The following is a 56,112-nucleotide window of genomic DNA, read 5'->3' on the forward strand; positions in this document are numbered from 1 at the left end:
CCCGCAGCAGGCTCGCCGCGGCATCCGGTCCGCTGCGCAGGTCGGCCGGCGCGATCGTCACGGGGCCGTCAGGGAAGCCCCTCCATGACCTGTGTCGCCCCCGGGGAGAGCCCAGGAGGCCGTCGGGGAAGGAGGTGTCGTGCCGTGTTCCGTCACGTGCGCGGAACACGGCCCCGACGACACGCGGATCACCGCAGCGGAGGCGCGAAGCGGCTCGCCGTGACCGAACGCGTGAGAGCATGCGCATGCGCGAGCAGCACGCGCCCCAGTTCCGTGCGCCGCTCCGGCCGGAAGCGCGACTCGACGCCCGTGATCGACAGCGCCCAGGCCGGGCGGCCCGCCGGGTCGAGCACGGCCGCACCCATCCCCCAGCTGCCCTCCACGATGAGCCCGGGATTCACCGCCCAGCCCTGCTCGCGGGTGTGGCGCAGGCGCTCGCGCACGGCACGCGGCGTGTGCTGCGCGCCCCACGACGACACCAGGTCAGCACGCGCCAGATAGGCGTCACGCTCCTCGTCCGGCAGCATGGCGAGGATCGCGATACCCGCCGAGGCAACACCGAGCGGGAAGCGGATGCCCTCATAGAGCACGAAGGACCGCAGCGGGAAGCTGCCTTCCTCACGCGCCAGGCACACCGTCTCATCCCCGCGCCGCACCGAGAGGAAAGCGCTCTCCCCCGTCTCCTGCGCGATCGCGCGCAGGTGCTCGGCCGCGACCCCGGCGATGTCGTAGCGCTCAGCGGCGACAGCGCCCATCACGTAGAGCTCCGGTCCGAGGAGCCATCCGCCGCGCACCGGGTCGCGATCGACGAAGCCCTCCGCCATGAGAGCGCCCAGCAGCCGGTGCGCCGTCGGACGCGTGATGCCCACGGTCTCCGCGAGCCGGGACGTGGCGACGGGGGCGGAGCCGGCGGCGCTGACCGCCCGCAGCAGCGCCGCAGCGCGGGAGACGGCCTGCGCACCAGGAACCGCGGAATCCATCATGTCCACATTATGGACGTTTTTCTCATAGCAGACCACATTGCACGCGAAAGTTGACGGTTTTTCCGCGTGATCGTAGCGTCCGAGGCAACCACTATGCGGACGAAGGAGTTTCCCTTGGACAAACTGCGAGCATCGGCCGCGGAGGCGCTCGCCGACGTCGTCGCCGACGGGCAGACGATCGCCGTCGGCGGCTTCGGCCTCAGCGGCAATCCCACCGGCCTCATCGAGGCCCTCCGCGACACGGGCGTGAAAGACCTCACGATCGTCAGCAACAACATGGGTGTGGACGGGAAGGGCCTCGGCCTGCTGATCGAAGCGCGTCAGGTGCGCAAGGTCGTCTCGAGCTACGTGGGCGAGAACCGGCTGTTCGCCACGCAGTACCTCTCCGGAGAGCTCGACGTGGAGTTCACCCCGCAGGGCACCCTCGCGGAGCGGATGCGGGCCGGTGGCGCGGGCATCCCCGGCTTCTACACGCGCACCGGCGTCGGCACGCCGGTGGCGGAGGGCAAGCCGACGATGGACTTCGACGGCGTCGAGTACGTGCTCGAGACCGGAATCGTCGCCGATGTCGCTCTGGTCAAGGCCCACCGGGCCGACCGCGAGGGCAACCTGGTGTATCGGATGACATCGCGCAACTTCAACCCCCTGGTGGCGACCTGCGGTGGGGTGACGATCGCCGAGGCGGAGATCGTCACGGAGGCCGGAGCGTTCATCGACCCCGATCTCGTGATCACCCCCGGCATCTTCGTGCAGCGGCTGGTCACGGCGGAGACCCGCGCAACGGACATCGAGCAGCGGACCGTGCGCGTCCGCGGAGAGGCGGCCTGAGATGGCATGGACACGTGAGGAGATGGCGGCGATCGCCGCCCGTGAGCTCCGCGACGGACAGTACGTCAACCTGGGCATCGGCATTCCGACGCTGGTCGCCAACCACCTGCCCGCGGGCGTGCAGGTGACACTGCAGTCGGAGAACGGCATGCTCGGAATGGGCCCGTTCCCGTTCGAGGGCGAGGAAGACGCCGACCTCATCAACGCGGGCAAGCAGACCGTGACCGTGCTGCCGGGCGGCAGCTTCTTCGACTCGGCGATGAGCTTCGGCATGATCCGCGGCGGCCACATCGACGCCGCGATCCTCGGTGCCATGCAGGTCTCGGGCCGCGGCGACCTGGCGAACTGGACGATTCCCGGCAAGCTCGTCAAGGGCATGGGCGGGGCGATGGACCTCGTCGCGGGAGCGCGCCGGGTGATCGTCGTCACCGAGCATGTGGCCAAGGACGGCACGCCCAAGATCGTCGAGGAGTGCACCCTGCCCCTCACCGGGAGGCGCGTGGTCCATCGCATCATCAGCGACCTCGCCGTCTTCGACGTCGCGGACGACGGCCTGGTGCTGCGCGGCATGGCCCCGGGCGTGACCGAGGAGGACCTGCGCGGCTGCACCGGCACGACCTTCGCCGTCGCGCTCGAGGGGGCGACGGCATGAGCCGCGCGGTCATCGCGGGATACGCCCGCACACCGTTCGCGCGCTTCGCCGGAGTTCTCGCACGCGTGCCAGCCACGTCTCTCGGCGCGCACGCGGCCCGTGAGGCGCTCTCCCGCGCGGGGATCGCGGCGGATGCCGTCGATGTCGTCGTCGCCGGTCAGGTGCTCCAGGGCGGCTGCGGCCAGAACCCGGCCAGGCAGACCGCGGTCGGCGCCGGCGTCCCCCTCACCGTGCCGGCGATCACGCTCAACGCGGTGTGCCTCTCGGGGGCTGAGGCCGTGGCGCACGGAGCGCGTCTCATCGCGGCAGGGGAGGCACGCGTGGTGCTCGCCGTCGGCCAGGAGTCGATGTCGCTCGCCCCGCACGTCCTCGTGGGTGGGCGGCTGGGCACCCGGTACGGCGCGGTCGAACTCCTCGACACGGCCGAGCACGATGGTCTCACCGATGCGTTCGAGCACCGCTCCATGGGCCTCTCGACCGAGGCACATGGCGAGGGCCTCGGTCTGACGCGCGCAGACCAGGATCGCTTCGCGGCGACATCCCACCAGCGCGCGGCGGCGTCTGCGGCCTTCCACGCGGCCGAGATCGCGCCGATCGCCGGCACGAAGGGGGCAGATCCGCTCGCGACCGATGACGGCGTCCGACCCGGCACCACCGCCGACAGCCTCGCCCGGCTGCGCCCGGCCTTCGCCGCGAACGGCACGATCACCGCGGGCAACGCCTCGCAGATCACGGACGGCGCAGCGGCGATCGTGCTGGTCGCCGACGACGCGGTGGATGCGCTGGGCGTGATCCCGCTCGCGCGTATCGTCGCGTCGTCACTCGTCGCCGGCCCTGACGTCTCCCTGCACGAGCAGCCGGCGGCGGCGATCGAGACAGCTCTCGCGAAAGCCGCTCGCACGGTCGGCGACCTCGTCTCCGTCGAGATCAACGAAGCCTTCGCCGCCGTCGGCCTGCGCTCGACGCAGCGGCTCGGCGTGGACCCCGCGATCGTCAACCCGCACGGCGGCGCGATCGCGCTCGGGCATCCGATCGGCGCCTCCGGCGCGCGGGTCGTCGGAACCCTCGCGCGTCAGCTCCAGGCCAGCGGTCCCGGTTCGCTCGGTGCCGCTGCCCTGTGCGGCGGCGGCGGACAGGGCAGCGCCATCGTGCTCGAGGCGATCTGAACCCCGGTTCTGGGCTCCCGAGCTCGTCCCGGGAGCACACCGCACCCGGTGGCCTCCCGACGGAGTGCGGGGGCCCAGAACCACTCGCCCCGGTTCGCGGGTCGAGGTGACCGGCGCCGCCGCCCGACCGCGCATCGGCGCGCTCAGTCGCGCGACGCCCACCACTCCCGCAGGCGATCCTCTGCCGCCTCGGCGCCGATCACACCCCCGTCGAGCCGCAAATCGAGCAGGAAGCGATAGGCCTCGCCCACCTCGCGGCCCGGCTTGACGCCGAGGATGCGCTGGATGTCGTTGCCGTCCAGCTCCGGGCGAATCGCGTCGAGCTCCTCCTGCTCGCGCAGGGTTGCGATACGCGACTCGATGTCGTCGTAGGCGCGCGCGAGGCGCTGCGCCTTGCGCCGGTTGCGCGTGGTCACATCCGCGCGCGTCAGGATGTGCAGGCGTTCGAGCAGAGGCCCGGCGTCGCGCACGTAGCGACGCACGGCAGCATCGGTCCACGCCCCCTCGGCATAGCCGAAGAAACGCAGGTGCATCTCGATGAGCCCGGCCACTGCCTCGGTCACCTCAGAGCTGAACCGCAGGGCCTGCAGGCGCTTGCGTGCCATCCGCGCTCCCACCACGTCATGGTGATGGAAGCTGACCGCCCCGCCCGGTTCGAGCTTGCGGGTACGCGGCTTCCCGATGTCATGCAGCAGCGCGGCGATGCGCAGCGGCACGTCCGGCGCCGCTGCGGGGTTGCGCTGCTTCTCCAGGTCGATCGCCTGGCGCAGCACGGTGAGGGAGTGCTCGTAGACGTCCTTGTGATGATGGTGCTCGTCGACCTCCAGACGCAGGGCGGACACCTCGGGGAGGAACTCGTCGATGAGCCCCGTGTCGACCAGGACGCGAAGACCGCGAACCGGGTCGTCGGTCTCCATCAGGCGTACGAGCTCGCCCTGGATGCGCTCTGGGCTGACTTTGGCGAGCGTGCCGCCGAGGCGTTCGATCGCGGCGAGCGCCGCGGCATCGACGTCGAAGCCCAGCTGCGCGCTGAAGCGGGCCGCGCGCAGCATCCGCAACGGGTCGTCGCCGAAGCTCTCCGCGGGGTCGGCTGGTGTGCGCAGGCGCCCCGTCACCAGGTCTTCGACGCCGCCGGTCGGATCGACCAGGCGCACCTCTGGCACCTGCAGGGCCATCGCGTTGACGGTGAAGTCGCGGCGGTGCAGATCGCCCGCGATCGTGTCTCCGAAGATCACGTCCGGCTTGCGGCTGGTGTGATCGTACGTGTCGGCACGGTAGGTGGTGATCTCCACCTGCTCGCCCTGCACCCGGGCGCCGATCGTGCCGAACGCTCGGCCGATGTCCCACTGCGCGGTGGAGATCGGGGTGACCACGCGCAGAATGTCGTCGGGCAGGGCGTTGGTGGTGAAATCGATGTCATGGGTCTCTCGGCCCAGCAACGCGTCGCGCACCGGACCGCCGACCACGGCCAGCTCGAAACCAGCGTCGGAGAAGGCGCGGGCGAGCGCGTCGACCACCGGATGCTCGGCCAGAGCGCCCAGGCGCGCGAGACCCTCGGCCATGTTCAGCATGGGATCAAGCGTACCCGGGCGGGCATTCCCGGCCGGGCGGCCGGGGTGTACCTCCGCACGTCTCGGAGCCGATGACGGTTCGCCACGGAGGCCGCCCCCGCACGCCGGAGGCTTGTCCTCAGGTGCCGGGGATATGGCCTCGCACCTCGTCGATCGCCCGCTGCCGCGCCCGCATCAGCGATGTCAGGAGCACCAGCATCGCTCCGCCGCCGAGAATCGCGATGGCGGCGATGACCCAGATGCCGACAGCGGGATCGATCACCTCGAAGACATAGACGGCGAGGGCGGCTGCCGTCAGCAGCAGACCTTCGATCACCGCGAAAGCGATGAAGAAGCGCGTCATCCGGCGCTGGTAATCCTGCGCCACGATCTGCACCCGTGGGTCGTCGATGCTCATGCGGCCAGCCTAACCCCGGCCCTCCCGTCGACACCGACGGCTCATGCAGCCACGGGCACGGGGACGCGATGCCCGCCGCCGTCGCCGTCGAACTGGCACGTCGGCCGTCGGGGGTCAGGCCTGCACGGGGGTGCCCTGGTGGAAGAAGCACCGCATCGTTTCTCCCTCCAGCCGCCACAGTGCGCAGCGGCGGCTCAGACGCCCGCCCCAGGCGAGGAGATAGGAGAGGAGCACGGTGTCGGAACTGAGGAGGACGCCTTCCCGTTCACGGACGTCGGCGGCGGGAACGGGCTCGTCATCCGTCGTGAGCGCCGCGATGATGTCTGCTTTCCGCCAAAGACGTCCAGACTGCCCGATCTCCCGGAAGTCGTCGGCGAGCCAGCTGTCGAGTCTTGCCGGGTCATCGCGCACCGCGGGCGTGAGCAGAGCGATCTCGCCCGCCCACGCCCCGGCGATCATGTCCGTCATGGAATCTCCCCTCCGGCGTCATCGGCTCCCGTCCCGCGCGATGGCCTGGCGTGGGGAACCTCCTCCCCCTGCCAGAGCACCCGGACCCCTGTCATCGCCCGGCGGGTCGGTGGATCATGACGACATCGACATCGTCCTCGGTGTCGACCACGAAGCCGTGGCGTTCGTACAGCCGGCGGGCACTGCTGCCGCGCAGCACAATGAGTCGCAACGGGGTTTCGGCGGGCTCGCGGAGGATCAGCTCCAGGACCTGACTCCCGATCCCGCGCCGCTGCATCGACGGGATGAGATAGAAGTGCTCGAGCCACCGGGCATCCGGCTCCTGGCGCACACTGACTGAGCCGACGTCCGCGCCGTCACACACGATGACCCGGGTGTTCGCCGGGTCGAATCCGTCTCGCAGGCGCTGGCGAACACGGACCGGGTCGAAGCGGCCGAGTCGTTCCAGATCCTCACGGAGGACGAGCGCTCTCACCTCGACGATCCAGTCGAGGTCGGAATCGGCGCTGGGACGGAGCTCAATCGGCACGCCGGAACACTACAGCACCACCGCGCACGACGGCCGGTCACCCGTCCTGGACTTCCGCGCCGCAGGCGGCACCCGCCGCCTTGCGCCCCCGCCGCGATACCGATCAGAAAGACTCCTACCGATAGTGAGATCTGCCCGATAGCGAGATCTGCCTGCCCCTACCGGATCATTCGAGCGTCGGTGATGTCTGGCGCGTACGGATCGATCTGTTCAGTACCGTCGAAATGAAATCCGTTACGCACGTAGAACGCGGTCGCTCGGGGATTCTCTTTGGCGACCCAGAGCATCGCCGGACGGTCGCCAAGCACCTCATCAAGAAGCGCTTGACCCGCGCCGGAACCGTATTGTGCTGCGGCCACGTAGATGGCATACAACTGCCGCTCCCGCGGCGGCTCTTCTCCGTCGATCCCCCTCGCAGGCCCCACCCACGCGAAACCGATGATCTGTCCATCGATCTCTGCGACCTTGATGACGACATCATCGGTCACGTGGCTGAGCACGTGGCCCCACATCCTGTGCCGACCGGCGATGTACTCCTCGGAGAAGAAGGTGTCAGGCAGGAGATGCGAGTATGCCTCCCGCCACGTCGACACGTGCAGCGCGGCGATATCGGGGGCGTCCGCGATGCTCGGGGCGCGAACACTGAACGTCATCGCATCATGATGCCAGCGGATCATGCCGCCAACGCACCGCGGCCACCGACGTGTCAGATCGGATAACCCTGCACCGGACCCTCCGTGTTCGGCTTCCATCCCAGTGCGGGCGCGACATGTTTCGCGAACGACTCCAGCACGTGGAGGTTGTACTCGACCCCGATCTGGGTCGGCAGGGTCAGCAGCACGGTATCGGCCGCCATCACGGCCTCGTCGGCGCGCAGCTGCTCGATCAGACGGTCGGGCTCGGCGGCGTAGGTCTTCCCGAATGTCGACCGGAAACCATCGATCACGCCGATCTGGTCGTGCCGTTCCTCCGAGGGCGTCCCGAAGTACATTCGGTCACGCTCGTCGACGAGGGGGAAGATGCTGCGGCTCACCGACACCCGCGGCGGCCGGGTGTGACCCGCGTCGCGGTAGGCGGCGCGGAATGCGTCGATCTGTTCCCGCTGGAGCTCGTGGAACGGCCTGCCCGATGCCTCGGTGAGCAGCGTCGAACTCTGCAGGTTCAGACCCCGGCGGCCGGTGTCCTCAGCCGTCGCGCGCGTACCCGAACCCCACCAGATGCGATCCGACAGGCCGGGCGAACGCGGCTCGATCGCCAGGCGCCCCCGCGTCCCGGCCATGGCCGGGTCGGCGTCGACCACCGTCTCCCCCTGGATCGCGCGCAGGAACCGGTCGAACTTCTCCCGCGCGATATCTGCGCCCCGGGGATCGGTCGAGCCGGTGTACCCGAAGGCCTCATAGCCGCGCATCGCGGTCTCGGGTGAGCCGCGGCTGATCCCGAGAGCGATCCGTCCGTCCGCGATCAGATCCAGCGCAGCGGCCTCCTCGGCCAGCTGCAGAGGGTTCTCGTAGCGCATGTCGATCACGCCCGTACCCACCTCGATGCGCTTGGTGCGCGCAGCCATCGCCGACAGCAGCGGCATAGGGGACGCGATCTGCCGCGCGAAGTGATGCACGCGCACCGCGGCGCTGTTCACGCCGATCTCGTCCGCCCCCTCCGCGAGCTCGATGGTCTGGTGCAGCATCTCGCCCGCCGTGCGGGCGGTGGAGCCGGACACATTGGCGTAGTGGCCGAAAGTGAGGAATCCGAAGGCTTTCATCACGGAGGTCTAACGCTGATCTGCTCGACATATTCCGCGGGGCCCGCGGCGCCGAACCGTCACGTCAGGGAATCAGGCCGGGAGCAGGAACCCGTCGACCACCAGGCGACGGATGCGCGGCGCGAGATCGGCCCACAGATCGGCGAGCGGAACATCGAACAGATCGGCGAGCGCGGCGACGATCTGGGCGACGGAGAGCTCCCCATCGCATGCTCCGACGAAGCCCGCCAGAGCGGGATCGATCGAGAGCACGCGGCCGAAGCCGCCGCCCTGCCGCAGCTCGATCACGCTCGGCGCCTCCGAGCCAGGGAGGAAGTGGCGCGCCTCGGTGACATCCCCCGCGACGACGAGACGCTCCGGCATCCCCGCATGGTCCAGCAGGTCCCCGGCACGAAGACCGGCGAGGAACGCCGCGCCCGCCCCCTCGACCGGCTGCGACAACCGCTCCAGCCGGGCCGTGCCGGCCCCGCCGTCCTCCCGGCGCCGCAGCAGCACGTATCCGAAGCCGACGGCGGTGACTCCCCGGGATGCGAAGTCGTCTATCCAGGCATCGAGCAGGGCGTCGAAGCCCGGATCGCGCGGGATCGTGCCGCCGTCACGGATCCACAGCTCGGCGTACGACAGCGGAGTCAGACTCTCCCGCTCGACCGCCCAGACGTCGACGTCCGCGGGCACCCAGGAGCGCAGCCGATCGAGACCGTCATGATCCTCACGCGTCTCCCAGTTCCCGAGCAGCTGCGCCGTGCCCCCCGGAACGAGGACATCAGCGACCCCGCCGATGAACTCCGCCACCAACGCATCGCCGACCTGCCCGCCGTCGCGGTACTCATACGCTGGCACACCGGCCGCGCGCGGGGTGATGACGAACGGCGGATTGGAGACCACCAGCTCGAAGCGCTCTCCGGAGACCGGGTCGAACATGCTGCCGTGGCGGAACTCGATGTTCTCCGCCCCCGCGAGCAGCGCATTCATCCTGGCGTACGCGAGCGCGCGCTCCGAGATGTCGGTGGCCACGACACGAGCCGCGTGCCGGGCGATGAGGAGAGCCTGGATACCGCATCCGGTGCCGAGGTCGAGGGCATTGTCCACGGCCGCTGGAACGACGATCTCGGCGAGGGTGCGCGACGCCCCGCCCACGCCGAGGACATGATCGACGGGCAGCGCACCGCCGAGGGCGAGCTCATCGAGATCGCTCGCGATCCACCATTCCCCCTCGCCACGGTCGTCGGCGAAGGACTGCGGTCGCAGGGAGGCTCCCGGCATCACCATCTCCACGCCGTCTGCGGAGTGTTCCAGGGTCGCGAGACCCAGAACGGCGAGGCCCGCCACCCCGGTGCGCGGGAGCGCGCGTGCGACATCCACAGCAGGAACGGGCCGTCCGACGATGAACAACGTGGCCAGGATCGCGAGAAGATCGGTGCTCCCCGCGATCTTCCGCAGCAGGGGGCGCCGGACACCGCGGGCGAACGCGTCGTCGACCTCCGCGCCCCACATCTCCCGCAGGGCCGCAGATCGGTACCCTGCCGCATCGAGGTCGGCGGCGAGCGCCGCACAGAGAACGGGATCGGGATGCGGAGCGAGGCGGGTCACGGCCGCAAGCCTATGCGGGGCCGATCCCGCGGCGCGTTCCGGACACGGAGAACACCGCGCGCCGACGTGCCTGTCGCCAAGCCGGGGCGCCCGACGGAGCTCGTCGGACTCCACTCGGCGCGGCCGTGCCGGGCATCGCCGGGCCGGGCCTCCAGGAATCAGCGCGTGGCGAGCCCTAGAATCGCAGGGCCGGAACCGACCGGCGCCCCGCCTTCCCGGGTCGGGTGTCGCCAGGCCCGCGGCCACGGGTGCGCCCGCGACCCGGAGCCGCCAGGAGAACAGCGTCATGAACCCTCCCCGCCGAGGCCCGCGTGGGCGGATGCGCAGAGCGTCGCGCGCCGCCGCGCTCCTCATCGCCCTCAGCGGGGTGATCCTCACGACCGCGGCTCCGGCCTCGGCGGGGGCGTTCCCCCTCGGCCAAAGCCCCCGCACCGCCGCCGCGGCTGTCGACGATACCGAGATCGCCGAGGATCCGCCCACCGCGATGCTCAGCACAGACCAGCGTGGGAAGTACGTACCGGGAACACCGCTCACCGCGACGGTCACCCTCGAGAACCCGGGCGATCGACGCCTGGGCGAGGGGCGGGTGAGCCTGCAGATCGGCGCCGCACTCGGTTCCCGATCCGGTCTGAGCGCCTGGCTCGATGGCGCGATCACCCCCGACCTCCGCGTTCTCGGTACCGCGACCACGCCGGCGGTCGCTCCGGCCAGTTCGGGCGCCGCCACCCTGACGATCACCGCCGAGGTGATGCTCACACTCACCCCCGGCGTCTACCCGATCGTCGCAACCGTCGACGGGATCTCGGTCGCCGGCGACGCCACGACCACGATGCCGGTCGACGCACTCACCGCTCGCAGCGTGATCGTCGTCTCAGAAGGCGCTGCCCCGCGCACCGCCGTTCTCATTCCGATCACGGCGACGCCGGCGGGATATCTGCTCTCCGCGGATGAGCTCACCACCCTCACTGCTCCCACCGGGGCGCTCACCACCCAGCTCGACGCCATCGCGGCGACCGACGCCGCTCTCGCTGTCGATCCCGCGATCGTCGCTGCGATCCGCGCTCTGGGCACCAGGGCTCCGGCTTCCGCACTGGCCTGGCTGACCCGGCTCGAGTCCATTCCGAATGAGGTATACGTTCTCGAGTTCGCCGACGCCGACCTCACAGCACAGGCGCAGGCCGACGTCGCGACGCGATTGTCCCCGATCGACCTCACCCCCTTCGTCGATGCGGCCGGCTTCGCTCCCGAGACGCCCGGCGACGACGCGGTCCTGCCCGACACCGCAGCCCTCACCGCCATCGCCGGCGCACGCCAGGACGTGGTGTGGCCGCGCGACAACGTCTCTGCGGCAGACCTCGTCAGCATCGGAGCGTTGACCGACGGTGCATCTGTCGTGCTCCCCTCGACTTCGATCGACGGCGGGTCTCCGAACCCCGCGCACGCGTCTGTTGACGACACGAGCGTGCTGGTCGCCGACGCCGAGGCATCGGGCGCGCTCTCCCGGGGTCTCTCCGCGGATGACGACGCCCGTCGCGCCGCCGCGCTGGGCGAGGCCCGGGGGTACCTCTGGTTCAACCGCACCGCCCCGATCACCCTTGTCGCCCTGGACCGCTCCGATACGCGCGACGCGGCTCTGCTGCGCGAGGCCATGACCGATCTGATGAGCCCGGCTCGCGTGAGCGACATCCTGGCGTCCGCAGCACCCGAGGTCGACGTCGTCGAACCGCTGGGGGCTCATCGCGGCGCCGCGACGCGGCTCCTGCTCGAGGACGAGCAGCGGATCGGTCACTTTGCTCAGGTGCTCGAAGATCCCGCGCAGCTCACGGCGCGCACACGCCTCGATCTGCTCCGTCTCCTGTCCGTCGGCACGCACGTCGACGACGGAGCCTTCAGCGGTGCGGTCGAAGCGGCGCATCAGGAGGCTGAGAGCACCGTGAACGCGGTTCAGATCCAGCCGCTCCCACCGATCCAGCTCATCAGCGCGGCATCGCACCTCCCGGTGTGGGTGAGCAACGAGCTGCCCTACCCGGTGTCGGTGCGGTTGACGGCAGAGCCGAGCGATCCGCGCCTGCGTGTGCAGACGCTGAACATCGCCGAGATCGCGCCGAACGGCAACACGCAGGTGCGCGTGCCCGTTGAGGCGCTCGTCGCGAGCGGCCAGGTCACCGTGCATCTGACGCTCACCGGCAACGGCGGCGTGCGACTCGGCACCGACCAGAACGTCTCGGTCACCCTGCGCGCCGACTGGGAGCGCGCCGGCCTGATCATCCTTGCGGCGCTCGTCGCGGTGCTGTTCGTGCTCGGCGTGATCCGCACGATCCGCCGCCGCCGCGCGACGCCGAGAGATGCCGGCAACAGCATGTCAAATGACGAGGATGCCGATCGCCGCATGAATGACGCCGAAGACGCGGCCGACAAGGAGCAGGATGTCTAGTATCGGCCGCGCGAGCAGCCTTCTCGCTGCGGGGACGATGATCTCGCGCATCACCGGCATGCTCCGCACGATCGTGCTCGTGAGCCTCATCGGCTCGAACGCGTCGGCCGCCGCGGATGCGTTCGGCCTGGCCAACCAGCTGCCCAACGATGTGTTCTCGCTGATCTCGGTGGGCATCCTCACGGCGGTCATCGTGCCGCAGATCGTCAAGGCCAGCACGGATTCCGACGGCGGCAGCGCGTTCATCTCGAAGCTGTTCACCCTCGGCACGGTCGTGCTGCTGGTCACGACCGGCATCGCGATGCTCGCCGCGCCCTTCCTCGTCGGCGTCATCGCCCAGGGGAGACCGCCCGGTCAGTTGGCACTGGCCACGGCCTTCGCGTATTGGTGCATGCCGCAGATCTTCTTCTACGGCCTTTATGCGCTCATCGGGGAGACCCTGAACGCACGCCGTATCTTCGGACCGTTCACCTGGGCCCCCATCGCGAACAACATCATCTCGATCGTCGGCTTCCTGCTGATCATGGCGGCCTTCGGGGGGGATCTCACCGGTCTCGACGACTGGACTCCCGATCGCGTGGCTCTGCTCGGCGGCATCGCCACCGCCGGCATCGCCGTGCAGGCCGGGGTGCTGCTGCTGTTCTGGCGGAAGACGGGGCTCAGCCTGCGGCCCGACTTCCGCTGGCGGGGGGTGGGTCTGGGCAACGTCGGCCGTCAGGCCGGCTGGACGCTCCTCATGGCGGTCGTGAGCCTGGTGGCGGGTCTCGTGCAGACCCGCATCGCGCTGGACGCCTCGGGGGACAACGCCTCGATCGCGGTGATGATGAACGCCTGGCTGATCTTCATGCTGCCCTATTCTGTGATCGTCCACTCGATCGGCACCCCCTATTTCACCCAGCTCAGCGAGCACGCCAGCGCCGGCCGCGACGACGATGTGCGCGCCGACATCCAGCGCAGCATTCGCACCCTGGGGTTCTTCCTGATGGGTGCGCTGGCGGCGATCGTGGCGGCGGCGGTCCCGGCGTCGCGCGTGTTCACCAACTCCGCTCCCGATGCGGTGCAGGCCTCCGTCGTGCTCATCGCCTACCTTGTGGGCCTCATGCCGCTGGCCGTGCTGTTCATCGTGCAGCGCACCTTCTACGCCTACGGCGATACGCGCACGCCCTTCTTCTTCACGCTGTTCCAGGCTTTCTTGATCGTCGGGACCGCGCTCGGGGCCGGTGCGCTCGCGAGTGCCGGCGTCGTTCCGCTGTCGCTGCTGGCGGCGACCATCGCGCTCGGACAGTCCCTCTCGAGCGTGATCCAGACGGTCATCGCCACGTGGCTGCTGCACCGGCGTCTGGGCGGGATCGGCGTATCCCGCTGGCTCGGCGCGATCGGTCGTTTCGCGATCGCCGCTGTTCCGGCCGCGTCCGCCGGCTGCGGCACCTTCCTCCTCCTCGGGGGCGCTGAGGGGTGGACCGCGGCCGAGAAGCTGCTCGGCGCGATCGGCACCGGCGTGATCGGCGCCGTGACCCTCGCGGTGTACATCGGCGTGCTCGCGCTCCTGCGGGCCCCGGAGCTGTCTGCTGCGGCCTCCCTCCTGCGCCGCTTTCTGCCGGGGCGCTGACGCGCCCCTCCCACCCGCGCCCCGGGTGCCGAGTCCTCAGGATATTCAGGCCCGCGGGCCTGAATATCCTGAGGACTCGGCACCCGGGCATGCTCCGCATCCCCGGGAATACCGCGCGACTACCATGGGTTGAAGCACGCGAACGCGAGGAGAAAAATGCGCAAGGTCATCATCGTCGGATCCGGGCCCGCGGGGTTCACCGCCGCCATCTACGCCGCACGCGCCGACCTCGCCCCGGTCGTGATCGCCAGCTCGGTCGAGGTCGGCGGAGAGCTCACCAAGACCACGGAGGTAGAGAACTTCCCCGGTTTCCCGGAGGGTATCCAGGGCCCCGAGCTCATGGAGAAGATGCAGGCGCAGGCGGAGCGCTTCGGCGCAGAGATCGTCTACGACGACGCCGTCGAGCTCGACGTGGACGGACCGGTCAAGAAGGTCACTCTCGGCGGAGGACGCGTCGAGGAGGCGTCCGCGCTCATCTTCGCCACCGGCTCCGCGTACCGGACGCTCGGCGTGCCCGGCGAGGAGAAGCTCTCCGGCCACGGCGTGTCCTGGTGCGCCACGTGTGACGGCTTTTTCTTCCGCGACCGGGTGATCGCGGTCGTCGGCGGCGGAGACTCGGCGATGGAGGAGGCCACCTTCCTGACGAAGTTCGCCTCCAAGGTCTACGTCATCCACCGCAAGGACACCCTGCGTGCCTCCAAGATCATGCAGGAGCGTGCTTTCGCGAACGACAAGATCGAGTTCGTGTGGAACAGCGAGGTCGTCGAGATCCTCGGCGAGGATGCCATCACCGGCGTCGTGCTCCGCAACACGGTCGATGGCGACACCCGCGAACTGCCGCTCCAGGGCCTGTTCATCGCGATCGGCAACGATCCGCGCACGCATCTGGTGCACGGAAAGCTCGACCTCACCCCGGAGGGCACCATCGCCGTCGACGGGCGCTCGTCGCGCACCAGCGTGCCCGGCGTCTTCGCCGCCGGCGACGTGATCGACCCCACCTACCGCCAGGCGGTCACCGCAGCGGCTTCCGGCACCGTCGCCGCGCTCGACGCCGAACACTACCTCGCCGCCCTCGCAGACGCCCCGGCCGATGCGGCGGTCGCGATCCCCTGACATTCCGGGAACACAAAGAGCATCCGGAACGTTTCCGGATGAAGACGGACATCTACGACAGGAGCATGCGATGAGCGCGAAGGCCACGACAGAGGCCACCTGGAACAGCGACGTGATCGAGGCGACCGGCCCGGTGCTGGTCGACTTCTGGGCGGCATGGTGCGGCCCGTGCCGCATGGTGGCGCCGGTTCTCGATGAGATTCAGGCCGAGAACGGCGACAAGATCACCATCCTCAAGCTGAACGTCGACGAGAACCCCAGCCTCGCCGCCCAGTACCAGATCACCTCGATCCCCGCGATGAAGGTGTTCCAGGGGGGCGAGGTCGTCAAGACCATCATCGGCGCGAAGCCGAAGCCCGCTCTCGTTCAGGATCTCGCCGAGTTCATCGGCTGACATCCTCCTCGGGGCACACGGCCGGGATGCGGACTCCGCATCCCGGCCGTTTTTCATGCCCGACGACCGCGAGGGTCAGGCGCTCGCTTCCGGAGCGTCGTTCACAACCGCGTCCCACCGTCGATGACCGGGCTCTCCCAGCAGTTTCCACACCGCGGGGGTGAGTTCCGGATACTCCAACGCGATCTGCCGCAGCACCCGGTACTGTCGCGCGGAGCTCGGACGGACGCCTCCGTTGGCCGAGATATTCTCCGCACGAAGGAGCAGCACAACCAGTTCGTCGACGCTCGGCAGCTCCTCCATGAAGTCCCAGGGATCCTCGCCGTTGAGGAGACGTTCCTGGATCAGCACGGAGAGCTCATCGAGCGCTTCGGCTCGGAGCACCTCCAGGCTCGCACGGCGGGGAATTGCGTCATTCACCGAACGATTCTACGCGCCCGTGGCACCGTGCGAGCCGGTTGTCCGCTCACTGCGGACAACCGGGAGCTCTCAGGCTCCGAAGCCGTCTTCGCCGAGCTCCGTAAGAATGCGGTTGAGGTCCTGGATGGAAGCAAAATCCACCACAACCTGGCCTTTTCGCGCACCAAGACTGATCCGGACGCGGGTGTTCAGGCGGTCGCCGAGCTTACTCGCGACATCATCCAGGTAGGCGCGGCGTGCGCCGGGCTGCGGCTTCGACGCACGCGTGCTCGGCACCGATCGACGCACCACCTCCTCGGTGGCGCGAACAGAGAGATCCTCGTTGACGACCTTGTCTGCGATGCGCAGCATCGCCTCATCATCATCGAGGGAGAGGAGCGCCCGCGCATGACCTGCGCTCAGAACACCGGCGGCAACGCGCTGCTGCACCGGAACGGGCAGCCGAAGAAGGCGAATGGTGTTGCTGATCTGCGGGCGCGAGCGTCCGATGCGGGTCGCCAGCTCCTCCTGGGTGATCCCGAAGTCTTCGAGGAGCTGCTGATAGGCCGATGCCTCTTCCAGCGGATTGAGCTCCGAGCGGTGCAGGTTCTCCAGGAGCGCGTCGCGCAGCAGATCCTCATCGGCGGTCTCGCGCACGATCGCCGGGATCGTTTCGAGGCCCGCCTCGCGCGCAGCACGGGTGCGTCGCTCCCCCATGATGAGCTCGAACACGCCGGCCGATGTCTCGCGCACGACCACAGGCTGCAGAACACCGAACTCACGGATGCTGTGGACGAGTTCTGCGAGGTCGTCTGCGTCGAAGATGGTCCGCGGCTGACGCGGGTTCGGCACGATCGACTGCGGGTCTACCTGGACCAGCCGCACCCCAGGGACAGCCACGAGGTCTTCAGCCGGGGCTTTCGCGGAGGTGTTGCTCTGGGTGGCGCGAGCCGGCTTCTTCTTCGCCGCCGGTGCCGGGTCTGCAGTCACCGCGGGCGATGCTTCCGGTGCCGCCGGCGCGCCGGGGAAGAACACGTCAACCGGCCGCTCGCCCTGTTCAGACGTGGGAATGAGAGCACCGATGCCTCGCCCGAGTCCCGTGCGCTTCGCCATCACTGCTCTCCTTCTTGCGTGGAAACATGGGCGCGCTGTGCGCGCTGTGCAACTTCAACCGCGGCTTCGCGGTACGCGACCGCGCCAGCGGATGATCCGTCGTAGCTGATGACCGTCTGCCCGAAGCTCGGAGCCTCGGAGACGCGCACCGAACGCGGGATCACCGTGTCGAGCACCTGCTCGGTGAAGTGGGATCGCACCTCTTCCGCAACCTGCTGCGCGAGACGCGTGCGCGCGTCGAACATCGTGAGCAGAATCGTGGAGATGTGAAGTTTGGGGTTGAGGTGCTTCTGAATCATTCGGATGCTTCCGATCAACTGACTCAGGCCCTCGAGCGCGTAGTACTCGCACTGGATGGGGATGAACACCTCGGAAGCCGCCGTGAACGCATTGATCGTCAGGAGGCCCAGCGAGGGCGGGCAGTCGATGAGAACAAAATCCAGCTCATGACCAGCCAAATAGCTGTCCAACGCTGTCTTGAGGCGGTGCTCGCGGGCGACCTGGGAGACGAGCTCGATCTCGGCGCCCGCCAGGTGAATCGTGCTCGGTGCGCACAGCAGGTTAGGTGACTCCGGGCTCTGCTGGACGATCTCTTCCAGGGGAAAGTCGTCGATCAGGACATCGTAGATGCTCGGAGTGTCTGCCGTATGCGTGACACCGAGCGCTGTCGAGGCATTTCCCTGAGGGTCCAGGTCGATGACGAGCACTCGCGCTCCCAGAGAGGCAAAGGCCGCGGCGATGTTGACCGTCGTTGTGGTCTTGCCCACGCCACCCTTCTGGTTTGACACCGTGAGAACACGGGTCGGGCCATCGAAGCTCACCGTCGTCCCCTCCAGAGCGCGGCGTCGGCTGGTCAGATCAGCGAGTTCACGCGCCAGAGGCGTATCGAGCAGGGAATCACGGGGAGATGCTGAGTTCGCGGGCTGTTTCACGTGAAACATCCCCTCCTTCCGTGTAATGCTCGACGTTCCACTCTAACTGCCCGGAGGGCTGTCCGAAGACTCCCTGTGGAGAGTTCTTGCAGAAACAACAGCCCTGCGCGCGACACGCGGTCAGGATCTGGCCCGGCCGGGGGCAGTCCGTCGCCCGTGAGCTCCGGGTGCCACATCAACGTGCTCTCTTCCGCGGGACCGCTCTGCCTTTCGAAGCAGCTGTCGTCCATCGCGTCCGTGCATCGGGGGATCCGGCGTGTTTCTCGGGCATTCAGCGCCCGTCGTTTCCCAGATTCGCGGCGCTGCGGCATCGTTGGCAACCACATCCCGGGCTGACCTCCCCCACAGCGCTGTTCCACCCGTTGGCTGCACGGGTGTTTCACGTGAAACACGAACCAGGCCTGTGTCCACCGCCCCGGCTCCCTGACGGCGGCGATCGGCTTCCACGAGCGATACGGCGACGGCGGTTTCGCGCAGCGGGTGACGGGACGGTGTGCTTCCTGGTGGCGATCGCCCTCCGACCGCGGGGGACCACGTTTCACGTGAAACATGGCAAGAACTCCATGTCGACCGTGTGTCGGCCCTCCCCATCACTCCCGCGCAGGTCGCGGCTCCTCTGACGGGCACCATCCCTCGGGCCGCCCGTTTCCCGCCACTGCTCCCCTCCGCCGCGTGCACTCCGCAGCGTGCACTCTGGCGCGTTGCCCGCATTGCGCGGGGCTGCCCCTCCCCCGGGACGGCCCCGCGGCCCGCCCTCCCCCCATGTCCCCACGAGTCTGGCCGGTTGACTCGGCGTAATGACGGCGTCGACCACCGGGGTGCCTTTCGCAGCACTCGAATCCACCGCGCCCACTCCTCATGTGGTCAACGTCAATGCGCCTCGTCATGTCGAACCGCGTGCGGGCCCCGTATCGGTGGGTAGGGCGCAATCTGCAGGGTCACGCGCTCATTTCGCCTCGATGTCGCTTGCAGATGCTGCGATCGCGGCGGGGTCGGTCCACAACCCGGAACATGGCGACGACTACTTCGCGTGCGGCTACCGGGTGCAGAAGGTCACTCTTCCGCTAGCCTCCCCACGGCATCTCCGAACTCGATGCTGCTCGCTGAACTCCTCTCGGCTACGGGGTGGGGCCATCTCCCCTCGACGTCGCATTGAGATGGGCCCTGGTTCGTGGTGTTTCGGCATCGATGTTTCACGTGAAACGCCAGGAGCGCGACAGTTCGCGCTGCGCGGAGCGAGTCAGCGGCCGATTCATCGCGGGGGAGGTGCCGTGCGTTGGCCTCTGCGCGAACAGCATGGTTACACGCTCCGAGACCGGGTCAATGTCGCCTCTCTTGCTGCGCGCGGGTGTTCCATTCCCAAGGTGCAACAGTGTTTCACGTGGAACATCGCGACGATGGGCCGCGGCGTGACTCGCGAATGGCGTACATTCGCGGGGACAGACAGTCTTTCGGACGGGGTTGCCCTCCTCGTTGACGGCTCCCAACGTTCCGTAGGCGTCGGCGGGGTGGCCAACAGTGTTCGCGCGCCTCGTGAGGCCGTCGAGGTCACGACGAAAGCGGCTCCGGTCGCTCTCCGGGCCGACAGCACACGGGTGCTGCATCGTGATTCCGATTCGACGCATGCCGCGTGGTCCCCGCCTGAGCGTGTGGGGATCTCGCGGACGCCACGGCATCACCAACCACTCAGGTTCCGGGCCGGCGATGAGAGTGTTTCACGTGAAACGGGTCGCGGTGGGGGTCAGTTTCATCCCGAAGAACAGGCTGTGGGGGTCGTTGGAATAGGAACCAAAGGGATCTCGAATGACAAATCCTGCCCGACGATAGAGCCGATGCGCGGGCGCAAAGAACGGGTCACTTCCGGTCTCGAGGTTCACCTCGGTCAGGGCGTGGCTTCGCGCCGTCTCCAGAAGGTGCACGAGGATACGGGCCGCGACGCCCCTTCCCCGGGAGTGCTCTGCGGTGCGCATCGCCTTGAGCTCCCCGCTGCCGTCCTCGCCCACGACAAGAGCGCCAACACCGAGAAGGGCGCCATCGTCATCGCGAGCGGTGCAGAAGATCACGCCATCACGGTCGAGCTGTTCCGCGCCCCGCGCATGCACACTCTCCGGTGGCGAAAGCTGTCGCATCTCCTCGACATGCTCAGCAACGAGAGCGAGAACGTCGGTGAGGCGGGGGCTTTCCGGGGAGATGCGCACGACACGAGGGTAGAGGGAGTCTGTTTCGGCGCCGTTTCGCCCTCCGGCGGCCAGAACAGGGCACCTTCGGGAGAGCGGATCCGGAGGACAGCCTCCCCGCGGCAAGGAACCCCTCCCCACTGCACGATCCGCAGCGCAAACGCCACGCATCCGGCTACAGGAGCCGGCTGAGCCACAGCGGGTGGTGTTTCACGTGAAACACCACCCTCTGTACACACATGACGAGGTCAACCCCGAACGGTCGCCCAAATCACTCTCGTCGTCTCGGAGATCAGGCCCTCGCCAAGCACCTCAACGCGGACATCGGACAGGCGGTACTTCGCGATCTGCTTGCGCGCGGCTTCGACCTCATTTGCCGCGTTGAGTCCCTTGAGCAGAATCAGCTCTCCCCCGTCACGCACGAGGGGTGCCGTCAGGGGAACCAGTGTGCGCAGCGCACTGACCGCCCGCGCGGTTACCGCATCGAAGTCTCCGCCGCGCACATCTTCCGCCCGGGCACGCACGACTGTCACATTCGACAGTCCGAGATCCTCGACCTGCTCCTGCAACCACACAACGCGCCGCTCCATCGGCTCGATCAATGTCCACTCGACGTCCGGTCGAGCGATCGCGAGAACGATGCCCGGCAAGCCGGCTCCAGAGCCGACGTCCGCCACTCTTCCTTGGAAAAGTGGGGCCGCGATGGCACTGTTCAGGATGTGTCTTGTCCACAGGCGCGGAAGCTCGAGCGGGCCGATCAGTCCGCGCTCCTCGCCCTGTTCTGCCAGGGAATCACTGAACTTCTGGGCCAGATCCAGTCGATCTCCGAAGATCTCGGCAGCCGCGGCGGGGCGCGATTCCACAGGGTTATCCACAGGGCTCATGACACTCCGTGTTTCACGTGAAACGTCGTTATCGACGACGTTGGGATGCTCTTAGCGGTGGATGACGGTGTGGCGATTCGCACCCTCACCGTAGGACTCCGAGACCAGACCCCGCTCGGCCACGATGTCGTGGACCAGTTTGCGCTCGTAGCTCGACATCGCCGGCAATGACGCCTGGGACGCCCCCTCGTCGAGCTTGCCAACCGCCGCGTCGACCAGCTGTTCGAGCTGGCGTCGACGCGCGTCTCGTGAGCCACCGACGTCCAAAATAAGTCGAGAGAAAGAACCTGTCTGGTTCTGCACGGCGAGTCTCGTGATCTCCTGCAGAGCCTGTACCGTCTCCGGAGCGGACAGAGCGCCGAGCGAAGGGTCGTCCGACTCCACGGAGACATACGCGCGCCCCTGACGAACATCGAGTGTCAGGTCGCCCTCGACATCCGCGATGTCCAGCAGCCCCTCGATGAAGTCTGCGGCGGCATCGCCCTCCTGCTCCAGCTGAGCCACGGTGGGCTCGACGGCATCCTGGGTGCTCATGCGGAGTCCCCCTTCTTCTTCGCGCGCTTCTTACTGACCGGCTGCTGGCGCTTCGGAGTCGTCGCCTTCGCGCGCTCCGCCTCCTCGAGCAGACGCTGCTGCTCGGCCTCGTACACCGCGACCGGAACAACCTTGCCCTGAGCGTTGATCGCCTTGCCCTTGCGGGCGAGCCGCTCTTCGCGCGCCTTCGCGGCATCAGAACCGGGAGTCGGCATCTCGCGGATGACCAGGAACTGCTGCCCCATGGTCCACAGGTTGGAGACGAACCAGTAGATGACGACGCCGAGCGGGAAGAAGACACCGGAGAAGATGAAGCCCAGCGGGAGGACGTAGAGCATGATCTTCTGCATCTGGTACGCCTGGCCGGTCTTGGCCTCGGGCGACAGGTTCTTCGAGATCAGCTGCAGCTGGGTGAGGAACTGCGACGCGATCATGAGGACCACCAGCACGACCAGGATCGTGACCGTGACGGCCCACCCATCGGGCTTCTGGTTGATCGCATCGATCAGGCTGGTGTGCAGCGGGGCGATACCGAACAGTCGCGCGTCATAGAACTGCTTGGTGAGCTCGGCGCTGAGCATTCCCACACCACCGATGCCGGCGTCGGCATGACGCTTCACATCGTTGAGCGTCCAGAACATGCCCAGCAGGAAGGGCATCTGCACAAGAAGCGGCAGACAGCTCGACATCGGTGTCGTGCCGTGCTTCTTGTAGAGCGCCATGGTCTCGCGACTCATGGCTTCCCGCGAAAGCTGGTCGCGTTTGCCCTTGTACTTCTCCTGGATCTTGCGCATCTCCGGCGCAATCTCCATCATCTTCCGCTGACTCTTAATCTGGCGCACGAAGAGCGGGAAGACCGCCATGCGGATGACGATCACGAGGCCGACGATGGACAGCACCCAGGTGGCTCCCTGAGCCGCCGGCATGCCGAGGGTCGTGAACAACCAGTGCCACCCGACGAGGATCGCCTCGACGAGCCACTTGAAGGGCCACATGATGATGTCGAAGAAGCCCACCGATCAATCCTTTCGGGACGGAACGACGAATCCGCGGGGCGTCAAGTCGTACCGGAAGTGGTTGTGCGGTCGGACGTCATCGACGCCGCCGTGGGTCCAGGGGTTGCAGCGCAGGATCCGCCACGCCCCCAGTGCCATGCCTTTCAGCGCGCCGTGCTGCTGCACCGCACCTACAGCGTAGGCGGAACACGAGGGGTAGTACGCACAGACATCTCCGTAGAGCGGGGATACAAGGCGCCGGTAGAGCGTGAGAACAGCGAGCACAGCGTTGCGTGGCAGCAGGAGCATGCCACGCAGCAGATCCGCGGGAACGAATTGCGCTGTTCCGCGAGCATAGGAGGGCAACGCGCTCATTCGCTGGCCCTGCTCGAACGCTCGTCCTGCCGATGGAACCGAGCCAGGCACCGCTCGAGATCGGCGTGGAGTTCGGCGAAGGAGGCTGTTGCCGCCGCCGGCAACGCCCGGATGACGATGTCCGTACCCCTCGGCACGGTTTTCAGCATCCGATGGCTGGCGTCCTTGAGTCGACGCCGCACCGTGTTGCGCACAACAGCGGAGCCGACCTGCTTGCTCACGATGAAGCCAAAACGGACCGCCCGGTCGTCACCGCTGCGCGTGGAGGAGACGACAATGCGCGGGCCGCCGCACCGCGCTCCGGTGCGGACGACCCGGCGATAGTCATCCCCGCGCGTCAGCCGATGGCTCCGGGCGAGCACGAAAGCCTCGTCGGCTCAGGCCGAAAGCTTCTCGCGGCCCTTCGAGCGGCGCGCGGCGAGGATGCCGCGGCCGGCACGGGTGCGCATGCGGGCGCGGAAGCCGTGCTTCTTGGCACGACGACGGTTGTTGGGCTGGAACGTACGCTTGCTCATGGGGTCACTCCGCACTGGTTGTCACCGGACAGCTGTCAATAGACTCTGGACGACCGGAGACGGGATGGGCACGCCGAAAACGGCATAAGTCAACCGATCTAGGGTATGCCCGGCGCGCCGCCAACGCAAATGACGCATCGTGTGTGCGGGGATATCCACAGACTTCCCCCCGCTGTATCCACAGGCAGACGCGCAGGATTACGCGGAAAACCGACCCCCTGTGGATGACGGCTTGCCCTTGCGCCGCGTGCTGACTACGGTGGCACGAGCAGTCGTCACCGGCGTGACTTTCGCTGTGTCCGCCACCATCTGTCCCGGAGAGCCATGTCGACACCTTCGCAGCCCGACGTTCCGGTCTGGGACGCTGTGCTCGAGGCACTGCACGTCGACGACCGTGTGACTCCGCAGCTTCATGGATTCCTCGCCCTCGCGGTGCCGGCGGGCGTCATGGGCGGATCGACGCTCTACCTCGACGTGCCCAACGATCTCACCGCCGCGCAGATCAACAAGCGTCTCCGAGCCCCGCTGCTCGAGGCCCTCGCTGCCGCCGACGAGAACATCACCGCTTTCCGCGTCGTCGTGAACCCCGACCTGACCGACTCCCCGACCGCGCCACTGACGATGCCCGACTTCGCCGGGCGCACCGAGCAGGTCCGCTCGGAGCCCGTCCGACCGGAGTCACCGTTCGAGCAGCAGACGCCCGTGCGCCACGAGTCGCGTCTGAACCCGAAGTACACCTTCGACAGCTTCGTGATCGGCCAGTCCAACCGATTCGCGCACGCCGCCGCCGTCGCGGTGGCCGAAGCCCCTGCGAAGGCGTACAACCCGCTCTTCATCTACGGTGACTCGGGTCTGGGCAAGACTCACCTCCTTCACGCCATCGGCGACTACGCACAGTCGCTCTACTCCGGCGTGCGCGTGCGATACGTGTCGAGCGAGGAGTTCACGAACGACTTCATCAACTCGATCGCGAACAACCGGGGCGCCGCGTTCCAGGCGCGCTACCGGGATGTGGACATCCTCCTCATCGACGACATCCAGTTCCTCCAGGGGCGTGCGGAGACACAGGAAGCGTTCTTCCACACGTTCAACCAGCTGCACGATCACAACAAGCAGGTCGTGATCACCAGCGATGTCGCACCCAAGCACCTCACCGGTTTCGAGGATCGCATGCGCAGCCGCTTCGAGTGGGGGCTCATCACCGACGTGCAGGCGCCGGACCTCGAGACCCGCATCGCGATCCTCCGCAAGAAGGCTCAGAACGAAGAGCTCCATATCCCCGACGAAGTGCTCGAGTACATCGCCACGGTCGTGTCATCGAACATCCGTGAGCTCGAGGGCGCTCTCATCCGGGTCTCGGCATACGCCAGCCTGAACCGTTCGACGCTCGACATGGCCCTCGCCCGCACCGTGCTGCGAGACATCATCGACCAGGCCGAGGACAACATCGTCTCCCCGACCGACATCATCACCGCGACGGCACAGTACTTCCGCCTCACCGTCGACGATCTCTATGGATCGAGTCGGTCGCAGCAGATCGCCACAGCTCGGCAGATCGCGATGTACCTGTGCCGGGAGCGCACCAACCTCTCCCTGCCCAAGATCGGTCAGCTCTTCGGCGGCCGCGATCACACGACAGTGATGTACGCGTACCGCAAGATCAGCGATCTCATGCGCGAGCGACGCTCGATCTACAACCAGGTCACCGAGATCACCACGCAGCTCGGTCGGCGCTGAGTTCCGCAACGCGCTCTCTCAGAGCCTCTGGGAGCGCGATCCGGCCCTTTCGCAGCGCCGGATCCCTCCGAAAGGGTCTGAAACGGCCGCTCAGAACGATCCTCCGCCGGCGCGCTGCGACGCCATCGGGGGTGAGCAGATGCTCTGCGGAGGCGACGCGCCGCGCGGTCGGCCCAGCCTCTCGAACGGTGCCGGGATGAACGCATCGTGAACGGCACCGAGAAAACCCGCCGTCACAGCGGAGATCCGCGACATCGCGACGCCCTGTGGATAACTTGTGGACAAAATCCGAAAATCTCCGGATCGAATCACGCGAACGGCCCTCACCTGTGGATAACTTCTCGGACGGACGGACGGAGCCGACGCCTCGATTCCCGCGGAATCCTCAGCATCTCCACAAGTGACACGGATGTAGTTCCCTTGTCCCGACTACTATCCCAAGGGTTTTCCACAGTATCCACAGCTGTTAACACCGTTAACTGATTTCTCTCTCATTTGGGCCACTCGATCACCTCCACAGGCGGACCGGGGATGACACATCTCGGCGATGCACGCGCCAGAGACGCCGACTAGCATGGGAGTCCGCGGCGCCGCCGCATCGCCCGACATGCGTCGTGAAAACCGGACGTCGGCTCGCGGGCAACAGGTCCGTGGTGACGTCCACGACGAGCAGAAGAACGAGGGAGTGCCCGTGAGGTTCCAGGTCAACCGCGACGTTTTCAGCGAAGCGGTGTCGTTCGTCGTCAAACTGCTCCCCCAGCGCAACCCGCAGCCGATCCTGGCGGGGGTTCTGATCGAGGCGGGCGACGCAGGACTCACCCTCTCGGCATTCGATTACGAGGCTTCTGCCCGCACGACCATCGAGGCGACTGTCGACACCCCCGGCACGATCCTCGTGCACGGCCGGCTGCTGTCGGACATCGCGAGCCGGTTGCCGAACGCGCCGATCGAGATCGCCGTCGAGGAGGACGGGGGCATCGCCGTCACCTGCGGCTCAGCCCGATTCACCCTCGCCTCTATGCCGGTTGAGGAATATCCCTCGATCCCCGAGGTCACCGGCAGCTCGGGTGTGGTCCCGGCGGAGGAGTTCGGCACGGCGATCGCCCAGGTCGCATTCGCGGCATCACGCGACGACGTGACGCCCGTCCTCACCGGCGTGCAGCTGGAGGTCTCCGGAACGCGCCTGAGCCTGGTGGCCACAGACCGCTACCGCGTCTCACTCCGCGATGTGCCGTGGGACGGGCAGGCCGAGGGGCAGGCCGCACTCGTGCCGGCCAGGACCCTGCAGGAGGTCGGCAAGACCTTCGGGCACACCGGGGAGATCCAGATCGCGTTCTCCGGAACCGGCGACCGCGAGATCATCGCGTTCACGGCGGGGAACAAGACCGTCACATCGCTGCTGATCAAGGGCAACTTCCCGCCGGTGCGTCGACTCTTCCCGGAGCAGACGGAGCACCACGCCGTGGTCAACACCGCCGAGCTCGTCGAAGCGGTGCGCCGCGTCTCGCTCGTCCTGGACCGCTCCGCTCCGCTGCGCTTCACCTTCTCGGGCGACGGGGTCACGATGGACGCCTCCGGCGGCGAGCAGGCCAGGGCGTCGGAGAGCGTCGATGCGACACTCACGGGCGAAGAGGTCGTGCTCGGTCTGAACCCGCAGTACCTCACCGAGGCTCTCGGGGCGGTGCGCAGCGAGTTCACCCGGGTCACCTTCACGTCGTCGGACAATGCGAACAAGCTGAGTCCGGTGCTCATCACCGCGCAGACCTCGGTGGACGACGCCGGTTCGACATTCAAGTACCTGCTGCAGCCGAACCTGCTGCTGCGCTGAGCGAGCGGGACGCCGCTCCTGCCGAGTCATCAGGATATTCAGGCCGATCGGCCTGAATATCCTGATGACTCGGCAGGACGTGCCGGGGGCGGTGCGGGGCCGGCACGAGACGGTGGAGTGCTCGAACCCCGGAGCAGGGGGTGCGGATCGATGTCGGAGGCGAGAGGGAGGGTGATCACGTGATCGTGGAGCACCTGAGCCTCATGGACTTCCGCAACTACACCGCCGCGGAACTCGAGCTCGGCCGCGGGCCGACGGTGCTCGTCGGCCGCAACGGCCAGGGGAAGACCAACCTGGCGGAGGCGGTCATCTTCCTCGCAACTCTCGGGTCCCACCGGGTCTCCTCCGACGCTCCCCTGGTGCGCGAGGGAAAGGACGCCGCCTTCGTCCGGGCCCGCCTGGCGCACGGCGAGCGGCGAGTGCTGGTCGAGGTGCAGATCAACAAGCAGGGCACGAACAAGGCGCGCGTCAACGGATCGCCTGCTCGTCCGGCCGATCTTCCGCGGTACGCGCACGTCGTCCTGTTCGCGCCGGAGGATCTCCAGATCGTGCGCGGCGATCCCTCCGCTCGTCGGCGGTTCGCCGATCAGCTCCTCGTCCAGCGCACCCCACGCATGGCCGCGGTGCTGGGCGACTACGACCGCGTCGTGCGTCAGCGCACGGCGCTGCTGAAGTCCGCGCGGGCTCGGGGCATCCCCCAGGAGAAGCTGACGACGCTGGATGTGTGGGATGACAAGCTCGTCGCCCTGGGTTCGGAGATCATCGACGCCCGGCGCCGGCTGGCCGCGGATCTGCGGGCGCCCCTGACCGAGGCCTATCTGTCGATCGCCGGAGCCGATCATCGCCCGGAGATCGACTGGTCGCTCTCGATCGCCGGGGCAGACCCCGAGGAGGGAGTCGACGCCGAGGTCGCGGAGCACGCCGCAGACACGACGGTTCCGTTCCGTGCGGCCCTCGCCGCCAAGCGCGCGGCCGAACTGGACCGCGGACTCACTCTGGTCGGACCCCACCGCGACGATCTGATCCTCCGCGTGCGCGGCCTGCCCGTGAAGGGCTACGCGTCGCACGGCGAATCGTGGTCGGTCGCGCTCGCTCTCCGTCTCGCGTCGGCGCAGCTGCTGCGATCGGAGTCACCCGCGGGAGACCCGGTGCTGATCCTCGACGACGTCTTCGCCGAACTCGACGCCGATCGCAGAACCCGGCTCGCCTCGATCACCGCAGATTATGAGCAGGTCGTGGTCACGGCCGCGGTCGAGGAAGACGTGCCGGAAGCTCTGCGCGCTCGGATCGTGCGGATCAGTGCGGGAACGATTCTCGGAGACGACTCCGAAGACCGGGCCGCGGAAACCCCCGATGAGGGCGAGACGGCGCATGGCGGATGACATCCCCCTCACCGTTGCGACCTATCTGCGACTGCGCGGGCTCAAGCCGCAGGGCCGGTGGCGGCGTCGGGTCTCGGTGGTGGACGACGACAACGCGCCGTTCACGCCGGGGCGTGACCCGGGAAGCCTCGGCGATGTGCTCGACGCCCTCACCAGAGAGAACGGGTGGGAGAAGGCGCTGAGCCAAGAGGACCTGGTGCGCCAGTGGGCGGATCTGGCGGGATCCGACACCGCCAAGCACTCCTCTCCTGTCTCGCTGGACAATGGGATGCTCACGGTCAAATGCGACTCAACCGCGTGGGCGAAGAACCTTCAGCTGATGCGCGCGACGATCGTCACGGCCATCACGCAGCGCTATCCGGAAGCCGGTGTCGAGGACATCCGCTTCATCGGGCCGGACGTCCCCTCGTGGAAATGGGGTCTCAGAGCCGTTCAGGGGCGCGGTCCGCGGGATACCTACGGCTAGCCCACGTCGGATCCTGTCGAATCCGGTTTCAGGGTCGCACAGCGTCGCCTATGCCCGCTGAGGGCACCCTTCCGACTAGACTGGGAAGTCGAGATTCCGATCTGGAGACGTACCTGACCGATGACGCCTGACAACACTGAAGAGACCCCCGAGAACTCTGCGGAGATTGCCGCAGAGATCGTGGAGCTCGGCGAAGAGATCGCCGACGCCGTATCCGCCACCCGACCGTCCGGAGACTACGGGGCTGACGCGATCCAGATCCTGGAGGGCCTCGAGGCGGTCCGCAAGCGCCCCGGCATGTACATCGGCTCGACCGGGCCGCGCGGGCTGCACCACCTCGTCTACGAGATCGTCGACAACTCTGTCGACGAGGCCCTGGCCGGCTACTGCGACACGATCCTCGTGACCATCCTCGCCGACGGCGGCGTCCGCGTGTACGACAACGGCCGTGGCATCCCCGTCGACCCCCACTCGTCGGATCCGAGCAAGTCGACCGTCGAGGTCGTCCTCACGATCCTCCACGCCGGTGGCAAGTTCGGCGGCGGCGGGTATGCGGTCTCCGGTGGCCTGCACGGCGTGGGTTCCTCGGTGGTCAACGCGCTCTCCACCCGCTTCGAGGTCGAGATCAAACGCCAGGGCTACCACTGGTACCACAGCTTCGCGAACGGCGGCGTTCCGCAGCAGTCCCTCGTGCAGGGTGAGCCGACCGACGAGACCGGCACCACGATCACGTTCTGGCCGGACTCCTCGATCTTCACCGAGACGATCGATTTCGACTACGACACCCTGCGCACGCGCTTCCAGCAGATGGCGTTCCTCAACAAGGGGCTCCGCATCGAGCTGCGCGACGAACGCCCGGCATCCGCCTATGAGGTCGAGGTCGAGGGCACCGTCGAGATCCGCCAGCCGGCCGACGTCTTCCACTATGAGCGCGGCCTGGTCGACTACGTCGAGTACCTCAACCGCGTGCGCAAGGCCGAGGTCGTCAACGAGGAGATCATCTCCTTCGAGTCGGAGGACGCAGAGCGACGCATCTCCCTGGAGATCGCGATGCAGTGGACCACCGGCTACACCGAGAACGTGTTCACCTACGCCAACACCATCAACACCCATGAGGGCGGCACGCACGAGGAGGGCTTCCGCGCGGCGCTCACCACGCTGGTGAACAAGTACGCACGCGCGAACAACATCCTCAAGGAGAAGGACGAGAACCTCTCCGGCGAGGACGTCCGCGAAGGCCTCACGGCGGTCATCTCGATCAAGCTCGGCGAACCCCAGTTCGAGGGGCAGACCAAGACCAAGCTCGGCAACACCGAGGCCCGTGCCTTCGTGCAGAAGGTCGTGGGCGATCAGCTCGGCGACTGGTTCGACCGCAACCCGGCGCAGGCGCGCAACATCATCCGCAAGGCGCTGGACGCTGCCACCGCCCGGATCGCCGCCCGGAAGGCGCGCGAGACCGCGCGCCGCAAGAGCGTGTTCGAATCGGCTGCGATGCCGGACAAGCTCAAGGACTGCACGAGCAAGGACCCGTCGATCAGCGAGATCTTCCTTGTGGAGGGCGACTCGGCCGGTGGCTCTGCGGTCTCCGGCCGCGACCCCTACACCCAGGCGATCCTGGCGCTGCGCGGCAAGATCCTCAACGTCGAGCGGGCCCGGCTCGACAAGGCCCTTGGCAACAAAGAGGTCCAGGCGATGATCCAGGCCTTCGGCACGGGCATCGGCGAGGACTTCGACATCCTCAAGGCGCGCTATCACAAGATCGTCCTGATGGCCGATGCCGACGTCGACGGTCAGCACATCACCACGCTCCTGCTGACCCTCCTCTTCCGCTACATGCGGGGGCTCATCGAGGCCGGATTCGTGTACCTCGCCGCGCCGCCGCTCTACCGGCTGAAGTGGTCCAACGCCATCCACGAGTACGTCTTCACCGACGACGAGCGCGACGCGCTGCTCAAGGACGGCCTGGAGCACGGCAAGCGTCTGCCGAAGGACTCCGGCATCCAGCGCTACAAGGGCCTCGGCGAGATGAACGCCAAGGAACTCTGGGAGACGACGATGAACGTCGAGACCCGCACGCTGCGTCAGGTGACCATCGAAGACGCCGCCACCACGGACGAGATCTTCAGTGTGCTCATGGGAGAGGACGTCGAGTCGCGCCGCAGCTTCATCCAGCGCAACGCCAAGGACGTCCGCTTCCTCGACATCTGATCCGCCCACCCATTCCGAAACCTGCATACATCGCGAACCGGAGCTGCTGACGACCAAGCGTGAGGACCGCGGATCCCGGACGCCGCGTGAGCGAGCACCGGCACGACCAGCCCCGGGCGGGCCAGAGCCGCACGGAGCCGCACGGCCTGCGGACCGGAAACACCGGGCCGCAGGGCCAGGGACACACGCAGAGATGACGAGCAGCGAGAAAAGACAGACACATGACTGACGAAGAACGCCCCGAGTACGACCCAGACCACGACCACGGCCGCGTCGACGAGGTCGACCTGCAGATGGAGATGCAGCGGTCCTACCTCGACTACGCGATGGCGGTCATCGTCGGCCGAGCGCTGCCGGATGTGCGCGACGGCCTCAAGCCGGTGCACCGCCGCGTGCTGTACGGCATGTACGACGGCGGGTTCCGCCCGGACAAGCCGTACTCCAAGTGCGCCCGTGTGGTGGGCGAGGTCATGGGTCAGTACCACCCGCACGGCGACTCGGCCATCTACGACGCCCTGGTGCGGCTCGTGCAGCCCTGGTCGATGCGCTACCCGCTCGCCCTCGGACAGGGCAACTTCGGGTCACCCGGAAACATGGGCGCCGCCGCGCAGCGATACACCGAGACCAAGATGGCTCCGCTCGCCATGGAGATGGTCCGGGACATCGAGGAAGACACCGTCGACTTCCAGGACAACTACGACGGTCAGACCCGGGAGCCCACCGTGCTCCCGGCACGCTTCCCGAACCTGCTCGCCAACGGCTCGGTCGGCATCGCGGTCGGCATGGCCACCAACATCCCGCCGCACAACCTGCGCGAAGTCTCCGAAGCAGCCCTGTGGGCCATCGAGCACCCCGACGCCACGCGCGAGGAGCTGCTCGACGCTCTGATCGCGCGCATCCCCGGGCCGGACTTCCCGACCGGTGCGCAGATCCTCGGATCGAAGGGCATCCACGAGGCCTACCGCACCGGACGCGGCTCGATCACGATGCGCGCGGTGGTCGACGTCGAAGAGATCCAGGGCCGTACCTGCCTGGTCATCACCGAACTCCCCTACCAGGTGAACCCCGACAACCTCTCGGTCAAGATCGGTGACCTCGCCCGCGACGGCAAGATCACCGGTATCGCCGACATCCGCGACGAGACCAGCGATCGCACCGGCCTGCGCATCGTGATCGTGCTCAAGCGCGACGCCGTCGCGAAGGTCGTGCTGAACAACCTCTACAAGCACACCCAGCTGCAGGAGAACTTCGGCGCGAACATGCTCGCGATCGTCGACGGCGTGCCGCGCACGCTCGCGATCGACGGCTTCATCACCCACTGGCTCGACCACCAGATCGAGGTGATCGTACGCCGCACCCAGTTCCGCCTGCGCAAGGCGGAGGAGCGGATGCACATCCTCCGCGCCTACCTCCGCGCCCTCGACGCGCTCGACGAGGTCATCGCGCTGATCCGCCGCTCTCCCACCGTGCACGAGGCGAACGAGGGGCTGCAGGTGCTCCTCGAGATCGACGAGGGCCAGGCGCAGGCGATCCTCGACATGCAGCTGCGTCGCCTCGCAGCCCTCGAGCGGCAGAAGATCCTCGACGAGGCCACGGAGCTCGAGCTCAAGATCGCCGACTACCAGGACATCATCGCCAACGTGTCCCGGCAGCGAGCGATCGTCCGGGACGAGCTGACCCACGTCGTCGAACGCTTCGGAGACGACCGCCGCACGCGCATCCTGCCGGGCTTCGACGGCGATATGTCGATGGAAGACCTCATCCCCGAAGAGGAGATGGTCGTCACGGTCACCCGTGAGGGATATATCAAGCGCACCCGGAGCGACAACTATCGCTCCCAGCATCGCGGCGGCAAGGGCGTGAAGGGTGCGCAGCTGCGCGCCGACGACCTCGTCGAGCACTTCTTCGTCACCACCACGCACCACTGGCTCCTCGTCTTCACCGACAAGGGTCGTGTCTACCGGGCGAAGACCTACGAGGTGCCAGAGGCCGGGCGCGACGCGAAGGGTACGCATGTGGCCAACCTGCTCGCCCTGCAGCCCGACGAGAAGATCACGCAGATGCTCGACATTCGCGACTACGAGATGGCGGAGTATCTCGTGCTGGCCACACGGGGCGGCCTGGTCAAGAAGACCCGCCTCGCCGACTATGACACCAACCGTCAGGGCGGGGTGATCGCGATCCGGCTGCGCGAGGACGACGAGCTCGTCAGCGCTCTGCTCGTCGACGCCACGGACGACATCCTGCTCATCAGCAAGAAGGGCATGTCCCTTCGCTTCGCCGCGACGGATGAGGCGCTGCGCCCGATGGGGCGTTCCACCGAGGGCGTGAAGGGCATGAGCTTCCGCGAGGGCGACGATCTGCTGTCGGCATCGGTCGCGGGCTCCGACGGCTATGTCTTCGTCGTCACCGACGGGGGCTATGCCAAGCGCACATCCGTCGACGAATACCGCGTGCAGGGACGTGGTGGACTCGGCATCAAGGTCGCCAAGCTGAACGACGATCGGGGCGTCCTCGCGGGGGGTCTGATCGTCTCAGAGGACGACGAGGTCTTGGTGGTTCTTGCCAGCGGCAAGGTGGTACGCTCTGCCGTGGCCGAGGTGCCGGCGAAGGGCCGCGACACTATGGGCGTTGTTTTTGCCCGGCCTGCCGACGACGACAAGATCCTGGGCATCGCCCGCAACAGCGAGCGAAGCCTCACCGGGGAAGCCGAGGCGCTCTCCGAACTGGAAGCGGTCGTCGAGACCTCTGAGGGAATCAACACATGAGCACGGTAGCCGACAAGCTGGCCAAGAAATCCGCTCGCCGCACGGCGGGCAAGCAGGTGCGTCTGCGCCTGGTGTACATCGATTTCTGGTCTGCGGTGAAGCTGTCCTTCCTGGGAGCTGTCGCGTTCGCGATCGTCAACCTCGTGGCGTTCGTGCTGGTGTTCCTGGTGCTGGAGAGCACCGGCTTCATCAAGCGCGTCGACGAGTTCGTCGCGGTGTTCACCTCCGGAGAGGTACAGCTGGCGTCCTTCCTCGGCCTGCCGCAGGTGCTCGCCTTCGCCGCCGTCGTGTCGATCCTGTACCTGATCGTCATCACCGTGCTCGGCGCGGTGGTCGCGGGTATCTACAACCTCGCGGTGAAGGTGACCGGCGGCCTTCTGGTCGGCTTCACCTCCAACTGACGCTCCTCCCTTTTCGCCGAATCCACCCTCTCTGCGCCGAGTCCATGCGGACTGTGCGTGCACGGCGGGTGGATTCTGCGTCTCGACGGCGGATTCGGGGTGGGGGCGGCCCAACTCAGGCAGACTTCGCACTGGTGGGGTGCAGACCGCGACGGACGGGTTGCACTGCTGATTTTTCCTGAGTGCGGGATCGGGACCGGCCGCCGGTAGGGAAAACCCGAACGCAAGCCTCCGGATCCCGCGGTGTTCTCGCCGCTCCCCCACGCCTAGCGTGGAAGACATGAACGCACCGCAATCCTTCGGCGCCGAGAGCGTCGCCCCCGGGACCCCGGCGGCTTCCGGCGGGCACCTGCCGCCGCCGACCGCTCCGACGACGTCCCCTCGTTCCTCGGCCTCGGCCTCGGCCCCGGCTGCACGGCCGCGGATGCACTTCTTCCTGACGCTCATCCACCTGGCGGCGCTCGGTGCGGTCGGCTGGGGGCTCACCGGGACGCTGATCGGGATGCTCGGCGCCGGTGTGGGCCTCGTCTTCGTCGCCGGCATCGGGCTCGTGCTGCTGGTCGGCCTGATCTACGCGCTCTATGGCGTCGCGTGGTTCGAGGTCGCACGCGTCGACACCCTGTACGGCTTCGGTCTGCCTGCGCTCCCGTTCCAGCCGCGCACCCGCCCGGGATTCGGCGGGTGGATACGCGCTCTCGGTCGCCAGGCGATCGATGGCGGGATGTGGCGGGCCCTGGCTCATCTCTTCCTCGCCAGCACGCTGGGTGTCGTCGTGCTCGCTCAGGCGCAGCTGGCCGGATGGGGTCTGCTGACGACCTTCGCGCCCCTCGGACAAGGCGAGCGCGTCTACACGTGGTGGGGTGCGGAGTTCGGCATGGCGTGGGCTCCCGTGGTCGGCATCCTGGCCATCGCGCTGGCCGCTGCCATCACGATAGGCGCCGTCGTGCTGCACCGGGTACTGGCCACGGCGATCATCGCCGGCCCGAGTCGTACGGCCGCTTTGCAACAGCAGGTGCAGGTCTCGAGCGTGCAGCGTGAGGGCGCTGTGCGCGCGGCAGACCTGGAGCGCACCAGGATCGAACGCGATCTCCATGACGGCGTGCAGCCCCGCCTCGTCTCCGTCGGGATGACCCTCGGCATGGCCCAGCAGAAGATCGACACAGACCCGGAGACGGCGAAGTCGTTGATCGAAGAGGCGCACACCTCCACCAAGGCGGCGATCACCGAGCTACGCCAGCTCGCGCGGGGGATTCACGCATCCGTGCTCGACGATCGCGGGCTCGATGCCGCGCTGTCCGCGCTGGCCGCCCGCTCCCCGATCCCGGTCACGCTGGATGTGCGGATGGACGGTCCGCGTCCCTCCTGTCGCGATGCGGAGGCCGCGGTGTACTTCTCGGTGGCCGAGTCATTGACCAATGCCGCCAAGCACTCCCGTGCGAGCGGCTGCCGGGTGACGGTTCGGCTGCGCGATGGCGGCCGCACCCTGTGGGCTCGCGTCGAGGACGACGGCCTCGGCGGCGCCCGCATCATTCCCGGCGGAGGTCTGGACGGCATTACCAATCGCGTGCTCGCCGCTGGCGGAAGAGCGTCTCTCGACAGCCCGATCGGCGGCCCGACGGCGTTGGAGGTGACGGTGCCATGCGCATCCTGATCTGTGAGGATTCTGTTCTCCTGCGGGAGGGCCTGGTGAGGCTGCTCGCGGACGCCGGCCACGACGTGGTCGCGGTTCTCCCCGACGCCGGAGATCTGGAGCAACACGTCAACGCGACATATCCCGATCTTTGCATCCTCGACGTCCGCCTCCCCCCTACATATACCGATGAAGGCATACGAGCAGCGGTGGTGCTTCGATCGCTGCACTCGGAGCTCCCCGTGCTCGTGCTGTCGCAATACGTCGAGGAGCGATACGCGTCGGAGCTGATCGCCGGGCACGGTGGCGCGTTCGGATACCTGCTGAAGGATCGCGTCGCAGACATCTCGGACTTCCTCGACGCTGTCGCGCGGATCAGTGCCGGTGCCACGGTTCTCGACCCGGAGGTGGTGGCCCAGCTGCTCACCCGACGCAACCAGGACGACCGGATGCAACGACTCACCGAGCGCGAGCGCACCGTGCTCGCTCTCGTGGCGGAAGGCAAGTCGAACCAGGCCATCGCCGCCTTGCTCTTCCTCTCCGCCGCGAGTGTGGAGAAGCACATCACCTCGATCTTCGCCAAGCTCGGGCTGGAACCGGACGAGTCGGGAAACCGGCGCGTCCTCGCCACGCTCGCACACATCGAGATGTCGTCTCCCGATTCCAGCGCCGCCGCTCCGGCGGCTCCCCAGACAGGAAACCTCCGATGAGCACCATGACCCCGCCGCCGCCCGTCTCCTACGATCCTCCGGCCAGCGGAGCGCCGGTTCCACCGCCGCCCGGAAACACCGCCCGCGGGTGGATCATCGCCGGCGTGGCCGTGGTGGGCAGCCTCGCACTGGCGGGTGCCGCCATCACCGGTGCGATCTCCGCGTTCGGCCAGTGGGGCGGATCGACGTCGACGACCGACACCGCGGACATCAGCGGCATTCGCGAGCTCGAGGTGGATGTGAACGCCGCGTCGATGCACATCGTCTTCGACGACGTCGAGGAAGCCGTGCTGGAGGCCACCGGGCCACGCGCCGATCAGTGGACGATGCGCGTCGACGAAGACACCCTGCAGGTCGATAGCGGCTACAGCTGGGGTGGCTGGTGGCTGAACAGGGAGCCGACCGAGGTAGTGCTCACCCTGCCTCGTTCGCTCGACGACGGCACGCTGGACGCCGACCTCTCCCTGAGCGCCGGTGAGCTCCGTGTCGCAGGCGACTTCGACGAGCTCGACATCGATCTCAGTGCCGGCTGGGCGGACATCGGCGGAAGCGCCCGGGTGCTCGACGTCACGATGAGCGCCGGCGACCTGAATGTCCGGGTCGCGGATGTGCAGGAGGCCAGCTTCGATATCTCGGCGGGACGTGTTCGTGGTCCGCTGCTGGGTGACACCCCGCCCCGCGAGCTCACGATCGAGGTCTCGGCCGGTTCGCTCGCGCTCCAGCTGCCGGACGCCGAGTACGACGTCCGCTCGAACGTCTCGGCGGGCTCGTTCGACAACAACCTGCGCACGCGCCAGGGCGTGCAGAGCTCGGTATCGGTGAAGGTCTCGGCCGGATCGGTGGTGTTGGACCCGGCCGACTGATGGACGCAACGGGTGGGGTGGCGGCGTTCCGCCCCACCCGTTTTGCGAACAACGTCGATCTCGGATAAAGTCTTGGAGGTTGCGGGGCTATAGCTCAGGCGGTTAGAGCGCTTCACTGATAATGAAGAGGTCCCAGGTTCAAGTCCTGGTAGCCCCACCACACCAGAAGGCCCGTGCTTCGGCACGGGCCTTCTGCCTTGTCCGCCGGGGTCGAGACTCAACTCAGGAAAAACCGGGCGGAGGGGGCAGAAACCGGCGGCTCCGGGTTCTCGGCGTCCCTTTTTGCCTGAGTCGGGATGCGGAGCGCGGCCCCGTCGCACGACCGGGCTCGGGGTGACAGGATGTGGCCTATGCGTGCGATGGTGATCGACGAGGTCCGCGGCACACCGGTGGTGCGGGAGGTGCCGGATCCGGTCGTCCCCGCCGACGGCGTGCGTGTTCAGGTGATGGCCACCGGCCTGTGCCGGAGCGACTGGCATGCGTGGGCCGGCCACGACGAAGGCATCGCCTTTCCTCACATCCCGGGGCACGAGCTGGCCGGGGTGATCGTCGAGACCGGGGCAGAGGTGCGGCGCTGGAAGGTCGGCGACCGGGTCACCGTGCCCTTCGTGAGCGGGTGCGGTCGATGCTCGTGGTGCTCCTCCGGCAACGCTCAGGTGTGCCCGTCACAGGAACAGCCGGGATTCACGTACGACGGGTCCTTCGCCGCGTTCGTCGTTCTCCGTGCCGCAGACACCAATGTCGTGGCGATATCCGACGCCGTCGACTTCGCCACCGCCGCCAGCCTCGGCTGCCGATTCGCGACCGCATATCGCGCCCTGGTCGCGCGCGCCCGAGTGGTGCCCGGTGAGTGGGTGACGGTGATCGGCGCGGGCGGCGTCGGGCTCAGCGCCGTGATGATCGCGCGTGCGCTCGGGGCTCGCGTGATCGCGGTCGACCGTCAGCGTGGCGCCCTCGTCCGCGCCGCCGAGCTCGGCGCTGATCATGTGCTGGAAGCCGATTCCGACGTGCCCGCCGCCGTGATGGGCATCACCGGCGGAGGCAGCCATGTCTCCGTCGACGCGGTGGGCAGCGAGCAGACCGCAGCAGACGGCATCCTCAGCCTGCGTCGCCGCGGTCGGCACGTGCAGATCGGCCTCCTGCCGCCCGTGGACGGCCACCCGCGGGCGCCGATGGAGCGGGTGATCGCCTGGGAGCTGGACCTGCTCGGAAGCCACGGCATGGCGGCCGCAGACTACCCGGGGATGATGGATCTGATCTGCTCCGGCGCGCTCGCGCCGCAACGGCTCATCGAACGGACGATCGGCCTCGACGAGGCGGCCGAGCTGCTGCCGCTGTTCGACTCGGCGTCCGTCGCCGGCATCACGGTGATCGATCCACGCCGGTAAGCGGCCGGACAGCGGTGAACGCGCGGGATAGCCTGAGGCGGTGAGTGATACAGACGCCGGGGGAACCTCGTCCGAAACGCGTTCCGGAGAGGTGATCGCCGCCGATCGCGTGGTCACATCGCGGGGCGTGCACGCCCCGGGCTGGGTGGGCGTGGAGCGGGGCATCATCACCGGCGTGGGAGCCGGAAGACCGGCGGCCGTGACGACGGATCTCGGCGCTGCGACGATCGTGCCCGGTTTCGTCGACGCGCACGTGCACGGCGGCGGGGGGCACGGATACCCCGACGGCACGGCGGAGGCTGCCCACGCGGCCCGACGCCTGCACCAGGCGCACGGCACGACGACGAGCATGGCCAGCCTCGTCTCGGCCTCGCCTGCCGCGCTTCTCGAGCGCGTCCGCACACTCGCGCCGCTCGTGGCCGCCGGTGAGCTGCGCGGCATCCATCTCGAGGGGCCGTGGCTCTCCCCCGAACGCCGTGGTGCGCACGATCCTGCGGCGCTGCGCGCACCAGACACCGAGGAGGTCGACGAGCTGCTCGCAGCGGCCGGGGGCGCGATCGCCATGGTGACCATCGCTCCTGAGCTGCCGGGCGCGATCGCCGCGATCGCGCAGCTCCGTGACGCCGGTGTCGTCGTGGCGATCGGCCACACCGATGCGGACTACGACACGGTCGCGCGCGCTATCGATGCGGGCGCCACCGTCGCCACGCACCTGTTCAACGCGATGCCGCCGATGCTGCACCGCACCCCAGGGCCGGTGCTCGCCCTGCTGGACGATGATCGGGTGACGGTCGAGCTCGTCGCCGACGGCGTGCACCTGCATCCGGCGCTCGTGGCGTGGGTGCTTGCGACGGCAGGGCCGGACCGCGTGATGCTGGTGACCGACGCGATGGGCGCCGCCGGCTGCGGCGACGGCGACTACCTGCTCGGAGAGCTCGGTGTCGAGGTGCGATCTGGCATCGCCCGCCTCACCGGAACCGAGACGATCGCGGGCAGCACCGCGACGATGGACGCCCTGTTCCGCGCGGTCGTCGGGCCGGGTGTCGCAACCGATGCGGCACTCACCGGTGCCGTGCGCGTCACCGCCACGACGCCGGCCCGGGCGATGGGCTGGCACGATATCGGGGACATCGAGGTCGGGCGCCGTGCAGACCTGGTCGTCCTCGACGAGGGATTGCGTGTTCGCGAGGTGCTGTCCGCGTCGGTTCGCTAGCAGCGCGCCGACGATGGCGGCGCGCGGTCGGCGGGCAGCCGTCCCGCTCCGCGTCGCGCAGGTTCAGCGCGAGACGATCCGCCCGCATCCCGGGCCGATGATCACTGCTTCTGGGCGTGCTCCTGCAGCCAGGGCTGCGGGTCGATCGCGGAGCCGTTGATGTGCACCTCGAAATGCAGGCACGATCCGAAGACGTAGCCGGTAGAACCGACGTTCCCCAGGAACTCACCGGCCTTGACGCAGTCGCCCACCTCGACGGCGCGCGTGCCGTAGTCCATGTGGGAGTACACGGTGCTCACGGCCTGCCCGTCGAGCAGGCTCTCGAGCTTCACGGTCACGCCGTAGCCCTGGTAGCTCTCGGACGACACCGAGACGCAACCGTCCATCGCCGCGTAGATCGGGGTTCCGATGGGCGCGGCGAAGTCCTGGCCCATGTGAGAGCGGCCAGGACGCGAGGCGCCGAAGCCGTCACTGAGGTCGTAGCTGCCGTCGGTCATCGGCATCACGACCCCCTCCGTGGGCGAGAGGTTGACGACGGCATCCATCGGCAGGCCGGAGGCGAGGGCGGCGGTGACGGCGGCGGCGCGGTTCTCGCGGATCTCGTCGGAGGAGGTGGCGGTGAAGCCGTCGCGGGAGATCACCTCGACCTGGATCTCGCTCTCCGCGCTGTAGGACTGGGCCTCTGCGGCGGCGATCGACTGGATGGTCGCCGGCCCCGGGTCGCTCAGGCTGAACGCCGGGAGGGCGGCGCCGGTGATGAGGGTGCCCACAGCCAGCACGGCGCCGACGGTCTTGGTGCGCGCCCAGGTGCTGCGGGGGCGGCTCTGTTCCGCCGCGACGGCGGGCGTCTCCGGGCGGCTCGGCGTGGGCCTGCTCGGCTCGGGCCTGGTCACGGTGTTCGCCGGTGCCGCGGTCGCCCGGGAAGCGGGGCGAGGGGCCGCGCGGCGGCGCGAGCGGACCGGAGTGTGCGTCTCCGGCGCAGCGGTCTCAGCGGCGCCGTCGAACAGACCCGCGGGTGTCGCCGGGATCTTCGCCACGAGATCGGTCGGCGCGGTGCTCTCGACGGCGATCTCGGCGGGAGTGGACGCTGCGGCCGTGGCCAGCTCTGTGGCGGCCTCGGCCTGCAGGCGCAGCTCTCGTCGGGTCAGGGGACGCGAGGTTGCTCCGGGGTCGGCTGATGCAGCGGACGTCGTCTCGGATGCGCGCTCGTGTAGGCCTGAAATGATGCTGTTCCTTTCGGCTGGGCAGAATGCCCGTCACGGGTCGGGTATACCCGTTACCGATCTGTAACGTTAGGGATCTTGGTGGTTCGACGCAAGTTAAGACGACTCTTCACGGCAACTGATCAGGGTTCTCCGCGGGTCGTCGATCTCGCGAGGCGGTCACCGTGGCGCTCGATCTGCGGCGCCGCGTGACGATGAAAAGCCAGATCATGGCTGCGATCGCCACGACGATCACAGCGACGACGAGGTCGGGAACGCCCGCGGTGACGCGATGGACCCAGCCTTCGAGCGCCATCTGATCGGTGGCTCCGAGGATGCCGCCCAGGGAGGACGTCCCGGAGGTCGTGAGCAGCAGGACGCCCAGGGCGATCGTCAGTGCGCCTCCGACGATGCCCGTCCAGGTGTTGCGCCACCGTCCGATCCGCACCTCGCGCGGTCGGACGAGGCGGCGAATCCCGGGCATTCGTCCCCACAGCAGCGCGAGCACGAGGAGCGGCAGCGCCATGCCGGCCGCGAAGAAGAGCAGGACCACTCCGCCGTAGAGGGCATTGCCGCTCACCGCGGCGACCGTCAGCACCGCGCCCAGCAGGGGGCCGGCGCACACCCCGGCGAGCCCGTACACCGTGCCGAGCGCGTAGACGGATGCTGTCGAGCGGGTTTCTGCCGCGCCCTCCCGCGATCGGATGAACGGCAGCGGGATGTTCAGCATCATCATGGCGCCGAGGACGATCACCACGACCGCGGCGATGGTGACGAGGAGGAACCGGTTCTGGTTGACGAATGAGCCGAGCGTGCCGGCCAGCACGCCCAGCGGAACGAGCGTCGTGATGAGTCCGAGATAGAAGACCCCGGTGCGGGCGAGGAGGGTGGTCGGGCTGGTGAATGCGTAGGAGAAGAACGCGGGCAGCAGCATGACGGAGCAGGGACTCAAGAGGGTGAGAACCCCGCCGACGAAGGCGCCGAGCAGGCCGATGTCCATCGCTCAGCCGGCGCGCTGCACGGCGTCGTCGAGGTAGGCGCGGAACAGCTCGACCGGCTGCGCCCCGGCGACGGTGCTGCCGGAGGCGTAGAAGAAGGGAACGCTGGACACGCCGATCGTCTGTGCCCAACGGGTGCTCTCCTGCACGGCGGCGGTCAGGCCCGGGTCGTCGAGGTCCGCGGTGAACCGGTCGATGTCGGGAACACCGGCGGCCTCGGCGAAAGCGATGAGCTGCGCGCGCGGCAGGTCGGCGTGACCGCTCTCGGGGGCGGCGCCGAAGACCGCGTCGAGGTACTCGAAGTACCTGTCCTGGTTGGCTGCGGCGCGGGCCGCCACCGCTGCATCGGTCGACTGCTCACCAAAGAAGGACACATCGTTCAGCTCGATGCGCACGAGGCCCGCGTCGACATACTCGGAGACGATCGCCGGCAGCGTCTCCCGGTGGAACGCCGCGCAGAACGGGCAACGCATGTCGGTCCACTGCACGAGCACCACCGGAGCATCGAGGGAGCCCATCGCCATCGCATCCGTGCTGTCGTGGCGTTCGAGGGGCGGCAGTTCCGGTGCCGAGGACGCTGCCGCACCGGGAGTCGGAGCGCTGGTCTGCGGCGCGGACGCTGCCGGAGCATCGGGCCGCACGGAGGCGTTGCCCGAGAACCCGACCTGACCGATCACCACGACGAGGAGGAACGCGCATGCGGCTCCCAGCAGGATGTTGAGGCGCCGATGGAAGCGGTACTTCGCCGCAATATCGGGCGTCGCGGTGTCGGCTGCGGTGGTCTCTGCCGGCGGGAGCGGGGACGCTGCGCCTGCCGCATCCGGGGTTGCTCGGGTGGTCTCGTCGGGGTCCTGCTGGCCGGCGTCGCTCACCTCCTCAGGATACAAGCGGGGTGCATCTGGGGCTGGGGGCCGGACGGCGGCGGGGCTGGGGCCTATGTCCTCACCCGGCACTCGTCCTCCCCCGGCACTTGTCTCCACTCAGGCGATGTCCCTACTCAGGCGATTTCCGTGGCGCCGACGCCGGCGCCTGCGCCATCCCGCCGGTTCCGGCCACCGGTGGTCGGAACCGCCTGAGTTGGGCCATGCCACCCCGCCGCACCACCGGTGTGTCCGGGCCGTCCGGGATCCCTGATAAACTCGTCTGGTTGACCCAGAGGCCCAGCCTCGACGGGGCCTTAGCTCAGTTGGTAGAGCGCCTGCTTTGCAAGCAGGATGTCAGGAGTTCGAATCTCCTAGGCTCCACAATTTCGCAGGTCAGAGGCTGTTTCCTCATCAGGAAGCGGCCTCTTTGCTTTCCCGGGGGAACCCGGAGCGCACGATCGCGCAGGGCGGGGAGGCAACACGGCGGGTGCGGGATCGGCTCGTCGCGGATGCGATCCGCCGGTCCCGCCGCATCGGCAGACCGCGGTCGAGACCGGATCGCCCGCCGCCGCAGCCCCGGCCGGTCGATCGACGTCGAAGACGAGCACAATGAACGCCACAAACGCGTCGTCGTCGTCGTCGACTGCTGCGTCATTAGCCGATGCCACGGGCCAGAACCCACAGGCTTTCCTCTTCACGACCGCGGGGCATTGCGGTCTCACAGGTGCCGAGAGGTGGAGCAGGGGGTGAGAGCTTCCCTTGATCGCTGTGTCCTTCTTTGATAACGTACCGAAAATATCGCGATCACAAAGGCGTGGAAAATGCGAGACGAAAGATAACGCTCATCAATCCCAGGCGCCAGCGGAGCCGCAACGACGACCCCTTCGACCATCATGCCCTTCCGAGTCGGATCACGATCAGTGCCACCACGAATTTCACAGAAGATCTACGAGGTTTGAACAGGTGATTATGCGCCCCCTTCTTGTGTTTGTGTCCGCGATCGCGGGTGGCATCGTCCTGCTGACGGGCTGCGCGGCGGCGACGTCAACCCCGCTGGAGGAGCTCCTCAGCAGTCCACCAGATGCCTCCGATATCCCTGCCATTGACATGGGGGAAGAGCTCGAGGTGCGCGAGGAGTCGATTCGACTCGTGGGCGAGGATTCTGGCGGTTTCCTTTATTATGTGGGGAAAAACATCAATGACGCCCCCTGCATCATCGTCATCATCAGTGCCGAGAAGGGGTGGAGAGCTTCGTGTGGCTCGCCGAGCAGTATGGTTTCCTCGTTCGAAGGCGTGTCGGTCAGTTTTATCGACACTCAATGGCCGACGACGGGGGAAACACGTGATGGTGTTGAAGAGCTCGAGGGAATAGTCCAGGTAGCTCGGTAGGTGTCCACCGCTCGTTTCGCACAGATCCCACCTCGGGTGCGAATCGGGTGGTAATCGGACGTGCTCTGCGGGTGTGGTCTCTTTCCGTGTCCGCTGCGGTGCGCCGGATGCCTCCGCAGCCGCCCATGCTCTCTCAGGCGATCGGCCACCAGGTGTTTCACGTGACCGTCGCGGCCTCGGCGGCGCCGTCGTGAGGTGCCGAGGCGCGATCGTGCGGGCGACAATCTCGGGCGGCTCCTGGCTCCTGCTTCCCGAGCCTTCTGACTCGCCGTTCTCCGGTTCCGGCTGCTGTGGGGTGTCACTGCGACGCGCTTTCACGGTGCCGCTGTGGACGCACCGCCGTGTCGCGTGGCCCGCGTGAGGACGATGAAGAGCACGAGGAGGAGGGCGCAGCAGACAGCGATCGCCCACAGGACAGGAGTCATGGCAGCGGCATAGACGGCGGCGTGCCCGGGCTGGCCGGCGGCGATCTGTTCGACCATTCCGGCGGCGGCGGGTTGTCTGCCGATCATGGCGGTCAGCAGGATCGCGTAGAGCGCGACGAAGAGGGCTTCGCTGCCGATGCGGAAGAAGTTCAGGATTCCCGCCGCGCGGCCCTGTGCGCTGTCGGGGATGAAGCTCAGGGCGCGTCCGTCGACGATGCCGAGCGGGAGGCCGAAGCCGAGTCCGGCGACGACCAGGATGACCGTGAGATACGGCAGGGATGTGTCGGGCGAGAAGCCGAGGAGTCCGAGCGGTGCCAGAACGAGGCAGAGGAGAGCGGCGCCGCACACGCCGATGTGGACGGTTTCGCCTCGGCCAGGTGCCCGGGCTTCGGCCTTCCGGCTGATGCTGTGGACCAGGGCGGGTGTGATGAGAACCGGGATGGTCATCGCGAGCATCATGAGTCCGGCCGTTCCCGGGGTCATGTTCTGCACGGCCTGGAGTGCCGCGGGCAGGTAGGTCAGCACGGTCACGAAACCGGCCGCGCCGGCAACGGGGACGACCAGCATCGCGAGGTAGCCGGGGTGCAGGAGGGAGCGTGCCCCGGAGCGCGTTCCCGGGGCGTCGCCGGCGCGGGCCGTGGGTGACGGGCTGTCCGGGGCGTCTCGGACGGTCGCACTGCCGACCAGCGACGCGAGCAGGAGTACGCCGTGCGCGGCGAAGACGCTGCGCCACCCGCCGACAGAGATGATGCCGCCGGCGATGGTGGGCCCGAGGGCGAGACCGAGGCCATTGATCGTGCCGAAGACGGCGAACGCTCGTGCGCGCCGCGCACCGTGGAACCGTTGTGAGATGAGGGCGGACGCCGAGGTGATGATCGCCGCCGCCCCGACGCCGGCCACGGCGCGGGCCGCGTCCAGGACGAGCAACGAGGGTGCGCTCATGCTCGCGGCGGAGGCCAGAATGCAGAGGACGACACCGATGACGAACGTCCTTGCATGCCCGAGACGATCGCTGACGAACCCCCACACGAGGGTGAAGACGGCGAAGGAGACGTTGAACGCGTTGACGACGCCCTGGAGCAGCGTCGCATCGGCCCCGAGCTCGCCGGAGATCGAGGGGAGGCCGACCGCCACGCCGGCGATTGCCAGCGGCGTGACGAACTGCGCGGCCAGAAGAACAGGGAGCAGCAGCGGGTGAGGCGACCGCCGCGCCGTGCCGCGCTCGGTGGGTGGCTGGTGTGCCGGGCCAGGGGGGCTCGCTGCCGGCGGTCGTGTGCTGGGCAGCTCCGATGACATGTGCGATCCTTCCAGGAGGTTCGATAGATGACGAACCTACTCTGCACGAGCATCAGGTACGATGCAAGTAGAACCTTGCTGTTGTGGAGAGGGGCGGATCGACGTGCCGACCGATGATCTCGAGCCGACCAAAGACGCGATGGACCTGGGCGTCGTCCTCGCCGCGGTGGCCGATCCGCTGCGTCGTCGGGTGATCCACGAGCTCGCCCTCAGCGAGGACGGGGTGGAGCGAACCTGCGCGAGCTTCGGGTTGCCCGTCTCGAAATCGACTCGGTCGCATCACTTTCGCGTGCTGAGAGAAGCGGGACTGGTGAAGCAGGTCGACCACGGCAACTTCAGCGGGGTCACCCTGCGCCGAGCCGACATCCACGAACGCTTCCCTGGACTGTTGGAGCTCATCTCGGACGAACTCCCGGCGAGCGAGTCGGGGCCCGCCGACACGGGCAGAGCCCCGCGGTCTTAGCCCGGCGCTTTTCGTGACATCGGCGACCAGCGGGTCAAGATGTCAGGTGCTGCTCGCGCAGCGCGGCCACCATGCTGTCGGGGTGCGCGTCGCGGGCGAGGCGTGCGGCGCCGTACAGGGCGGCGTCCGGGCCCAGCGCTGACCCGCGGATCTCGACGGGAGGGGTCTCTGCCCGAGCGAGGCGCTGCTGCAGATCCTCGACGAGCAGGCCGGTCGACTCCATTCCGCCGCCGAGGATGAAGGCGGTGGGCGCGAGGGTCCAGGCAAAGGTCGACAGGACCGGCTCGACGAGGTCGAGAAAGTCTCCGACGGCGGCCTGTGCTGCGGGGTCGCCGCCGGCGGCATCGCGCAGAACGGCCTCCGCGTCAGCACGGCGGGCGGGATCAGGGGAGGAGATCGCACCGACGGGAAGGGTCTCCATGGTGTGCAGGCCCATCGAACCCACCTGGACGATCTGGCCCGCCGCGCCGTGGTTGCCCCGGTGGAGGTTCTTGTTGATGACCAACCCGGCGCCCAGGCGAACGCCGGCGATGAGCCACACGAACGTCTCCTGGTCCTGAGCCGAGCCCAGCCACTGCTCGCCGAGGGCGGCGAGATTGGCGTCGTTGTCGACGGTGGGTCGCAGCCCGATCGCATCGTGGACGAGGTCACGCGGATCGAAAGCGGTCCAGGCCGGCTGATAGGGCACGTGCAGAACCGTGCCGTCGTCGTCGACCCGCCCGGTGACCGAGAGCGTCGCACCGAGGAGGTCGGTGGTCGGGATCGAGGAGGCGTCGATCAGCGAGGAGGCCAGCTCCGCGGCGGCCTGCGTGGTGCCGATCGGGTCGCCCATGTCGGCGATCTCGCGTTCGGCGCGGTGATGAACGGTGCCGCCCGCATCGATGATCGCCACCGATGCCGTGTGCGTGTCGAGCGCGATGGCGACGAACGCGGCCCGGGCCGGGTTGACCTGATACGTGCGCGGAGGGCGCCCGAGAGTCGACCCGGGTTCCGCAGACACCTCGAGCACCCACCGGTCTGCCACGAGCTGGTCGAGGATCAGCTCGGTGGTGCGGCGGGACAGCTGCACCTGTCGCACCAGCTGCGACATCCGCACGGGTTCGCGTCTCTGGAAGAGGGCCTGCAGGACGACGCGTGAGTTGATCTGTCGCATCGTCGCGAGGTCGACCGCTGACATCCCGGCTCCCTTCCGCCCGCTTCGCGCCGCCTTCTCGAACTCACCATTGTTCTGCATCGGGGTTAATGCTACAGTCTCACCAATTCCGCTACTGTGTAGCAGAAATGCGGGATTCCGGTCATGATCAGCTGTTGCGACGCCCGTCCGCGATGGCTCGTCGACCGACACCCACGAAGATCCCCAACGGTGAGGAGAAAGCATGAGTGATGAAGCAGTCGTCGACAGCGAAGTGGGGGAGATGGTTTCCCTCCTTCGCCGTCTGGGTGAGCGGGATGCCCTCCCCCACCCCGACGCCCGCCGCGTCGAACGGTTCGGGCGTCAGATGCTCAGCGTCGATCTGGGGTGCCCGTGGTACACCGGCACCCCGCTGTCGACCCTCGAAGAGCTCTCCGTGACGATCGACGGGACCCCGGTGCCTCCCGAGCGCATCTACGTCGAGCTCCGTGACCAGATCTTCAGCGCCTGGACCCTGCAGAGCGTCCACGAGGTCTGGTGGCACATGGGAGAACTCGCCGCTCTTCTGATCGACACCACCGATGCACCTGAGCTCGTCGCGGCTGGCTCGGCCGCGCTGCGTGTCGAGCTCCGCCTGCGCTCGGCGATGAGCTACGGCCTGCCCGGCGACGTCGTCAACTACACCTTCCAGCGAGAGATCGAGGTCACCTCATGAAGATCGGCGTCAGCCTCTACTCCTACGGGGCGGATATCCACGCACGGCGCATGACGGTCCGCGACGCCATCGACCATGCCGCGTCGCTCGGCATCGACGGCATCGAGATCATCGCGGAGCAGCACCTTTCCAACTGGGGACGCCCCCAGCTCCCGGAGCTCGCCGAGCTGCGCGACTACATCGCGGGCAAAGGCCTGGAGATCGCGAACTTCTCCTGCTATCTCAACGACCGGGTGCGCACGGATCGCGCGCAGACCGTCGAAGAGCTCATCGCCACGGCACGCCAGAGCATCGAGCTTGCGGCGTTCATGGGCGCCCGGGTGATCCGACCCGTCTACCTCAACCTGTCCGAGGTCAAGGGCGGTACGGAGGACTCGGCGCACGCCGAACGGGAAGGCGATCTGATCGAGATCATCCGGGCATCGCTGCCGCTCCTCGAGGAGAAGGGCATCACCTGGGCGCTGGAGATCCACGCCCCGTACCCGGTGGCGTACTACGCCGACGTCCTGAAGGCGATCGACTCCCCCTGGGTCAAGCTCCTGCCGGACTTCTCCTGCTGGCAGACCTCCGGCCTGCCATCGGAGTATCAGAACAACCCGATCTCGACCTTCGTCGACATCCTTCCCGACACGGTGCACTGCCACGGCAAGGGGCATGTCTTTGATGAGGAAGGCGAGGAGCCGCACACCCCCTACGCGGCGCTGCTCGGAGCGCTCGCCGACTTCGGCTACGAGGGCTTCGTGGTGGCGGAGTTCGAGGGATGGTGGATGGACGACATCGACAGCCGCGACATGGTCGAGAAGCACGTGCGCCTTCTGAAGCGGTACGCGCAGCGCTGACGTTCATCGGGGCTCCCGGCGCCCGGACCGGCCGGGAGCCCCGACCCCTCCGCCGCTGCGTGTGAACGCGCCGGCCCGCTCGTCCGCCCCAGAGCACACCCCACTCCCCATCCCGCATGCAAAGGAGCACTGCAATGAGTGGAAGTCCCGCCCCCGCCGGCCGCCTGGCCACCGAATCCGACCTGCCCGTCTCCCCCGATCGGATCTCGCGCTGGCTCCGGATCCGCCTGTCCGCGATGTGGTTCCTGGAGCAGTTCGTCGTGAGCTGCTGGATCGTCACCGTCGGTACGTACATGGTGTTCACGTTCGCGGCCAGCGGCAGCCAGATCAGCCTGGTCTTCATCGGGCAGTCGATCGGCACGATCCTCGCCGCCGTTCTCGTCGGCATCATCGCCGACCGGTTCCTCTCGGCGCGAACGGTTTTCGTGATCCTGCACCTCGGCGCTGCGGTGGCGATGTTCCTCGCCAGCACCGCACCCACCCTGCCGGTCTTCATCGGGATCGCGCTCGTGTACATGGTGCTCTACATGCCGACGCAGCCGCTGGCGAACGCGATCGTCTTCGATCAGCTCACCGACCCGGAGAAGCAGTTCCCCCTCATCCGTGTGTTCGGCACGATCGGCTGGATCTTCGGCGGCCTGCTGATCGGCTGGTTCGCGTGGGAGCAGAACGGCCAGCTGGAGCTGACGTTCGTGATGTCTGGCATCGGCTCCGTCGCGCTCGCGCTGTTCGGCATCTTCCTGCTGCCGAAGGCGGGACCCCGCCCCCCGCGCGTCAAGCAGTCCATCGCGAAGTCCCTCGGGCTCGATGCCCTCGCCCTGCTGAAGTCGCGTTCCTACCGGGTGTTCTTCATCGCCTCGATCCTGATCTGCATCCCCGTCGCCTTCTACAACAACTTCACCAACCTGTGGCTCAACGAGGTCGGGGTCGAGGGGGCGGCAGGCGTGCAGACGATCGCGCAGGTGTCGGAGGTGGTGTTCTTCCTCCTCATGCCGTTCCTCCTGGTGCGGTTCGGGCTGAAGAAGATGATGCTCATCGGGATGTTCGGCTGGGTGCTCCGCTTCGTGCTGTTCTCGTTCGGTGATGTCGGGACCTCGTACTGGATGGTGATCCTGGGGCTCGCGATCCACGGCCTCTGCTACGACTTCTTCTTCGTCAGCGGTCAGATCTACACCGACCGGTTCGCGCCGAAGAGCCTGCGCAGCTCGGCGCAGGGCCTGATCTTCACCGGTACCTACGGCGTCGGCTTCCTGATCGGTGCGGTCATCTCCGGTCCGATCGTCGACCTGTTCATCACGGAGGACGGCCACAACTGGCAGTACGTCTGGATCCTGCCGGCGGTGATCGCCGCCGTCGCCGCGGTGTTCTTCCTGATCGCCTTCCGGGAGAAGGAACGACCGGAGGCGACGGCCGGATGAGGGTGCCCCGGATGCGCGGCGCCTGACGCGGCTGAAGCAGCATCGCCCCGGTCCCCCGGAGAGTCCGCCGTCGCCCTCAGGCGGCGGACTCTCCGCGGATGATCTCCAGCCCGGCGCGATACGTCGTGACCTCGAAGTCGGGGAAGCGCGCGGCGAACTTCGATGCGTCGAAGAGGTTGTCGTACCGATAGCGCAGCAGCAACTCCCTCAGCTCGCGGGCCGGGGGAGAGACAAGCCCGGCGGCGGTCAGCGCCCAGCGCGGCAGCACCAGGGGTGCGGCATCGCGGTGGAAGACCGCGTTCGCCAGGTTGACGAACGCTCGATAGGTCAGCCGGTCATCATCGATGGGCAGATGCCAGGTCTGGCCGTACGCGTCCGGAGTGCTTCCCAGGAGCGCGAGCGCGCGACTGGCGTCCGGCGTCCAGATGAGTGAGCGCCTGCGGTCCGAGCGCACCGGCACGAAGGGTCTCTTGCCGGCGGCGATCCGGTCGACGATAAGCGTGTTGGTAAAGCTCTGGGTGCGACCGGGGCCGTAGAACTCCGGAGCGCGGGCGATGAGGACGGGAATCTCGCCCCTGGCCATCTCGTCGAGCACCATCCGCGTCATCTGCGCCCGGACCCGCCCTTTGCGGCCGACCGGAGCGAATGCCGTGTCCTCCGTCTGGACCCGATCGTCCTGCGGATACATATAGGTGTTGTCGAAGTACGCGAAGCTCGCGCCGGCTGCCCGGGCGGCCGCGAGGGCGTTCGCCAGCATCGTCGGGAACTGCTTCTCCCACAGCTCGGTGTTCGCCGGGAGCCCGGCGGTGAAGTAGACCACGGTGCTTCCCGCAACGGCCGCGGTGGTCTGTCCGGCGTCGAGCAGATCGGCGCTGACCACGTCGTCGGTGTCGTTCACCGCGCGCGGGTTGCGGCTGACCAGCCTGAGGTCGGTCGTGACGGTGCGGTTCAGCTCCCGCGCGAGCTCCACCGCGATCTGTCCGTTGGCTCCCAGAATCGTGTGCACGTCGGCCCCTCCTGCGCTATGTTTACAGTGCTCACATTTTATGAGGGGGAAGTAAGCAGTGTCAACATCAGCCGTCGCCGCCTATCACCACGGCGACCTCCGTGCGGCGCTCGTGTCCGCGGCCCGCGGGCTGCTGGAGTCGGGCGAGACGTTCTCGCTGCGCGCGGTCGCGCGCGCGGTCGGAGTCTCGCCCACCGCCCCGTACCGCCACTTCGCCGACCGCGACGCCCTGGAGTCCGCGGTGGCAGCCGAGGGCTTCCGCGACCTTCGCGACCTGCTCCTCCCCCACGACGACCTGCCGGCGTCACGAGAGGCGCTCCTCGAGTTCGCGGTCGTCTACGTGGCGTTCGCCGCCGAGCACCCCGCGCTGTTCCGCGCCATGTTCGGCAAGGAGTGCGACGACGCAGACGATGACCGCGTCCGCGCAGCTGCCGCCCTGCACGACCTGCTCGAGGGGGCCATCGCCCGGCTCTTCCCCGGTCGCGACGCGGAGCCGCTCGCGACCGGCCTCTGGGGCACCGCGCACGGCCTCGCCTTCCTCTACCTCGACGGCAAGCTGCGCGCAGCGTCGCCGGACGAGCGCGCCGAACGAGTGCGCGCGACCCTCGCCGCGCTCCTCTGACACACCCCACCGGACAGGAGAACCGATCATGACCAGACGCATCCTCCACGTGGTCACCAACGTCGGCCACTACGACGACCCGGACCACCCCACCGGACTCTGGCTCTCCGAGCTCACCCACGCGTGGGAGGTGTTCGAGGAGCGGGGCTTCGAGCAGATCATCGTCAGCCCGAGCGGCGGCAGGTCGCCGCTCGAACCGCGGTCGCTGAAGTTCCCCAACGATGACCGCACCGCCAAGGCCTGGCGTGCGGATCCCACCCGGACGGCGCTGCTGGAGAACACCCTCCGTCCGGACCAGGTCGACGCGGCCGAGGTCGACGCGATCTTCTTCACCGGCGGTCACGCGGTGATGTACGACTTCCCCGACAGCCCCGGCCTCCAGCAGCTCACCCGGGAGATCTGGGAACGCGGCGGCGTCGTCTCCTCCGTATGCCACGGCTACTGCGGCCTGCTGAACACGACGCTCTCCGACGGCTCGTTGCTCGTCGCCGGGCGCAAGCTCACCGGGTTCTCGTGGCGGGAGGAGGTGCTCGCGCGGGTGGACAAGCTGGTGCCGTACAACGTCGAGGAAGAGATGAAGAACCGTGGCGCGCGCTACGAGAAGGCCGTGCTGCCCTTCGTCTCCTACGCGGTCACGGATGGCAGGCTCGTCACCGGACAGAACCCCGGCTCCGCCAAAGAGACCGCGCAGAAGGTCGCCGCGCTCCTCTGAGGCCCAGGGGGAAACGGTGCATCCCGCCGGGAGGCGTCGGCGGCGACCCCGGGGCGGCGTGCAGCGGCGAGACTGGACGCATGGAGTTCACCGTCTTCACCGAGCCGCAGCAGGGCTACCGCTACGAGGACCAGCTGGCGTTCGCGCTCGCCGCGGAGGCGCACGGCTTCGACGCCTTCTTCCGCTCCGACCACTACATGCGCATGGGTGCCGGTGACCCGCTGCCCGGACCGACGGATGCGTGGACGACTCTGGCCGGCCTTGCACGCGAGACCTCCCGCATCCGGCTCGGCACCCTGGTCTCGTCCGCGACGCACCGGGTCCCCGCGATCCTGGCGATCCAGGTCGCTCAGGTCGACGCGATGTCGGGAGGCCGGGTCGAGTTCGGGCTCGGCACCGGATGGTTCGAGCAGGAGCACCGCGCCTACGGAATCCCCTTTCCGGAGAAGAGGTTCGGCCTGCTGGACGAGCAGCTCGCGGTGATCACGGGGCTGTGGAGCACACCCGTCGGAGAGACCTTCTCCTTCGCGGGAGAGCATTACACGCTGGACGCGGCACCCGCACTCCCGAAGCCGATGCAGGAGCGCATTCCTGTGATCGTCGGCGGAACCGGACCGCGACGCACACCGGAGATCACCGCGCGCTACGCGACCGAGGCCAACATCGGCTTCCGTGGCGAGGACGTCATCGCGCAGCGCATCCCGTTGCTGCGCTCCGCATGCGAGCGGGTCGAGCGTGATCCGGCGACGCTGAAAATCTCCGTGGCGCTCCCGACATTCGCCGGCGCGACGGAGGCCGACATCGCTCGTCGCGCGGAGGCCGTCGGCGTCGTCCCCGCCGATGTGCGCGATGGCGTCAACATCGTCGGCGGTCCGGACGAGATCGCCAGCAAGGTCGAGCGACTGCACGCCCTCGGAGTCGACCGGGTGCACTTCCAGCTGGTCGACCTGCGCGACGTCGACCATCTCGACTATCTCGGCACCGAGGTCCTTCCCCTGCTCCCCCGCTGAGCGAGCTCGCCGCCTGCCGGACGGTCAGCGCCGGTTCACATCGACCACCACGCGGCCGCGCACCGTGCCGTCGAGGAGGGCAGACGCGGTCGCGACGGCATCGCCCAGTCCGATCTCGTGCGCGATCAGGCCGAGCTTGTCCGGATCGAGGTCGGTTGCGAGCCGCTCCCAGGCCGTGACGCGTTCTTCGCGCGGGCACATCACGCTGTCGATGCCCACCAGCGTCACGCCGCGGAGGATGAACGGCGCAACCGACGCCGGCAGATCCATCCCGGCGGCAAGCCCGCACGCGGTGACCACACCGCGATACCTCATACCCGCGCAGATGTTCGCGAGCACATGGCTTCCTGCCACGTCCACGGCGCCGGCCCAGCGCTCCGTCGTCAGGGGTCTGCCTGGCTCGGCGAAGGCCGCGCGATCGAGCACCGCGGATGCGCCCAGCGCTCGCACGTAGTCCGCCTCTTCCGGCCGGCCCGTGATGGCGGCGACGGTGTAACCGAGCTTGGCGAGCACGGCGATCGCGACGCTCCCGACTCCCCCGGCTGCTCCGGTGACGGCGATCTCCCCCGCATCAGGGGTGAGGCCCTGACGTTCGAGGGCGAGCACGCACAGCATGGCGGTATAGCCGGCGGTGCCGATCGCGGCGGCCTGCGTCGGGGAGAACGCCTCGGGCAACGGCACAAGCCACTCGCCGCGCAACCGTGCTCGTTGCGCAAGGCCACCCCAGTGCCGCTCCCCCACGCCCCAGCCATTGAGCACGACCCGGTCGCCGACGGCGTGATCGGCGGACGCGCTGTGCTCCACGGTGCCCACCAGATCGATGCCGGGGACCATCGGGAACGTCCGAACGATCTTCCCGCGGCCGGTGATCGCCAGCGCATCCTTGTAGTTGAGGCCTGATCGCTCGACCCGTACCGTCACGTCGCCGTCTGGCAGGCGAGCCTCGTCGATCGTCTGCACGCCGGCGCGGTAGCCCGCCTCGTCGTTCTCGATCAGCAGTGCGTCGAACATGTCATCCCCGATCTGGCGCGCCCGTGGCGGCCTGGTCCCGCGCCCGCGACCAGGCTAGCCGCGCTGACCGACAGCGTGGCGCGTGGGGGGGTTGATCGGCACCAGCCGGTGCGGCCGGAGGGCGGCAGCCGACGCCACGCCGCCCTCTGATCGGGGACCGACGGGCCGAACCGTCCGCATATTCATGCCGATTACGGCATATATCGACTCCTGTTCGCAAGGCGGTCATTCTCGCTAGGCTGACCAGATGGACACCAGGATCGCCGCGTACGCCGTGATCCGTGACGCCGATGAGCGGTTGCTCCTCTCCCATTGGATCGAGGGGCGTCGGACGGCGTGGACGATGCCGGGCGGCGGCCTGGAGCCGGGCGAGGACCCGGAGGACGCCGTGCGCCGCGAGGTGTGGGAGGAGACCGGGTACCGCGTGGAGCTCGACGGCCTCCTCGGCATCCACTCCGCCGTGATCCCGGCCAGCAGGCGCATCTCCCCGGATGCCGTCAACCCCCTGCACACCCTGCGCATCATCTACGCCGCGCACATCGTGGGCGGCACGCTCCGCTTCGAGGAGGACGGCTCGACCGACATGGCCGCCTGGTTCGAGTTGAGTGCCGTCGACGAGCTGCAACGGGTCAAGCTCGTCGACATCTCGCTGCGGATGGCGGGCATCCTCCGCTGAGCCCGCCGGTGTGGCCACGGTGTCGGGCGTGGGTCTCGCCTCGGCCACGCCGCATTCCCGTCGCGATCGGTCGGGCATCGAGCGATTGTGACTCAGGGCGATAAAGCCCGGGTTCTTTCTTGGAAAACGGTGATCCGTGTGGAACACTGAGGCCGACGCGCCCCGATGGAGCGCGTCGGCAGACCGGGGGGACTGTGACTCAAGCAAAAGACGCGCATGCGGCGACCGTCATCCATGAGTGGGTAACGGGCCGGCGCACGGTCGTGGACCGGATCTTCTTCGTGGAGGGTGCATCCGCGGTGCCGGAGGTCGCCGCGTTCGTCT

54 protein-coding genes and 2 tRNA genes (1 of these 56 running past the window's edge) are annotated in these 56,112 nt (G+C 68.0%); 31 read left to right on the forward strand and 25 right to left on the reverse strand.

What is annotated here, in order from left to right; translation table 11 throughout:
- Window positions 1-188: 188 nt before the first annotated feature.
- Complete coding sequence (locus AC3RXY_RS09320) at window positions 189-983, reverse strand: IclR family transcriptional regulator (RefSeq protein ID WP_491510633.1); 795 nt, start codon at window positions 981-983, stop codon at window positions 189-191.
- A gap of 114 nt (window positions 984-1,097) precedes the next feature.
- Between AC3RXY_RS09320 and AC3RXY_RS09325 the strand changes: the two genes are divergently transcribed.
- Genes AC3RXY_RS09325 through AC3RXY_RS09335 form a run of 3 tightly spaced genes read left to right on the forward strand, consistent with a single transcriptional unit; the run spans window position 1,098 to window position 3,629 of the window.
- Window positions 1,098-1,811 (forward strand): CoA transferase subunit A, encoded by a 714-nt coding sequence (locus AC3RXY_RS09325; RefSeq protein ID WP_491510634.1) that lies wholly within the window; start codon window positions 1,098-1,100, stop codon window positions 1,809-1,811.
- Between the two features lies 1 nt (window position 1,812).
- The gene (locus AC3RXY_RS09330) at window positions 1,813-2,463 is read left to right on the forward strand and encodes a CoA transferase subunit B (protein WP_491510635.1); all 651 of its coding nucleotides are present in this window, start codon (window positions 1,813-1,815) and stop codon (window positions 2,461-2,463) included.
- Window positions 2,460-3,629, forward strand: a complete 1,170-nt coding sequence (locus AC3RXY_RS09335) for an acetyl-CoA C-acyltransferase (protein WP_491510636.1) — start codon at window positions 2,460-2,462, stop codon at window positions 3,627-3,629. Before AC3RXY_RS09330 ends, AC3RXY_RS09335 begins: the two co-directional genes overlap by 4 nt.
- A 143-nt stretch (window positions 3,630-3,772) precedes the next feature.
- On the opposite strand, the gene AC3RXY_RS09340 is transcribed toward AC3RXY_RS09335, so the two are convergent.
- The 7 genes from AC3RXY_RS09340 to AC3RXY_RS09370 form a co-directional block, all read right to left on the reverse strand.
- Complete coding sequence (locus tag AC3RXY_RS09340) at window positions 3,773-5,200, reverse strand: CCA tRNA nucleotidyltransferase (RefSeq protein WP_491510637.1); 1,428 nt, start codon at window positions 5,198-5,200, stop codon at window positions 3,773-3,775.
- Between the two features lie 118 nt (window positions 5,201-5,318).
- A complete protein-coding gene (locus AC3RXY_RS09345) occupies window positions 5,319-5,597 on the reverse strand; it encodes a hypothetical protein (RefSeq protein WP_491510638.1) in 279 nt (92 codons plus the stop codon).
- 114 nt (window positions 5,598-5,711) lie between these two features.
- Complete coding sequence (locus AC3RXY_RS09350) at window positions 5,712-6,065, reverse strand: nuclear transport factor 2 family protein (protein WP_491510639.1); 354 nt, start codon at window positions 6,063-6,065, stop codon at window positions 5,712-5,714.
- Between the two features lie 91 nt (window positions 6,066-6,156).
- Window positions 6,157-6,594 carry a GNAT family N-acetyltransferase gene (locus AC3RXY_RS09355; RefSeq protein WP_491510640.1) on the reverse strand — a complete coding sequence of 146 codons (438 nt, stop codon included), beginning with the start codon at window positions 6,592-6,594 and terminating at the stop codon, window positions 6,157-6,159.
- Between the two features lie 158 nt (window positions 6,595-6,752).
- Window positions 6,753-7,271: a GNAT family N-acetyltransferase gene (locus AC3RXY_RS09360; protein ID WP_491510641.1), complete on the reverse strand. Its 519-nt coding sequence runs from the start codon at window positions 7,269-7,271 to the stop codon at window positions 6,753-6,755.
- Window positions 7,272-7,300: 29 nt separating this feature from the next.
- Entirely contained in the window at window positions 7,301-8,353 is a 1,053-nt protein-coding gene (locus AC3RXY_RS09365; protein WP_491510642.1) for an LLM class flavin-dependent oxidoreductase, read from the reverse strand.
- Window positions 8,354-8,425: 72 nt separating this feature from the next.
- Window positions 8,426-9,943: a DUF7059 domain-containing protein gene (locus AC3RXY_RS09370; protein ID WP_491510643.1), complete on the reverse strand. Its 1,518-nt coding sequence runs from the start codon at window positions 9,941-9,943 to the stop codon at window positions 8,426-8,428.
- A 319-nt stretch (window positions 9,944-10,262) separates the two neighbouring features.
- Here AC3RXY_RS09370 and AC3RXY_RS09375 point away from each other — a divergent pair, with 319 nt between their 5' ends.
- From AC3RXY_RS09375 to trxA, 4 genes are all read left to right on the forward strand, one after another.
- Window positions 10,263-12,377, forward strand: a complete 2,115-nt coding sequence (locus tag AC3RXY_RS09375) for a DUF6049 family protein (protein ID WP_498224617.1) — start codon at window positions 10,263-10,265, stop codon at window positions 12,375-12,377.
- Window positions 12,370-13,986: a murein biosynthesis integral membrane protein MurJ gene (murJ, locus tag AC3RXY_RS09380; protein ID WP_491510645.1), complete on the forward strand. Its 1,617-nt coding sequence runs from the start codon at window positions 12,370-12,372 to the stop codon at window positions 13,984-13,986. The genes AC3RXY_RS09375 and murJ overlap by 8 nt, the downstream gene beginning before the upstream one ends.
- A gap of 156 nt (window positions 13,987-14,142) precedes the next feature.
- Entirely contained in the window at window positions 14,143-15,099 is a 957-nt protein-coding gene (gene trxB / locus AC3RXY_RS09385) for a thioredoxin-disulfide reductase (protein ID WP_491510646.1), read from the forward strand.
- 70 nt (window positions 15,100-15,169) lie between these two features.
- On the forward strand, window positions 15,170-15,493 hold the full coding sequence (gene trxA, locus AC3RXY_RS09390) for a thioredoxin (RefSeq protein ID WP_491510647.1): 324 nt from the start codon (window positions 15,170-15,172) through the stop codon (window positions 15,491-15,493).
- A gap of 75 nt (window positions 15,494-15,568) precedes the next feature.
- Here trxA and AC3RXY_RS09395 read toward each other — a convergent pair whose 3' ends face one another.
- The 10 genes from AC3RXY_RS09395 to rpmH form a co-directional block, all read right to left on the reverse strand.
- Window positions 15,569-15,913: a tryptophan synthase subunit alpha gene (locus AC3RXY_RS09395; RefSeq protein WP_491510648.1), complete on the reverse strand. Its 345-nt coding sequence runs from the start codon at window positions 15,911-15,913 to the stop codon at window positions 15,569-15,571.
- A 69-nt stretch (window positions 15,914-15,982) separates the two neighbouring features.
- On the reverse strand, window positions 15,983-17,005 hold the full coding sequence (locus AC3RXY_RS09400; RefSeq protein WP_491510649.1) for a ParB/RepB/Spo0J family partition protein: 1,023 nt from the start codon (window positions 17,003-17,005) through the stop codon (window positions 15,983-15,985).
- Window positions 17,005-17,946, reverse strand: a complete 942-nt coding sequence (locus AC3RXY_RS09405; protein WP_491510650.1) for a ParA family protein — start codon at window positions 17,944-17,946, stop codon at window positions 17,005-17,007. The genes AC3RXY_RS09400 and AC3RXY_RS09405 overlap by 1 nt, the downstream gene beginning before the upstream one ends.
- A gap of 1,706 nt (window positions 17,947-19,652) precedes the next feature.
- Window positions 19,653-20,135 carry a GNAT family N-acetyltransferase gene (locus AC3RXY_RS09410; RefSeq protein ID WP_491510651.1) on the reverse strand — a complete coding sequence of 161 codons (483 nt, stop codon included), beginning with the start codon at window positions 20,133-20,135 and terminating at the stop codon, window positions 19,653-19,655.
- A 227-nt stretch (window positions 20,136-20,362) separates the two neighbouring features.
- Window positions 20,363-20,998, reverse strand: a complete 636-nt coding sequence (gene rsmG / locus AC3RXY_RS09415; RefSeq protein ID WP_491510652.1) for a 16S rRNA (guanine(527)-N(7))-methyltransferase RsmG — start codon at window positions 20,996-20,998, stop codon at window positions 20,363-20,365.
- A gap of 51 nt (window positions 20,999-21,049) precedes the next feature.
- Window positions 21,050-21,532, reverse strand: coding sequence for a Jag family protein (locus AC3RXY_RS09420; RefSeq protein WP_491510653.1), 483 nt, complete (start codon window positions 21,530-21,532; stop codon window positions 21,050-21,052).
- Complete coding sequence (gene yidC / locus AC3RXY_RS09425) at window positions 21,529-22,527, reverse strand: membrane protein insertase YidC (protein WP_491510718.1); 999 nt, start codon at window positions 22,525-22,527, stop codon at window positions 21,529-21,531. The genes AC3RXY_RS09420 and yidC overlap by 4 nt, the downstream gene beginning before the upstream one ends.
- Window positions 22,528-22,551: 24 nt before the next feature.
- Entirely contained in the window at window positions 22,552-22,902 is a 351-nt protein-coding gene (yidD, locus tag AC3RXY_RS09430) for a membrane protein insertion efficiency factor YidD (protein ID WP_491510654.1), read from the reverse strand.
- Window positions 22,899-23,264 carry a ribonuclease P protein component gene (gene rnpA / locus AC3RXY_RS09435; protein ID WP_491510655.1) on the reverse strand — a complete coding sequence of 122 codons (366 nt, stop codon included), beginning with the start codon at window positions 23,262-23,264 and terminating at the stop codon, window positions 22,899-22,901. The genes yidD and rnpA overlap by 4 nt, the downstream gene beginning before the upstream one ends.
- Before the next feature lie 15 nt (window positions 23,265-23,279).
- The gene (gene rpmH, locus AC3RXY_RS09440) at window positions 23,280-23,417 is read right to left on the reverse strand and encodes a 50S ribosomal protein L34 (RefSeq protein WP_491510656.1); all 138 of its coding nucleotides are present in this window, start codon (window positions 23,415-23,417) and stop codon (window positions 23,280-23,282) included.
- 324 nt (window positions 23,418-23,741) lie between these two features.
- Here rpmH and dnaA point away from each other — a divergent pair, with 324 nt between their 5' ends.
- The 13 genes from dnaA to nagA all read left to right on the forward strand — a co-directional run bounded on the left by dnaA (window position 23,742) and on the right by nagA (window position 40,011).
- Window positions 23,742-25,154 (forward strand): chromosomal replication initiator protein DnaA, encoded by a 1,413-nt coding sequence (gene dnaA, locus AC3RXY_RS09445; protein ID WP_491510657.1) that lies wholly within the window; start codon window positions 23,742-23,744, stop codon window positions 25,152-25,154.
- 691 nt (window positions 25,155-25,845) lie between these two features.
- Window positions 25,846-26,982 carry a DNA polymerase III subunit beta gene (gene dnaN, locus AC3RXY_RS09450; RefSeq protein WP_491510658.1) on the forward strand — a complete coding sequence of 379 codons (1,137 nt, stop codon included), beginning with the start codon at window positions 25,846-25,848 and terminating at the stop codon, window positions 26,980-26,982.
- 179 nt (window positions 26,983-27,161) lie between these two features.
- Window positions 27,162-28,364, forward strand: a complete 1,203-nt coding sequence (recF, locus tag AC3RXY_RS09455) for a DNA replication/repair protein RecF (RefSeq protein WP_491510659.1) — start codon at window positions 27,162-27,164, stop codon at window positions 28,362-28,364.
- A complete protein-coding gene (locus AC3RXY_RS09460) occupies window positions 28,354-28,830 on the forward strand; it encodes a DciA family protein (RefSeq protein ID WP_491510660.1) in 477 nt (158 codons plus the stop codon). The genes recF and AC3RXY_RS09460 overlap by 11 nt, the downstream gene beginning before the upstream one ends.
- 120 nt (window positions 28,831-28,950) lie before the next feature.
- A complete protein-coding gene (gene gyrB / locus AC3RXY_RS09465; RefSeq protein ID WP_491510661.1) occupies window positions 28,951-31,038 on the forward strand; it encodes a DNA topoisomerase (ATP-hydrolyzing) subunit B in 2,088 nt (695 codons plus the stop codon).
- A 221-nt stretch (window positions 31,039-31,259) separates the two neighbouring features.
- Window positions 31,260-33,806, forward strand: a complete 2,547-nt coding sequence (gene gyrA, locus AC3RXY_RS09470; RefSeq protein ID WP_491510662.1) for a DNA gyrase subunit A — start codon at window positions 31,260-31,262, stop codon at window positions 33,804-33,806.
- Window positions 33,803-34,207, forward strand: a complete 405-nt coding sequence (locus tag AC3RXY_RS09475; RefSeq protein ID WP_491510663.1) for a DUF3566 domain-containing protein — start codon at window positions 33,803-33,805, stop codon at window positions 34,205-34,207. Before gyrA ends, AC3RXY_RS09475 begins: the two co-directional genes overlap by 4 nt.
- Window positions 34,208-34,487: 280 nt before the next feature.
- Entirely contained in the window at window positions 34,488-35,858 is a 1,371-nt protein-coding gene (locus AC3RXY_RS09480; RefSeq protein WP_491510664.1) for a sensor histidine kinase, read from the forward strand.
- Window positions 35,846-36,547: a response regulator gene (locus AC3RXY_RS09485; RefSeq protein ID WP_491510665.1), complete on the forward strand. Its 702-nt coding sequence runs from the start codon at window positions 35,846-35,848 to the stop codon at window positions 36,545-36,547. The genes AC3RXY_RS09480 and AC3RXY_RS09485 overlap by 13 nt, the downstream gene beginning before the upstream one ends.
- The gene (locus AC3RXY_RS09490; RefSeq protein WP_491510666.1) at window positions 36,544-37,410 is read left to right on the forward strand and encodes a hypothetical protein; all 867 of its coding nucleotides are present in this window, start codon (window positions 36,544-36,546) and stop codon (window positions 37,408-37,410) included. Before AC3RXY_RS09485 ends, AC3RXY_RS09490 begins: the two co-directional genes overlap by 4 nt.
- 83 nt (window positions 37,411-37,493) lie before the next feature.
- Window positions 37,494-37,570: transfer RNA gene (locus tag AC3RXY_RS09495), tRNA-Ile, on the forward strand.
- Between the two features lie 190 nt (window positions 37,571-37,760).
- The gene (locus AC3RXY_RS09500) at window positions 37,761-38,798 is read left to right on the forward strand and encodes a zinc-dependent alcohol dehydrogenase family protein (protein WP_491510667.1); all 1,038 of its coding nucleotides are present in this window, start codon (window positions 37,761-37,763) and stop codon (window positions 38,796-38,798) included.
- Between the two features lie 40 nt (window positions 38,799-38,838).
- Window positions 38,839-40,011 carry an N-acetylglucosamine-6-phosphate deacetylase gene (gene nagA / locus AC3RXY_RS09505; protein ID WP_491510668.1) on the forward strand — a complete coding sequence of 391 codons (1,173 nt, stop codon included), beginning with the start codon at window positions 38,839-38,841 and terminating at the stop codon, window positions 40,009-40,011.
- Between the two features lie 101 nt (window positions 40,012-40,112).
- Here nagA and AC3RXY_RS09510 read toward each other — a convergent pair whose 3' ends face one another.
- From AC3RXY_RS09510 to AC3RXY_RS09520, 3 genes are all read right to left on the reverse strand, one after another.
- Window positions 40,113-40,904, reverse strand: coding sequence for a M23 family metallopeptidase (locus tag AC3RXY_RS09510; RefSeq protein WP_498224620.1), 792 nt, complete (start codon window positions 40,902-40,904; stop codon window positions 40,113-40,115).
- Between the two features lie 439 nt (window positions 40,905-41,343).
- Window positions 41,344-42,213, reverse strand: coding sequence for a cytochrome c biogenesis CcdA family protein (locus tag AC3RXY_RS09515; protein ID WP_491510670.1), 870 nt, complete (start codon window positions 42,211-42,213; stop codon window positions 41,344-41,346).
- Between the two features lie 3 nt (window positions 42,214-42,216).
- Window positions 42,217-43,083: a DsbA family protein gene (locus tag AC3RXY_RS09520; RefSeq protein ID WP_491510671.1), complete on the reverse strand. Its 867-nt coding sequence runs from the start codon at window positions 43,081-43,083 to the stop codon at window positions 42,217-42,219.
- 299 nt (window positions 43,084-43,382) lie between these two features.
- On the opposite strand from AC3RXY_RS09520, the gene AC3RXY_RS09525 reads away from it, so the two are divergent.
- Window positions 43,383-43,455: transfer RNA gene (locus AC3RXY_RS09525), tRNA-Ala, on the forward strand.
- A gap of 582 nt (window positions 43,456-44,037) precedes the next feature.
- Window positions 44,038-44,463 carry a hypothetical protein gene (locus tag AC3RXY_RS09530; RefSeq protein WP_491510672.1) on the forward strand — a complete coding sequence of 142 codons (426 nt, stop codon included), beginning with the start codon at window positions 44,038-44,040 and terminating at the stop codon, window positions 44,461-44,463.
- Between the two features lie 314 nt (window positions 44,464-44,777).
- On the opposite strand, the gene AC3RXY_RS09535 is transcribed toward AC3RXY_RS09530, so the two are convergent.
- Window positions 44,778-46,184 carry an MFS transporter gene (locus AC3RXY_RS09535; RefSeq protein ID WP_491510673.1) on the reverse strand — a complete coding sequence of 469 codons (1,407 nt, stop codon included), beginning with the start codon at window positions 46,182-46,184 and terminating at the stop codon, window positions 44,778-44,780.
- Window positions 46,185-46,287: 103 nt separating this feature from the next.
- Between AC3RXY_RS09535 and AC3RXY_RS09540 the strand changes: the two genes are divergently transcribed.
- Window positions 46,288-46,647, forward strand: coding sequence for an ArsR/SmtB family transcription factor (locus tag AC3RXY_RS09540; RefSeq protein WP_491510674.1), 360 nt, complete (start codon window positions 46,288-46,290; stop codon window positions 46,645-46,647).
- Window positions 46,648-46,681: 34 nt separating this feature from the next.
- Here the strand turns inward: AC3RXY_RS09540 and AC3RXY_RS09545 are convergent, their stop codons facing one another.
- Window positions 46,682-47,824, reverse strand: coding sequence for an ROK family protein (locus AC3RXY_RS09545; protein ID WP_498224623.1), 1,143 nt, complete (start codon window positions 47,822-47,824; stop codon window positions 46,682-46,684).
- Between the two features lie 199 nt (window positions 47,825-48,023).
- On the opposite strand from AC3RXY_RS09545, the gene AC3RXY_RS09550 reads away from it, so the two are divergent.
- The 3 genes from AC3RXY_RS09550 (at window position 48,024) to AC3RXY_RS09560 (ending at window position 50,751) form a co-directional block, all read left to right on the forward strand.
- Window positions 48,024-48,494 (forward strand): C-glycoside deglycosidase beta subunit domain-containing protein, encoded by a 471-nt coding sequence (locus AC3RXY_RS09550; protein WP_491510676.1) that lies wholly within the window; start codon window positions 48,024-48,026, stop codon window positions 48,492-48,494.
- Complete coding sequence (locus AC3RXY_RS09555) at window positions 48,491-49,333, forward strand: sugar phosphate isomerase/epimerase family protein (protein WP_491510677.1); 843 nt, start codon at window positions 48,491-48,493, stop codon at window positions 49,331-49,333. Before AC3RXY_RS09550 ends, AC3RXY_RS09555 begins: the two co-directional genes overlap by 4 nt.
- 134 nt (window positions 49,334-49,467) lie before the next feature.
- The gene (locus AC3RXY_RS09560) at window positions 49,468-50,751 is read left to right on the forward strand and encodes an MFS transporter (RefSeq protein ID WP_491510678.1); all 1,284 of its coding nucleotides are present in this window, start codon (window positions 49,468-49,470) and stop codon (window positions 50,749-50,751) included.
- 76 nt (window positions 50,752-50,827) lie between these two features.
- Here AC3RXY_RS09560 and AC3RXY_RS09565 read toward each other — a convergent pair whose 3' ends face one another.
- Window positions 50,828-51,757: an NAD-dependent epimerase/dehydratase family protein gene (locus tag AC3RXY_RS09565; protein ID WP_491510679.1), complete on the reverse strand. Its 930-nt coding sequence runs from the start codon at window positions 51,755-51,757 to the stop codon at window positions 50,828-50,830.
- Between the two features lie 58 nt (window positions 51,758-51,815).
- Here AC3RXY_RS09565 and AC3RXY_RS09570 point away from each other — a divergent pair, with 58 nt between their 5' ends.
- The 3 genes from AC3RXY_RS09570 to AC3RXY_RS09580 all read left to right on the forward strand — a co-directional run bounded on the left by AC3RXY_RS09570 (window position 51,816) and on the right by AC3RXY_RS09580 (window position 54,101).
- Window positions 51,816-52,379 (forward strand): TetR/AcrR family transcriptional regulator, encoded by a 564-nt coding sequence (locus tag AC3RXY_RS09570; RefSeq protein ID WP_491510680.1) that lies wholly within the window; start codon window positions 51,816-51,818, stop codon window positions 52,377-52,379.
- A 28-nt stretch (window positions 52,380-52,407) separates the two neighbouring features.
- Window positions 52,408-53,091 (forward strand): type 1 glutamine amidotransferase domain-containing protein, encoded by a 684-nt coding sequence (locus tag AC3RXY_RS09575; RefSeq protein WP_491510681.1) that lies wholly within the window; start codon window positions 52,408-52,410, stop codon window positions 53,089-53,091.
- An 80-nt stretch (window positions 53,092-53,171) separates the two neighbouring features.
- Entirely contained in the window at window positions 53,172-54,101 is a 930-nt protein-coding gene (locus AC3RXY_RS09580) for an LLM class F420-dependent oxidoreductase (protein WP_491510682.1), read from the forward strand.
- Between the two features lie 24 nt (window positions 54,102-54,125).
- On the opposite strand, the gene acuI is transcribed toward AC3RXY_RS09580, so the two are convergent.
- Window positions 54,126-55,112 (reverse strand): acrylyl-CoA reductase (NADPH), encoded by a 987-nt coding sequence (acuI, locus tag AC3RXY_RS09585; RefSeq protein ID WP_491510683.1) that lies wholly within the window; start codon window positions 55,110-55,112, stop codon window positions 54,126-54,128.
- A 247-nt stretch (window positions 55,113-55,359) separates the two neighbouring features.
- Here acuI and AC3RXY_RS09590 point away from each other — a divergent pair, with 247 nt between their 5' ends.
- Entirely contained in the window at window positions 55,360-55,788 is a 429-nt protein-coding gene (locus AC3RXY_RS09590) for an NUDIX hydrolase (protein ID WP_491510684.1), read from the forward strand.
- Window positions 55,789-55,982: 194 nt separating this feature from the next.
- On the forward strand, window positions 55,983-56,112 hold the 5' end (the start) of the coding sequence (gene mpaB, locus AC3RXY_RS09595; protein ID WP_491510685.1) for a daptide biosynthesis RiPP recognition protein. It continues 923 nt past the right edge of the window; only the first 130 of its 1,053 coding nucleotides appear in the window; it begins with the start codon at window positions 55,983-55,985; its stop codon lies off the right edge, out of view.

The sequence above is a fragment of the Microbacterium longlingense genome (genome assembly GCF_058349825.2).

What these genes read in the sequence shown, in the direction of transcription:
- AC3RXY_RS09460 (WP_491510660.1), top strand. Translation starts at nt 28,354, where the DNA reads ATGGCGGATGACATCCCCCTCACCGTTGCGACCTATCTGCGACTGCGC.
- AC3RXY_RS09340 (WP_491510637.1), bottom strand. Translation starts at nt 5,200, where the DNA reads ATGCTGAACATGGCCGAGGGTCTCGCGCGCCTGGGCGCTCTGGCCGAG.
- yidD (WP_491510654.1), bottom strand. Translation starts at nt 22,902, where the DNA reads ATGAGCGCGTTGCCCTCCTATGCTCGCGGAACAGCGCAATTCGTTCCC.
- AC3RXY_RS09360 (WP_491510641.1), bottom strand. Translation starts at nt 7,271, where the DNA reads ATGATCCGCTGGCATCATGATGCGATGACGTTCAGTGTTCGCGCCCCG.
- AC3RXY_RS09335 (WP_491510636.1), top strand. Translation starts at nt 2,460, where the DNA reads ATGAGCCGCGCGGTCATCGCGGGATACGCCCGCACACCGTTCGCGCGC.
- AC3RXY_RS09400 (WP_491510649.1), bottom strand. Translation starts at nt 17,005, where the DNA reads ATGGCGAAGCGCACGGGACTCGGGCGAGGCATCGGTGCTCTCATTCCC.
- gyrA (WP_491510662.1), top strand. Translation starts at nt 31,260, where the DNA reads ATGACTGACGAAGAACGCCCCGAGTACGACCCAGACCACGACCACGGC.
- AC3RXY_RS09515 (WP_491510670.1), bottom strand. Translation starts at nt 42,213, where the DNA reads ATGGACATCGGCCTGCTCGGCGCCTTCGTCGGCGGGGTTCTCACCCTC.
- AC3RXY_RS09545 (WP_498224623.1), bottom strand. Translation starts at nt 47,824, where the DNA reads ATGTCAGCGGTCGACCTCGCGACGATGCGACAGATCAACTCACGCGTC.
- AC3RXY_RS09575 (WP_491510681.1), top strand. Translation starts at nt 52,408, where the DNA reads ATGACCAGACGCATCCTCCACGTGGTCACCAACGTCGGCCACTACGAC.
- AC3RXY_RS09580 (WP_491510682.1), top strand. Translation starts at nt 53,172, where the DNA reads ATGGAGTTCACCGTCTTCACCGAGCCGCAGCAGGGCTACCGCTACGAG.
- AC3RXY_RS09590 (WP_491510684.1), top strand. Translation starts at nt 55,360, where the DNA reads ATGGACACCAGGATCGCCGCGTACGCCGTGATCCGTGACGCCGATGAG.
- AC3RXY_RS09485 (WP_491510665.1), top strand. Translation starts at nt 35,846, where the DNA reads ATGCGCATCCTGATCTGTGAGGATTCTGTTCTCCTGCGGGAGGGCCTG.
- trxB (WP_491510646.1), top strand. Translation starts at nt 14,143, where the DNA reads ATGCGCAAGGTCATCATCGTCGGATCCGGGCCCGCGGGGTTCACCGCC.
- AC3RXY_RS09345 (WP_491510638.1), bottom strand. Translation starts at nt 5,597, where the DNA reads ATGAGCATCGACGACCCACGGGTGCAGATCGTGGCGCAGGATTACCAG.
- dnaA (WP_491510657.1), top strand. Translation starts at nt 23,742, where the DNA reads ATGTCGACACCTTCGCAGCCCGACGTTCCGGTCTGGGACGCTGTGCTC.
- AC3RXY_RS09420 (WP_491510653.1), bottom strand. Translation starts at nt 21,532, where the DNA reads ATGAGCACCCAGGATGCCGTCGAGCCCACCGTGGCTCAGCTGGAGCAG.
- yidC (WP_491510718.1), bottom strand. Translation starts at nt 22,527, where the DNA reads ATGTGGCCCTTCAAGTGGCTCGTCGAGGCGATCCTCGTCGGGTGGCAC.
- AC3RXY_RS09500 (WP_491510667.1), top strand. Translation starts at nt 37,761, where the DNA reads ATGCGTGCGATGGTGATCGACGAGGTCCGCGGCACACCGGTGGTGCGG.
- AC3RXY_RS09320 (WP_491510633.1), bottom strand. Translation starts at nt 983, where the DNA reads ATGATGGATTCCGCGGTTCCTGGTGCGCAGGCCGTCTCCCGCGCTGCG.
- AC3RXY_RS09560 (WP_491510678.1), top strand. Translation starts at nt 49,468, where the DNA reads ATGAGTGGAAGTCCCGCCCCCGCCGGCCGCCTGGCCACCGAATCCGAC.
- acuI (WP_491510683.1), bottom strand. Translation starts at nt 55,112, where the DNA reads ATGTTCGACGCACTGCTGATCGAGAACGACGAGGCGGGCTACCGCGCC.
- AC3RXY_RS09405 (WP_491510650.1), bottom strand. Translation starts at nt 17,946, where the DNA reads ATGTTTCACGTGAAACAGCCCGCGAACTCAGCATCTCCCCGTGATTCC.
- rpmH (WP_491510656.1), bottom strand. Translation starts at nt 23,417, where the DNA reads ATGAGCAAGCGTACGTTCCAGCCCAACAACCGTCGTCGTGCCAAGAAG.
- AC3RXY_RS09350 (WP_491510639.1), bottom strand. Translation starts at nt 6,065, where the DNA reads ATGACGGACATGATCGCCGGGGCGTGGGCGGGCGAGATCGCTCTGCTC.
- AC3RXY_RS09365 (WP_491510642.1), bottom strand. Translation starts at nt 8,353, where the DNA reads ATGAAAGCCTTCGGATTCCTCACTTTCGGCCACTACGCCAATGTGTCC.
- AC3RXY_RS09480 (WP_491510664.1), top strand. Translation starts at nt 34,488, where the DNA reads ATGAACGCACCGCAATCCTTCGGCGCCGAGAGCGTCGCCCCCGGGACC.
- AC3RXY_RS09475 (WP_491510663.1), top strand. Translation starts at nt 33,803, where the DNA reads ATGAGCACGGTAGCCGACAAGCTGGCCAAGAAATCCGCTCGCCGCACG.
- AC3RXY_RS09330 (WP_491510635.1), top strand. Translation starts at nt 1,813, where the DNA reads ATGGCATGGACACGTGAGGAGATGGCGGCGATCGCCGCCCGTGAGCTC.
- AC3RXY_RS09550 (WP_491510676.1), top strand. Translation starts at nt 48,024, where the DNA reads ATGAGTGATGAAGCAGTCGTCGACAGCGAAGTGGGGGAGATGGTTTCC.
- rsmG (WP_491510652.1), bottom strand. Translation starts at nt 20,998, where the DNA reads ATGAGCCCTGTGGATAACCCTGTGGAATCGCGCCCCGCCGCGGCTGCC.
- murJ (WP_491510645.1), top strand. Translation starts at nt 12,370, where the DNA reads ATGTCTAGTATCGGCCGCGCGAGCAGCCTTCTCGCTGCGGGGACGATG.
- gyrB (WP_491510661.1), top strand. Translation starts at nt 28,951, where the DNA reads ATGACGCCTGACAACACTGAAGAGACCCCCGAGAACTCTGCGGAGATT.
- trxA (WP_491510647.1), top strand. Translation starts at nt 15,170, where the DNA reads ATGAGCGCGAAGGCCACGACAGAGGCCACCTGGAACAGCGACGTGATC.
- AC3RXY_RS09535 (WP_491510673.1), bottom strand. Translation starts at nt 46,184, where the DNA reads ATGTCATCGGAGCTGCCCAGCACACGACCGCCGGCAGCGAGCCCCCCT.
- AC3RXY_RS09490 (WP_491510666.1), top strand. Translation starts at nt 36,544, where the DNA reads ATGAGCACCATGACCCCGCCGCCGCCCGTCTCCTACGATCCTCCGGCC.
- AC3RXY_RS09375 (WP_498224617.1), top strand. Translation starts at nt 10,263, where the DNA reads ATGCGCAGAGCGTCGCGCGCCGCCGCGCTCCTCATCGCCCTCAGCGGG.
- AC3RXY_RS09555 (WP_491510677.1), top strand. Translation starts at nt 48,491, where the DNA reads ATGAAGATCGGCGTCAGCCTCTACTCCTACGGGGCGGATATCCACGCA.